Origin of the sequence: Rhizobium ecuadorense (genome assembly GCF_001187535.1) — a bacterium.
GTDB classification, from domain to species: Bacteria; Pseudomonadota; Alphaproteobacteria; order Rhizobiales; family Rhizobiaceae; genus Rhizobium; species Rhizobium ecuadorense.
Genome location: NZ_LFIO01001796.1, coordinates 1 through 55,950 on the forward strand (window position 1 = coordinate 1; position 55,950 = coordinate 55,950).

At 61.9% G+C, this 55,950-nt stretch carries 53 protein-coding genes and 2 pseudogenes; 27 read left to right on the forward strand and 28 right to left on the reverse strand.

All coding sequences use genetic code 11. The features are described from left to right. Nucleotides 1-131 precede the first annotated feature (131 nt). Nucleotides 132-380 carry a hypothetical protein gene (locus tag AF337_RS37245; protein WP_049736282.1) on the reverse strand — a complete coding sequence of 83 codons (249 nt, stop codon included), beginning with the start codon at nt 378-380 and terminating at the stop codon, nt 132-134. A gap of 69 nt (nt 381-449) precedes the next feature. Between AF337_RS37245 and AF337_RS37250 the strand changes: the two genes are divergently transcribed. Then, a complete protein-coding gene (locus tag AF337_RS37250) occupies nt 450-755 on the forward strand; it encodes a MurR/RpiR family transcriptional regulator (protein ID WP_049736068.1) in 306 nt (101 codons plus the stop codon). A gap of 2 nt (nt 756-757) precedes the next feature. Here the strand turns inward: AF337_RS37250 and AF337_RS37255 are convergent, their stop codons facing one another. Continuing rightward, nucleotides 758-1,660 carry a DMT family transporter gene (locus tag AF337_RS37255; RefSeq protein WP_049736069.1) on the reverse strand — a complete coding sequence of 301 codons (903 nt, stop codon included), beginning with the start codon at nt 1,658-1,660 and terminating at the stop codon, nt 758-760. Between the two features lie 167 nt (nt 1,661-1,827). Between AF337_RS37255 and AF337_RS37260 the strand changes: the two genes are divergently transcribed. Further along, complete coding sequence (locus AF337_RS37260) at nt 1,828-2,697, forward strand: helix-turn-helix transcriptional regulator (RefSeq protein WP_049736283.1); 870 nt, start codon at nt 1,828-1,830, stop codon at nt 2,695-2,697. Nucleotides 2,698-2,792: 95 nt separating this feature from the next. On the opposite strand, the gene AF337_RS37265 is transcribed toward AF337_RS37260, so the two are convergent. The 4 genes from AF337_RS37265 to AF337_RS37280 all read right to left on the reverse strand — a co-directional run bounded on the left by AF337_RS37265 (nt 2,793) and on the right by AF337_RS37280 (nt 7,731). Then, a complete protein-coding gene (locus tag AF337_RS37265) occupies nt 2,793-4,055 on the reverse strand; it encodes an MgtC/SapB family protein (RefSeq protein ID WP_049736070.1) in 1,263 nt (420 codons plus the stop codon). Nucleotides 4,056-4,543: 488 nt separating this feature from the next. After that, complete coding sequence (locus tag AF337_RS37270) at nt 4,544-5,368, reverse strand: transglutaminase family protein (RefSeq protein ID WP_049736071.1); 825 nt, start codon at nt 5,366-5,368, stop codon at nt 4,544-4,546. A gap of 12 nt (nt 5,369-5,380) precedes the next feature. After that, nucleotides 5,381-6,322, reverse strand: a complete 942-nt coding sequence (locus AF337_RS37275) for an alpha-E domain-containing protein (RefSeq protein WP_049736072.1) — start codon at nt 6,320-6,322, stop codon at nt 5,381-5,383. Then, a complete protein-coding gene (locus AF337_RS37280) occupies nt 6,322-7,731 on the reverse strand; it encodes a circularly permuted type 2 ATP-grasp protein (RefSeq protein WP_049736073.1) in 1,410 nt (469 codons plus the stop codon). Before AF337_RS37280 ends, AF337_RS37275 begins: the two co-directional genes overlap by 1 nt. Before the next feature lie 558 nt (nt 7,732-8,289). Between AF337_RS37280 and AF337_RS37285 the strand changes: the two genes are divergently transcribed. After that, nucleotides 8,290-9,189, forward strand: a complete 900-nt coding sequence (locus AF337_RS37285) for a DMT family transporter (RefSeq protein ID WP_049736074.1) — start codon at nt 8,290-8,292, stop codon at nt 9,187-9,189. Between the two features lie 74 nt (nt 9,190-9,263). Here AF337_RS37285 and AF337_RS37290 read toward each other — a convergent pair whose 3' ends face one another. The 3 genes from AF337_RS37290 to AF337_RS37300 form a co-directional block, all read right to left on the reverse strand. Beyond that, nucleotides 9,264-10,952 carry a DEAD/DEAH box helicase gene (locus AF337_RS37290; protein ID WP_049736075.1) on the reverse strand — a complete coding sequence of 563 codons (1,689 nt, stop codon included), beginning with the start codon at nt 10,950-10,952 and terminating at the stop codon, nt 9,264-9,266. A gap of 244 nt (nt 10,953-11,196) precedes the next feature. Continuing rightward, nucleotides 11,197-12,312: a DNA alkylation repair protein gene (locus tag AF337_RS37295; protein ID WP_049736076.1), complete on the reverse strand. Its 1,116-nt coding sequence runs from the start codon at nt 12,310-12,312 to the stop codon at nt 11,197-11,199. Nucleotides 12,313-12,385: 73 nt separating this feature from the next. After that, nucleotides 12,386-12,694 (reverse strand): hypothetical protein, encoded by a 309-nt coding sequence (locus AF337_RS37300; protein WP_049736077.1) that lies wholly within the window; start codon nt 12,692-12,694, stop codon nt 12,386-12,388. A gap of 307 nt (nt 12,695-13,001) precedes the next feature. Here AF337_RS37300 and AF337_RS37305 point away from each other — a divergent pair, with 307 nt between their 5' ends. Beyond that, nucleotides 13,002-16,388, forward strand: a complete 3,387-nt coding sequence (locus AF337_RS37305) for a response regulator (protein ID WP_049736078.1) — start codon at nt 13,002-13,004, stop codon at nt 16,386-16,388. 120 nt (nt 16,389-16,508) lie between these two features. On the opposite strand, the gene argS is transcribed toward AF337_RS37305, so the two are convergent. The 3 genes from argS to mnmC2 form a co-directional block, all read right to left on the reverse strand. After that, complete coding sequence (gene argS, locus AF337_RS37310) at nt 16,509-18,212, reverse strand: arginine--tRNA ligase (protein WP_049736079.1); 1,704 nt, start codon at nt 18,210-18,212, stop codon at nt 16,509-16,511. Between the two features lie 225 nt (nt 18,213-18,437). Then, nucleotides 18,438-18,632: a hypothetical protein gene (locus AF337_RS37315; RefSeq protein WP_049736284.1), complete on the reverse strand. Its 195-nt coding sequence runs from the start codon at nt 18,630-18,632 to the stop codon at nt 18,438-18,440. A 71-nt stretch (nt 18,633-18,703) separates the two neighbouring features. Beyond that, nucleotides 18,704-19,432 carry a tRNA (5-methylaminomethyl-2-thiouridine)(34)-methyltransferase MnmC2 gene (gene mnmC2 / locus AF337_RS37320; protein ID WP_049736080.1) on the reverse strand — a complete coding sequence of 243 codons (729 nt, stop codon included), beginning with the start codon at nt 19,430-19,432 and terminating at the stop codon, nt 18,704-18,706. Between mnmC2 and AF337_RS37325 the strand changes: the two genes are divergently transcribed. The 8 genes from AF337_RS37325 (at nt 19,431) to AF337_RS37360 (ending at nt 24,928) form a co-directional block, all read left to right on the forward strand. After that, entirely contained in the window at nt 19,431-20,609 is a 1,179-nt protein-coding gene (locus AF337_RS37325; RefSeq protein WP_049736081.1) for an NAD(P)/FAD-dependent oxidoreductase, read from the forward strand. The genes mnmC2 and AF337_RS37325 overlap by 2 nt on opposite strands. Before the next feature lie 114 nt (nt 20,610-20,723). Beyond that, nucleotides 20,724-21,431 (forward strand): DUF1045 domain-containing protein, encoded by a 708-nt coding sequence (locus AF337_RS37330; protein ID WP_049736082.1) that lies wholly within the window; start codon nt 20,724-20,726, stop codon nt 21,429-21,431. 113 nt (nt 21,432-21,544) lie between these two features. Further along, nucleotides 21,545-22,468, forward strand: coding sequence for an allantoinase PuuE (gene puuE, locus AF337_RS37335; protein ID WP_049736083.1), 924 nt, complete (start codon nt 21,545-21,547; stop codon nt 22,466-22,468). Continuing rightward, on the forward strand, nt 22,468-22,968 hold the full coding sequence (uraD, locus tag AF337_RS37340) for a 2-oxo-4-hydroxy-4-carboxy-5-ureidoimidazoline decarboxylase (RefSeq protein ID WP_049736084.1): 501 nt from the start codon (nt 22,468-22,470) through the stop codon (nt 22,966-22,968). The genes puuE and uraD overlap by 1 nt, the downstream gene beginning before the upstream one ends. Continuing rightward, a complete protein-coding gene (locus AF337_RS37345; RefSeq protein ID WP_049736085.1) occupies nt 22,965-23,327 on the forward strand; it encodes a HepT-like ribonuclease domain-containing protein in 363 nt (120 codons plus the stop codon). Before uraD ends, AF337_RS37345 begins: the two co-directional genes overlap by 4 nt. A 4-nt stretch (nt 23,328-23,331) precedes the next feature. Further along, on the forward strand, nt 23,332-23,832 hold the full coding sequence (locus tag AF337_RS37350; RefSeq protein WP_049736086.1) for an ureidoglycolate lyase: 501 nt from the start codon (nt 23,332-23,334) through the stop codon (nt 23,830-23,832). Continuing rightward, entirely contained in the window at nt 23,829-24,185 is a 357-nt protein-coding gene (gene uraH, locus AF337_RS37355) for a hydroxyisourate hydrolase (protein WP_049736087.1), read from the forward strand. Before AF337_RS37350 ends, uraH begins: the two co-directional genes overlap by 4 nt. A gap of 2 nt (nt 24,186-24,187) precedes the next feature. Continuing rightward, complete coding sequence (locus AF337_RS37360; RefSeq protein WP_049736088.1) at nt 24,188-24,928, forward strand: metallophosphoesterase family protein; 741 nt, start codon at nt 24,188-24,190, stop codon at nt 24,926-24,928. 22 nt (nt 24,929-24,950) lie between these two features. Here AF337_RS37360 and AF337_RS37365 read toward each other — a convergent pair whose 3' ends face one another. From AF337_RS37365 to AF337_RS37380, 4 genes are all read right to left on the reverse strand, one after another. Further along, a complete protein-coding gene (locus AF337_RS37365; protein WP_049736089.1) occupies nt 24,951-26,714 on the reverse strand; it encodes a flotillin family protein in 1,764 nt (587 codons plus the stop codon). Then, nucleotides 26,711-27,358, reverse strand: coding sequence for an OB-fold-containig protein (locus AF337_RS37370; RefSeq protein WP_049736090.1), 648 nt, complete (start codon nt 27,356-27,358; stop codon nt 26,711-26,713). The genes AF337_RS37365 and AF337_RS37370 overlap by 4 nt, the downstream gene beginning before the upstream one ends. 5 nt (nt 27,359-27,363) lie before the next feature. Next, nucleotides 27,364-28,503 carry a PspA/IM30 family protein gene (locus AF337_RS37375; RefSeq protein WP_152971357.1) on the reverse strand — a complete coding sequence of 380 codons (1,140 nt, stop codon included), beginning with the start codon at nt 28,501-28,503 and terminating at the stop codon, nt 27,364-27,366. Nucleotides 28,504-28,653: 150 nt separating this feature from the next. After that, a complete protein-coding gene (locus AF337_RS37380; RefSeq protein ID WP_049736092.1) occupies nt 28,654-29,265 on the reverse strand; it encodes a CDP-alcohol phosphatidyltransferase family protein in 612 nt (203 codons plus the stop codon). Between the two features lie 202 nt (nt 29,266-29,467). On the opposite strand from AF337_RS37380, the gene AF337_RS37385 reads away from it, so the two are divergent. From AF337_RS37385 to AF337_RS37395, 3 genes are read left to right on the forward strand one after another with little or no spacing between them, the layout of a single operon-like run. Then, nucleotides 29,468-31,252 carry a bifunctional alpha/beta hydrolase/class I SAM-dependent methyltransferase gene (locus tag AF337_RS37385; RefSeq protein WP_049736093.1) on the forward strand — a complete coding sequence of 595 codons (1,785 nt, stop codon included), beginning with the start codon at nt 29,468-29,470 and terminating at the stop codon, nt 31,250-31,252. Between the two features lie 10 nt (nt 31,253-31,262). Then, nucleotides 31,263-32,591, forward strand: a complete 1,329-nt coding sequence (locus AF337_RS37390) for a phosphatase PAP2/dual specificity phosphatase family protein (protein ID WP_049736094.1) — start codon at nt 31,263-31,265, stop codon at nt 32,589-32,591. Continuing rightward, a complete protein-coding gene (locus AF337_RS37395) occupies nt 32,588-33,028 on the forward strand; it encodes a hypothetical protein (protein WP_049736095.1) in 441 nt (146 codons plus the stop codon). Before AF337_RS37390 ends, AF337_RS37395 begins: the two co-directional genes overlap by 4 nt. Nucleotides 33,029-33,097: 69 nt before the next feature. On the opposite strand, the gene AF337_RS37400 is transcribed toward AF337_RS37395, so the two are convergent. From AF337_RS37400 to puuD, 3 genes are all read right to left on the reverse strand, one after another. Then, entirely contained in the window at nt 33,098-34,240 is a 1,143-nt protein-coding gene (locus AF337_RS37400) for an alpha-hydroxy acid oxidase (RefSeq protein ID WP_049736096.1), read from the reverse strand. 115 nt (nt 34,241-34,355) lie between these two features. Beyond that, the gene (gene guaD / locus AF337_RS37405) at nt 34,356-35,666 is read right to left on the reverse strand and encodes a guanine deaminase (RefSeq protein ID WP_049736097.1); all 1,311 of its coding nucleotides are present in this window, start codon (nt 35,664-35,666) and stop codon (nt 34,356-34,358) included. Beyond that, nucleotides 35,663-36,901, reverse strand: coding sequence for a urate hydroxylase PuuD (gene puuD / locus AF337_RS37410; RefSeq protein ID WP_049736098.1), 1,239 nt, complete (start codon nt 36,899-36,901; stop codon nt 35,663-35,665). The genes guaD and puuD overlap by 4 nt, the downstream gene beginning before the upstream one ends. Before the next feature lie 115 nt (nt 36,902-37,016). Between puuD and AF337_RS37415 the strand changes: the two genes are divergently transcribed. Together AF337_RS37415 and AF337_RS37420 are read left to right on the forward strand one after the other, a co-directional pair. Then, nucleotides 37,017-37,703: a Type 1 glutamine amidotransferase-like domain-containing protein gene (locus tag AF337_RS37415; protein WP_049736099.1), complete on the forward strand. Its 687-nt coding sequence runs from the start codon at nt 37,017-37,019 to the stop codon at nt 37,701-37,703. Nucleotides 37,704-37,866: 163 nt separating this feature from the next. Next, a complete protein-coding gene (locus AF337_RS37420) occupies nt 37,867-38,199 on the forward strand; it encodes a hypothetical protein (RefSeq protein WP_003565666.1) in 333 nt (110 codons plus the stop codon). A gap of 24 nt (nt 38,200-38,223) precedes the next feature. On the opposite strand, the gene AF337_RS37425 is transcribed toward AF337_RS37420, so the two are convergent. Continuing rightward, a complete protein-coding gene (locus AF337_RS37425; protein WP_049736100.1) occupies nt 38,224-39,120 on the reverse strand; it encodes a LysR substrate-binding domain-containing protein in 897 nt (298 codons plus the stop codon). A gap of 101 nt (nt 39,121-39,221) precedes the next feature. On the opposite strand from AF337_RS37425, the gene AF337_RS37430 reads away from it, so the two are divergent. Beyond that, entirely contained in the window at nt 39,222-39,425 is a 204-nt protein-coding gene (locus AF337_RS37430) for a hypothetical protein (protein ID WP_049736101.1), read from the forward strand. Here the strand turns inward: AF337_RS37430 and xdhC are convergent. The 6 genes and pseudogenes from xdhC to AF337_RS37465 form a co-directional block, all read right to left on the reverse strand. Continuing rightward, nucleotides 39,401-40,216: a xanthine dehydrogenase accessory protein XdhC gene (gene xdhC / locus AF337_RS37435; protein WP_049736102.1), complete on the reverse strand. Its 816-nt coding sequence runs from the start codon at nt 40,214-40,216 to the stop codon at nt 39,401-39,403. The two genes, AF337_RS37430 and xdhC, sit on opposite strands and share 25 nt — an antisense overlap. 250 nt (nt 40,217-40,466) lie before the next feature. Then, nucleotides 40,467-40,887: pseudogene (locus AF337_RS37445) on the reverse strand (endonuclease domain-containing protein); the annotation flags it as partial. Nucleotides 40,888-40,911: 24 nt separating this feature from the next. Further along, a complete protein-coding gene (xdhB, locus tag AF337_RS37450) occupies nt 40,912-43,251 on the reverse strand; it encodes a xanthine dehydrogenase molybdopterin binding subunit (protein WP_049736104.1) in 2,340 nt (779 codons plus the stop codon). Nucleotides 43,252-43,287: 36 nt separating this feature from the next. Continuing rightward, nucleotides 43,288-43,389 (reverse strand): annotated as a pseudogene (locus AF337_RS46625) (endonuclease domain-containing protein); the annotation flags it as partial. A 43-nt stretch (nt 43,390-43,432) separates the two neighbouring features. Next, the gene (gene xdhA / locus AF337_RS37460; protein ID WP_049736106.1) at nt 43,433-44,899 is read right to left on the reverse strand and encodes a xanthine dehydrogenase small subunit; all 1,467 of its coding nucleotides are present in this window, start codon (nt 44,897-44,899) and stop codon (nt 43,433-43,435) included. A gap of 28 nt (nt 44,900-44,927) precedes the next feature. Beyond that, nucleotides 44,928-45,704, reverse strand: a complete 777-nt coding sequence (locus tag AF337_RS37465; RefSeq protein WP_049736107.1) for a 3-hydroxybutyrate dehydrogenase — start codon at nt 45,702-45,704, stop codon at nt 44,928-44,930. 256 nt (nt 45,705-45,960) lie between these two features. Between AF337_RS37465 and glpK the strand changes: the two genes are divergently transcribed. Then, nucleotides 45,961-47,454 (forward strand): glycerol kinase GlpK, encoded by a 1,494-nt coding sequence (gene glpK, locus AF337_RS37470; protein ID WP_049736108.1) that lies wholly within the window; start codon nt 45,961-45,963, stop codon nt 47,452-47,454. Nucleotides 47,455-47,490: 36 nt separating this feature from the next. On the opposite strand, the gene AF337_RS43925 is transcribed toward glpK, so the two are convergent. Both AF337_RS43925 and AF337_RS37480 read right to left on the reverse strand, forming a co-directional pair. Further along, entirely contained in the window at nt 47,491-47,637 is a 147-nt protein-coding gene (locus AF337_RS43925; protein ID WP_167347835.1) for a type II toxin-antitoxin system RelE/ParE family toxin, read from the reverse strand. 137 nt (nt 47,638-47,774) lie between these two features. Next, the gene (locus tag AF337_RS37480; RefSeq protein WP_184344613.1) at nt 47,775-48,035 is read right to left on the reverse strand and encodes a type II toxin-antitoxin system ParD family antitoxin; all 261 of its coding nucleotides are present in this window, start codon (nt 48,033-48,035) and stop codon (nt 47,775-47,777) included. A 190-nt stretch (nt 48,036-48,225) separates the two neighbouring features. Here AF337_RS37480 and AF337_RS37485 point away from each other — a divergent pair, with 190 nt between their 5' ends. From AF337_RS37485 to sbmA, 8 genes are all read left to right on the forward strand, one after another. Next, the gene (locus AF337_RS37485) at nt 48,226-48,600 is read left to right on the forward strand and encodes a YciI family protein (RefSeq protein WP_049736110.1); all 375 of its coding nucleotides are present in this window, start codon (nt 48,226-48,228) and stop codon (nt 48,598-48,600) included. Further along, nucleotides 48,597-49,856, forward strand: a complete 1,260-nt coding sequence (locus AF337_RS37490) for an RNA polymerase sigma factor (protein ID WP_049736111.1) — start codon at nt 48,597-48,599, stop codon at nt 49,854-49,856. Before AF337_RS37485 ends, AF337_RS37490 begins: the two co-directional genes overlap by 4 nt. Before the next feature lie 94 nt (nt 49,857-49,950). Next, complete coding sequence (locus AF337_RS37495) at nt 49,951-50,418, forward strand: SRPBCC family protein (RefSeq protein WP_049736112.1); 468 nt, start codon at nt 49,951-49,953, stop codon at nt 50,416-50,418. Nucleotides 50,419-50,597: 179 nt separating this feature from the next. Continuing rightward, nucleotides 50,598-50,888: a GIY-YIG nuclease family protein gene (locus AF337_RS37500; protein WP_049736285.1), complete on the forward strand. Its 291-nt coding sequence runs from the start codon at nt 50,598-50,600 to the stop codon at nt 50,886-50,888. Nucleotides 50,889-51,211: 323 nt separating this feature from the next. Then, on the forward strand, nt 51,212-52,273 hold the full coding sequence (locus tag AF337_RS37505) for an LLM class flavin-dependent oxidoreductase (protein ID WP_049736286.1): 1,062 nt from the start codon (nt 51,212-51,214) through the stop codon (nt 52,271-52,273). A gap of 43 nt (nt 52,274-52,316) precedes the next feature. Then, a complete protein-coding gene (gene map, locus AF337_RS37510; RefSeq protein WP_049736113.1) occupies nt 52,317-53,075 on the forward strand; it encodes a type I methionyl aminopeptidase in 759 nt (252 codons plus the stop codon). A gap of 274 nt (nt 53,076-53,349) precedes the next feature. Continuing rightward, complete coding sequence (locus tag AF337_RS37515) at nt 53,350-54,534, forward strand: YbfB/YjiJ family MFS transporter (RefSeq protein ID WP_049736114.1); 1,185 nt, start codon at nt 53,350-53,352, stop codon at nt 54,532-54,534. A 125-nt stretch (nt 54,535-54,659) separates the two neighbouring features. Continuing rightward, on the forward strand, nt 54,660-55,925 hold the full coding sequence (gene sbmA / locus AF337_RS37520) for a peptide antibiotic transporter SbmA (protein WP_049736115.1): 1,266 nt from the start codon (nt 54,660-54,662) through the stop codon (nt 55,923-55,925). The last annotated feature ends 25 nt before the right edge of the window (nt 55,926-55,950 follow it).

Genomic DNA, 55,950 nt, shown 5'->3' on the forward strand with positions numbered 1-55,950 from the left:
CGCCAACTACTTCAGGGCTGCCGGATATGACCCGGATTGAACAGGATCTGCTCTAGCAGTCGAGCATAAACCAAAGGCAAACACGTATGGTTGTGTTCTAATTAAATCGCTGAAATCCCTGCGCGACATGCTTAAAGGCGTGCCAGCCTCGCTCGGCGGTAGGCATCGGGAATGGACAGGGCCCAGATGAAAAGTCCGCCGGCGTGCCGGCCAATGAAGGATTGATCTGATGTCGTCGTCATGAAGGTGAGGATGGAAAAGAGCATGACAAAGAGGACGAAGGTCAGCCCGCGGCGCGGCTCTCCTATCGCCACGTGACCCGCGCCTGGCAACACGATGGCCGGTGCGAGAACAAGATATGGATTGGGCCCTTTTTCCATCGCACAGTCCTTAAATAGCATCGACGGCTGCGCGTTGCGCAGCGTTGGCGGCAAGCGAACGGAGTTCCAATGCCATATCCAGCGTTCAACGAGATCCGCGCCACGGGCGCCATCGCGGTGTTGATTACCGATATCAGTGCGGCCGAAAGCGCAAAGGCTGCCGACCACGTCATTCGATGCCGCTGCCATTCGCTGGCGGCATTCAACTCCTTCACCGCGGCTGCGACGATGATCGACTATATCTCCTGGACCGTCGCGGCGCGGCTGGGCGAGCTCAGCGTCGAGCGCTTCCGCATGATCGACCGGATGGTCGAACTGATCGACGATGTCGCCACGCCCAATCCACCCGCGGCGGATCAGAGGAATTCGCCCTGACATCAGAGGCGAAAGCGCCTGACAAAAACGGCCAGCCGAGGCACCGGTGAAAAAACCAGCACGTTTCCAACCAGAACGGCGCAGAGCCCGAGAGCCGCCAATGGGCCGAGCTGATAATTTTCGAAAAACATCGAAATCGTCAGGGCAACGATCGGAAAGAGCACAGTCATGTAAGCGGCTTTGGCTGCTCCCAGCCGGTTAACGACGGTGAGATAGGTGGTAAACCCGATCACGGAGCCGAAAGTCGCGAGATAAAGGAGAGAGCCGACATAAGACGCTGAAGGATCGAAGGTAAATTCGACGCCCCGAATGGCGGCGAATGCCGAGACGATGCCCGCGCCATAGAGCATTCCGTATGCGTTTACCGAAACCACCGACAGTCCGTGCTTCCTGTTGCGCACGGACACAAGGTTGCCGACCGAAAAGAACCATGTCCCGAGAAGGGCAAGCGTCACACCGATCGCCACGTTGTTGTCGAACGCGGCGGCGGTGGCCTCATTCCAAAAAAGGCAGCCAATGCCGGCAACACCGAAGGCGGCGCCGACGAGAATGCGCGCCGACGGCCTCTGGCCAAATGCGACCATGCCATTGGCAAGATTGAAGATTGTCGCCGCTGAGAAGATTACCGAAACAATGCCGCTCGGCACCAGGGTTTCGGCGATATAGAAGCACAGAAAATTACAGGAAAACAGACAGATCGACTGCAGGAACACGTAGGGGTGATGACGCAAGGGAATGGGCTGAAGCCTCTTCGTAACCGTCAGGCCGACAAATAGCATCACGCCGGCGAGGGCGAAGCGGTAGGCGATCGACGCTTCAATCGGAACGACGCCAAGCTGGTTCTTGATGGCGATCCAGGTGGTGCCCCAGATCAGGACGGTTAAAGCATAGCAGAGGCCGGTCATGGTCTTTCACTCCGTCAACGACGATGGGAGGATGGATACCGAGCCGAACAGCCACGTCTATGTCGCAGACTGTAGAGGCATTGTATATTCTTGGGTTTTTTACCTTTGGTCCTATTGATCAGCTGCGCCGTCCCCTTCAAACTCGTGAGACGAGGCCCCGATGGATCATGGAACAGCAACACCGTCTGACAGTTAAAGAAGCGCTCTCAAGATCCGGCGCATGCCTTCAGCGCTCCGGCTCGGTTGACCGGGGACTGTCGCTTGCGGAGTGGACCAACAGCGCAGGACAAGCGTTCTATGAGCGCCCCGATCATCACACGCTGAGCATCTATCTCGACGGCGGCGAAAGGGTCATCCGTGAGGACAAGCGGCTAGCGGGCGGAGCACCAGGCAAGCTTTGCCTATTGCCGGCCGAACACAAAAGCCAATGGCATATCGGCGGGCCGTTGAGGATGTTTCATCTTTACGTTGATCCCGAGCTCCTCGCTTATGAAGCGCTGACATCGTTTGACATCGACCCCAGACATATCGATCTGATGGATCTGACGTTTTGCGATGACCCGGCGATGGCGATGATTGTCCGGGGAGGGGTTTTGCCTCTGAACTGGCAAGAAAAGAGCGACCGTATCGCCCTTGATGCGGTTTGTAAGCTCCTCATTCATCGGATCCTGAAATCGCACAATCGGCAGGCGCGGCAAGAGGCGGTGCGCGGCGGGCTTTCACCCTCCGTGCGTCGCCGTACTGCTGATTACATCGACGCCAACCTCGACCAGGCGCTGACGCTTGATCGGCTGGCGCGGGAAGCCGGTCTGAGCACCTTCCATTTTGCCAAGATGTTTCGCGTCAGCTTCGGAATGCCTCCACATCGCTACGTGGCGGTGCGACGCATCGAGCAGGCAACGAGGCTCCTTCGCGACCGCGAAAACGGCCTTGCAGCCGTTGCCTCCGCCTGCGGCTTCGGTTCACAAAGCCATTTTTCCAAAGCTTTTAAAGCTGCTACCGGTGTGCCGCCAGGGGAGTGGCGAAGCCTGCAGTGAAAGCCGCCGGCCACAGCGCTATCGGATTAGCCTGCGCGATCGGCGCTGTCGTTCCGACGTGCGGAACTGGAGCCTCTGCCGACAGCGCAGACCGTTCACATCAGAAACAAGCCGGCCGCGCCCGCAAGTGTCGCTATGCCGGTGGTGATCGCCAGTCGAACCGCATAACCGATGCTTCCCGCCGTTGCCGCAAGACCGGTTTTCGCCAGAAGATTGGCGAAGGCGGCAACCGCTATCGCATGCGCGGCCGCGTCCGCAGGCACGGTCTGCGACGACAGCTTGGCGATGGAGAGGGTTATCGCATCGAGATCGCCGAGCCCCGTGATGAAAGCGACCGCGACGAGCGACTGGTCTCCAAAGACTGCCAAAGTTGCCCGCGCCACGATGGTCACGACGGCAAGCAGAAGCGCAAAGCGGATGACGACCATCACTTCCAGCGGATTTCTCGGTGAAAAATCGGAACCGCCATCGGAGCGCCGCGACAATCCGGCGAGGCCGCCGCCCAAGGCAAGGATCGCGGCAGCCGGGCCGAGCGATGCCGCAAGCTCCTTGAGTATATCAGGCGCGATGACGCCGCAGATCAAAAGCACCCGGCTGAGGGATACGGCTCCCGCCAGCATCGCTCCGGCCGAAAGCAGCGGCGAGAGGGCGGGCGTCTGCGTCGACTGGCGGGCGAAGGAAAGCGTCAGCGCCGTCGACGAGACGATACCGCCGCAGGCCCCGGTCAGCAATATTCCGGCCTTGGCGTCGCTGAGCCTGATCATGACGTAACCGGCGAATGAAACTGCACCGATCAGGATTGTCATCATCCAAAGCTCGAAAGGGTTGATCGTCTGCCAGGGATCGACCGCCTCGTCGGGAAGAATCGGAAGAATGACGACCGTCATCGTCAGCAGGATCAGCGCGGCCCGTAATTCGAGCCAGGTCAGTTTCCGGAGAAATCCATGCAGCGGCTCCCGCGCCGCCAGAAGCGCGGTGATCGCGACGGCACTCGCCGCAGTCGCCGTCATATCCGCAACGACAGCGGCGAAGCCGAGCGCAAAGACCGTTATCGCGGCGATGGTGCCGGTCGCGCTGTAATCTTTCTCCCGTGCTGCCTGCATGCCGCTGAAGACGAGCACCGTGATACAGAAGAACACGAAGATGGCCGTCGGCAGGATCGGTCCGGTGACCGGCTGCAGAAAACCGCAAAAGCCGCCGAGGAAGCTCGACAGGCCATAGGTGCGGATGCCCGCCACTCTCTTGCCCGGCGCAGCCTGGCGTTCGCGCCATCCGCGCTCGATCCCAACGAGGATGCCGATCGCGAGCGCCAGGCTGAGACGTTGGAATGCGTCCGTCATCACCAATGAAGTCATCATCCGAAGATCCAGACATTGTCAGCCAGCCCGCCTTCGCGGGAACTTCTGCCAATATGCCACGACGACGGTGTATTCCGCTCTGCTTGTTTCTGAAATCCAACCATGGCCATGCGGCCCGATCATTGCGACGGATCAAAGTTGGCTGCGTCCTCTCGATGCGAGCCGGGATGCTTCTCGTTGAGCCATGCCAACGCGCGATACAGGACAGGTGTTAGCGGGGCGGATATCGGGCCTCGATGGGCTGTCCGAATTCCGCATCGTCTGGCGGCGTGACGTGCTGGTGAAACGGCGCGGCCGAGACCAATCCATCTGCAGGAGATCGCCGGCGCGCGATGGACAGGCCCAGCCATGGCGCTTCGAGGGGGAAAGGCCGCATATCGCCATCAGCTGAGCACAGAGATATCAGCCCTGGAAGACCGTCGAAATCCGGTGCGCGCATACAAGGGAGCTCAGATTTGGATCTCGCTCTTCCGAGCGGCTGATGCCGCTTAGCTCTGGCTCTGGCTTTGCATCTGGCCGCCATCCTCGACCTTCACGGTCACCGACAGCGTTTCTCCCGGCGTGCCGATGCGCATGCCCGAGATCGGCGCGGCGTCGCGGTAGCAGAGGCCGGAGGCGACGCGGACATAACGCGTATCCGGGCAGATCTCGTTGGCGGGATCGAAACCGACCCAGCCGAGGCCGGGAATATGGGCTTCGGCCCAGGCATGGGTCGCCGCCTGCTCGACCTTTTCCGCCATCATCAGATAGCCCGAGACATAACGCGCCGGCACCTGCAGGGCGCGGGCGGCGGCAATGAAGATGTGGGCATGGTCCTGGCAGACGCCGCTCTTCTTTTCCAGCGCCTGTTCGGCCGTCGTCGCGGTGTTGCTGGTGCCGGGTTTATAATCGACCGTCTGGTGGATTGCTTCCATCAGCGCATGCATGCGGGCAAGGTCGTTATCGCCGGCGACCCCCTTGATCAGTTCCTTGACCAGCTTGCCGCCCTTGGTCAGCGGCGTTTCGCGCAGGAAGAGCCAAAGCGGGCAGAAGCCGGTATGCGGGCCGGTGACGCCGTTATTATCCGCCGTCTCGACCTCGCCTTCGGCCAGGATGCGCGTCAGGTGCTGCGCGCCTTCCAGCGAGACCAGGTTGACGTGATTGCCGTACTGGTCGTCATATTCCACCTCGGGTGTGGCGCCCTCGACATTCAGCGACCAGCCGAGCACCTTCTGGGCGGCTGATGTCGGCGGCGTCAGCCTGAGCCGCTGCAGCGAGAACTGCGCCGGCTCGTCGTAGCGGTATTCGGTGAGGTGGCTGATCTTCAGTCTCATGTTCTGATCCGCTTATACGTAGAACCGGTAGCCGTCGGAAATTTCCGCGCCGAGCTGGTTGTTGCGCGCGACGAAATCCTCCAGGAATTCGTGCAGGCCCTGATCCATGACGTCGCGGATCGCCCGCGTCTGCAGGGTTGTGCGGATCGCATCGGCGGTATCGTGGGCAGGCAGTCGCGCCTCGTAATCCTGGGCGAGGTAGCCGAGATTGCTGACAATCTTCTCGTAGCAATAGGCCAGCGAACGCGGCATCTGGACATTCAGCGTCAGGAAGTCGGCAATGTTCATTGCCCGGTATTCGCCGTCATAGGCCCAGCTGTAGGCGCGGTGCGCCGAGACCGAGCGCAGGATCGATTCCCACTGGACATTGTCGAGCGAGGAGCCGACCGCCGAGACCGAGGGCAGCAGCACGTAATATTTCACATCGAGGATGCGGCTGGTATTGTCGGCCCGCTCGATGAAGGTGCCGATGCGGGCAAAATTATAGAGCTCGTTGCGCAGCGTCGAGCCGTGGAAGGCGCCGCGGATGAGACCGGCGCGGCGCTTGATGACGTCGATCACCTCAGGCATCTCGGCCGCCTTGACGCGCTTTTCAAGCAGCGCCTTCAGCTCGATCCAGCATTCGTTGGTTGCTTCCCAGGTTTCCCGCGTCAGCGCGGTGCGCACCATGCGGGCGTTGTTGCGGCCGGACTCGATGCAGGACATGACACTCGACGGATTGGCCCGATCGCGCAGGAGATAGTCGATCGCATCGGCATTGGTCAGCTTCGCGTGACCTTCGTCATAGGCCTCACGCACGCCGGCACTTTGCAGCACCCCATCCCAGTTGTCGTCGCCGGCGCTGCTGCGGGTCAGCGACATGCGCAGCCCCGCATCGACCAGGCGGGCGATATTTTCGGCGCGCTCGATGTAACGGAACATCCAGTAAAGGCCGTTTGCAGTTCTTCCGAGCATCAGTCCTCCAATACCCAGGTGTCTTTGGTGCCGCCGCCCTGGCTGGAATTGACCACCAGCGAGCCCTGTTTCAAGGCCACGCGGGTGAGCCCGCCCGGAATGATCTGAACCTTGTCGGACACGAGCACATAGGGGCGCAGGTCGACATGGCGCGGCGCAATGCCCTTGTTGACGAGGATCGGCACGGTGGAGAGCGACAGCGTCGGCTGGGCGATATAATTGTTCGGCTTGGCCTTCAGCTTCTCGGCGAAATCGGCACGCTCTTTCTTCGAGGCCGTCGGTCCCACAAGCATGCCGTAGCCGCCGGAACCGTGCACTTCCTTGACAACCAGCTCTTCCAGGTGCTCCAGCACGTATTTCAGGCTTGATGCCTCCGAACAGCGCCAGGTCGGCACGTTTTCGAGCAGCGCCTTGCTGCCGGTGTAGAATTCGACGATCTCCGGCATGTAGGAATAGATCGCCTTGTCGTCGCAGATGCCGGTGCCGGGCGCGTTGGCGATGGTGATGTTGCCGGAACGGTAGACATCCATGATGCCGGGAATGCCGAGCGCCGAATCGGCCCGGAAGGTCAGCGGATCGAGGAAATCGTCGTCGACGCGGCGGTAGAGCACGTCGATCGCCTCGTAACCGCGGGTCGTCCGCATCTTCACCTTGCCGTCGATGACGCGCAGATCCGAGCCCTCGACCAGTTCAACACCCATCATGTCGGCGAGGAAGGAATGCTCATAATAGGCCGAATTGTAGATGCCGGGAGTGAGCACCGCGACGCGCGGCTTGCCGGTGCAGCCGGGAGGGGCGAGCGAAGCAAGACTCTGACGCAGCAGGTACGGATAGTCCTCGACGCGCTGCACCTTGTTCTCATGGAAGAGTTCCGGGAACATTTGCATCATGGTTTCCCGGTTTTCCAGCATGTAGCTGACGCCGGAAGGCGTGCGGGCATTATCTTCCAGCACGTAGAACTGGTCCTCGCCGGTGCGCACGATGTCGGTGCCGACGATATGGGTGTAGACGCCACCGGGCGGGCGGAAGCCGATCATCTCGGACAGAAAGGCGACATTGTTTTCGATCAGTTCGCGCGGAACGCGGCCGGCGCGGATGATCTCCTGCTTGTGGTAGATATCGTCCAGGAAGGCGTTGAGCGCGATCACCCGCTGCTCGATGCCCTGGGCAAGCTTTCGCCATTCACGGGCGGAGATGATGCGCGGAATGATGTCGAAGGGGATGAGCTTTTCGGAACTATCGGCATGGCCGTAGACCGCGAAGGTGATGCCGGTCTTCCGGAAGATATTTTCCGCATCGCGGGACTTGGCAATCAGATGCGACCGGTCTTGGCTGTTGTACCACTCAAAATATTTTTCATAAGGCGGGCGAGGACTTTCGTCCCCGGTAATCATTTCATCAAATGCCAAAGGTGCGGCTCCCCTTTTTTGTTCATTTGAATACAACGCAAATTGCAATGCAAGAACCATGCGCAGTTCGAGGAAAAGATTTTGCGTTGCGTGAAACAGCGGGAATTGGGGGATGGAAGCGAGGTGGCGGGTGGTTGTGCGCCAGGGACTGCGTAAAAAATGAGCAGATGATGACTTTTCGCTCGACCGATATGTGGAGCACAGCCTTCCCACTTGTTCCCTCATTTCTGTGCTCGTCACAGGAATCCAGCCGACGCGCGTCGGCGCAGCCAATGACTTCTACGGTGAAGTGAGTCTCCTGCGCCCAAGGACTTGGGCGCGCTGGATCCCTATGACGAGCACAGGGATGAGGGTGGGCGGGGATGCGTCGGCGATCCTTCTTGGCCATGGCATGGCGTCGAGCTGTCGATAGGCTCGTCCACCAAAAGTATCATCTTCAGCATGTCCGTCAGACCCAACCATCAGCGAAATTTCAAATAATCATCAACGCTTCGCCTTTGACTGTGACCGCCCGGTGCAGCTATCAGCACGGCGAACCCTTTTCTGCCGAGCTGCCTCATGTCCCTCGACCGCTTTGCCCCTGCCGTTTTCGTCCTGCTCTGGTCCACGGGCTGGGTGGTGGCGAAGTATGCGGCGCTGCATTCCGAGCCTTTCACCTTTCTTTCGATACGTTATGCGCTATCGGCCCTGGCATTCCTGGGCTTTTGCCTGGTGACCGGGGCGCAATGGCCGAAAAGCCGGGCGACGGCGCTGCGTGCGGTCTATTCCGGTTTCTTCCTGCATGGTTTCTATCTCGCCGGCCTCTGGTGGGCGATCGCCAATGGCGTGCCGGCCGGCATATCGGGCATTATCGCGGCGCTGCAGCCGCTGTTGACGGCGATGGCGGCTCCCTTTCTCGTCGGCGAGCGGTTGCAGCCGACCCAGAAGCTCGGTCTTGGCTTCGGCTTCATCGGCATTGCCATCGCCATTTCGCCGAAACTCCTCGATCCGGCGGCATCAGATCTCACCCATGCCGCGCTGCCGCTGGCGATCAACCTCATCGCCATGGGGTCCGTCACCTACGGCACGCTCTATCAGAAGAAACACCTGCAATCCGGTGACCTCAGGTCCATCGCGACGCTGCAATATGTCGGGGCGCTGCTTCTCACCCTGCCGCTTTCGCTGATCTTCGAGCATCAGCATTTCGATGGCACAACGCAGGCCTTTGCGGCGCTCGTCTGGTCGGTCTTCGGACTGTCCATGGGCGGCGTTGGACTGCTGCTTTATCTGATTCGCCGCGGTCAGGTCTCCCGCGCGGCCTCGCTGATCTATCTGATGCCGCCGGCCGTCGCTTTCGAAGCCTTCATCGCTTTCGGGGAACCGCTGACCGTGCCGTTGATCCTGGGCACAGCGATCGTGGTCGTCGGTGTCTATCTGACGAACCGCAAGGTCGTTCAGCAGGTACAGGCCAGAGCGTAGGCCGACGGCTGCCACATGCTTCAATGAAAAAAGGCCGGTTCGACCCGGCCTTTTTCCTTTGGTTCAATCAACGCTCAGGCGCGTTCGCGGCGCTGGCCGCCGCCATTGCGGGAGCCGGAGCCGCCGCGGCGGTTGCCGCCATTGCCCTCGCGGCGGGGTTCACCGCCCTGGGCCTGCTGCGGACCGCGGTCTTCGCCGTGCTTGCGGGCCGGGCGGCCGTGGGCGTGACGGCCGTTGCCGCGGTGATGACCGCTCGGCTCGCCATTGGCATGATGGCCATTGGGGCCGCCATGGGCAGGACGCTGCGGCTTTGCCGAGGGGCGGAAGTCGGAGGTCGAGACCAGATCGTTGTCGGGGCCGAGATTGGGGGTGGCTTCACCGCGGCGCTGGCCGCGGAAATCCTCGTTGCGGCTTGTGCGCTCGGGACGCGGACGGCGCTCCTGGCGGCTGCCGCGGTGCTCCGAGCGGTTCTGATCGCCACGGCCTTCGCCGCGACCCTGAGCTTCGCGACCCTGGCCGCCACCGCGGTTGCGGTTGTTGCCATTGCCGTTGCCGCGGCGGGGGCCGCTGCTGCTGATATTGGCCGGCGCTTCGCCGCTTGCGACTGCGATGTCGATACCCATCAGGCGCTCGATGTCACGCAGCAGCTTGGCTTCGTCGGGGGCGCAGAAGGCGATCGCGATGCCGTCGCGGCCGGCGCGCGCCGTGCGGCCGATGCGATGGACATAGGCGTCGGGCACTTCAGGCAGGTCGTAGTTGTAGACGTGGCTGACGGCCGGAATGTCGATGCCGCGGGCGGCAACGTCGGTGGCGATCAGGGTCTTGATGCTGCCGTCGCGGAAGGCCTTCAACGCCCGCTCGCGCTGGCCCTGGCTCTTGTTGCCGTGGATCGAGGCGACGGAATAGCCGATATTGTCGAGATGCTTCATCAGCTTCTCCGCACCGTGCTTGGTGCGCAGGAAGACGATGGCGCGGCCATCGGGGTTTTCGGTCAGCGACTTGCGCAGCAGTTCCGTCTTGTCGTTCTTGCCGGCGACGAAATGGACATACTGCTCGACCTTGTCGGCAGCCTTGCCTGGCGGCGTGACTTCGACCTTGACGGGATCGACGAGGTATTCGCCAGCGAGATCGGCAATCATCTTCGGCATGGTAGCCGAAAACAGCATGGTCTGGCGCTTCTTCGGCACCAGCTTGGCGATCTTGCGCAGATCGTGCACGAAGCCGAGATCGAGCATCTGGTCGGCCTCATCGAGCACGAGATAGCGCACGGTGGTCAGGGTGATGGCGCGGCGATTGACGAGGTCGAGCAGGCGGCCGGGGGTCGCGACCAGGACATCGGTGCCCTTTTCGAGCTGCAACTGCTGCTTGTTGATCGAGACGCCGCCGACGACGACGTTGACGCGCAGATGCGACTTGCGGATGAACTTCTTCAGGTTGTCGGCGATCTGGTTCACCAGTTCGCGGGTCGGCGCCAGGATCAGCGTCCGCGTCGTGCGGTTGTCGGGGCGGCGCTCGTCGGCGAGCAGCTTTTCAATGAGCGGCAGGCCGAAGGCGGCGGTCTTGCCGGTGCCGGTCTGGGCGAGGCCGATCAGGTCGCGGCCTTCGAGGAGGAGAGGGATGGCCTGTTCCTGGATCGGCGTCGGCGTTTCGATGCCGAGCTGGAACAAGGTGGCGACGATCGGCTTGGAGACACCAAGCGATTCAAAATTAGTCAAGGCAAAACCTTTCGGGGCGCCACAACGACTATCGCCGGAACGCACCATGCGATCCGGTTTCATTCTGGCGTCAAGAACCCCGCGTGAAGTGGGAACTTGTGAGTTGGAAAAAGCTTTCCAGCGCTTCTGGCCGCTGATGGGAGCGCGGCCTCTATCGAAATGCGCTTTTGTCCCTTCTTCCTGCGTCCGTATTTTCTAGCAGGGGCACGCTCACGCGGCGGCCGGAAGGGTGAAAGCTGGGCTGCATGTGGCCCAGTTCGCTGACAAAGTCAAGTGCAGTGCACAAAAAGCCTCAACCAGGGTCAGGCGACGGCATGACGAGAAGGAAGCTTTCCGATGCGATTTCCGCACCGTTGATGAGGATGGCGATGCGGTGTTCGCCGGGGTAGTAACGCCGGGTGGTGATCGGCCGCATGGCGTGGCGGCGTTCGATCGCCTGGCTTTGCCCGGGCGCAAGAGTAATCGTCTTAAGCTTGAAGACCTTGGGCGAGAGCGAGCCGTCGCTTTTCATGTGGTGGATGGCGTAGTCGATCATCAGCGATTGCGGGCTTTCGCCGGCATTGGTGACGTGGATCTCGAAATTCAGCCCTTCGCCGAATTTCACCTCCGCATTCCGGAGCCGCAGTTCGCATGCAAGCGACGCGGCCGCGCCAAAACCGAAATTGGCGAGCGCCTGCGCGTGGCCGTTCTTCAGAAGCGTGCGCGAGGCATGTTTCAGCAGCCGGCGGCGTTCTTCAGAAGCCGCCTCGATATGGCCGGCGATGAAGGCTGCGACCAGATCCGGATGATCCTTGGCGATGTCGTTCAGGCTGTTGGCGACGGAGCGGCGGACATAATCCTCCGGATCATCGATCAGTGCGGTCAGGATCGGCAGGATCGGCGCCGGGTCTTTCACAAGTTGCGGCAAGCGCATGGCCCAGGGCAGGCGCGGCCGCGTTCCCTCGCTCGCCAGCCGGCGCACATGCCGGTCGGGATCACTGAGCCAGCCGGAGATAATGGCAAGCGCCCGCTGCTGCTCGCGGTGAATGAAGGGACGGATGCCGTATTCGGCGGTGAAATGCGGCGTCAGCGCCTTCAGCAGATCGAGGCCGAGGTCGAAATGGTCGGGACCGCGGGCGGCGATGAACTGGTTGACCGGCAGCAGCATCCAGCCGGTCAGCCCCGGTCTGCCTGATGCAGGCAGGCTTGCCGTCAGGATGGCGGCGGCTTGCGGGAAATCTTCGGGAAGCGTGGCAAACAGCGCGTCGCGGATCAGGGCCGAGCGTTCCATCAGCTCCAGCGCGTCAAGACTGCGCGTTGCCAACGCCATGAAACGATCCCTGTCGAAGGCGGGCGCATGGGCGGCGATGCGATCGGCCATGTCGGCGACCAGCGCCTGATGCAATAGGTTTTTGAGCGGTTCCGGCATGCTGATCCTCCCTCAGTGGGAGGATTGGACCGGCGCCGCCGGGAGGTCAAGCGGCGCCGGATCGCGCTTTCAACTATTCGGGGCAGACTTTGACGCGGTAGGGGTTGCCCCAATCGTCGTGCCGCCATTCGAGGTGGCAGTAGGATGGCCGGTAATAGGTCCGGTAGACCGGATAGGGGCGATAATAGGGGTAGGCAGGGTAGGCGGGATAGGCCGGGCGGGCGGCCTCGGACAGCAGGGCGCCGCCGACGACGCCGGCGGCGAGGCCGCCCCAGAAGGCATCGCGTGGACGGGCATCGGCGGTGGTGGCGGTGGCGAGCGAGGCGCCGGCAAGGGTCAGCGCAATCAGGCCCGTCGCCATGGTCTTATGAAGAACGGACATGCTATTTTCCTTGATCTAGACTGGCTTCCATAAAGCCGTGTTCAGGCTCGGCCCGGATCGCGGCGGCGCGATGGCCGTGCAAGCCTCTGCAGCATTAAATTTTCGTCATGATTTCAATGGATCGCGGCGTGGGGCGGCGGCGGTCTGTCCTTGTCGTACAAGCCGGGCCGCCAATGTGAGGCAGGTTCAGTTGGTGGGCCGGCTTGTAAAAATCCCCCGCTGAAATTTATGGTTAAAACCTTGTTAAAAGCCTTGGCGTTATAGTCTTTGTAGTTGATATTTCATTCATTGCGGGAGCGACAATTTCTTGAAATCAGCCGGGGACATACTGGAATTGGCTTGCCGCCGGATCGCCGATCTGGACACCCCGGCCTATGTCAAGAACAGCGAACTGCGCTACGTCGCCGTCAACGAAGCCTATGCCGATTTCCTCGGCCACGAGATTTCCGATTTCATCGGCCGGCGCAGCCGCGAACTCTTCGACCGTCCCGAGGAAGAGGAGCGCGAAGACAAGGAGCGCCGGGCGCTGGTGTTCGGCACCGAGGAAAACGCCATCTGCTTCGATGCCGCGGGCCTCGGCCATGAGCGCATCCAGATCGAGAGTTTTTCGCCGTCGCCGGAGCGGGCCTATGTGCTCGGCATCTTCGAAGTGCGTGATCGCCGCGCCGTTGGCAGGGAGACCGGCGGCAGCCCTCGGACTGTAAACGATTCCGATCTCGCCCAGGTGCGCGAGGCGCTGGAAAAACTCGACCAGCCGATCGGCATCTTTGCAGAGGACGGTCGCCCGCTGGTCGTCAACGCCGCCTACCGCACCGGCGCAAAGCCGGATGCTCGCAGCGATAGGCGCTGGCACGAGAGCGTCAACGAAGGCGATCTGTTGCGCACCATCATGGAGGACCTGCCGGTCGCGGTTTTCGTGCGCGACGACAAACACCGCCTCGTCTATGCCAATCAATATTACGAGACCTTCGGGGGCTACGACCGCTCTCAGGTGCTGGGGATGACCGAGCACGAAATGTTCGGGCCGGAGGAGGGAGAGGCGATCTACCAGGAAAACCGCCTGGCGCTGGAAGACGGCCTGTCGAAGGAAATCGAAAGCCAGATGCCGGGCAAGGATGGCCGCATTCATCCGCTCATCTCGCGGGTCAACCGCGTCGTGACGCCGGATGGGCGCACCTATGTCGTCGGCTCCTTTTCCGATATCGCGCCGCTCAAGGAGCGGGAGAAGGCACTGATCGAGGCGAAGAAGCAGGAAGAAGCGCTGCATCGGGATATCGAGAGCATCCTGCGCTCGCTGCCCATCGGCGTGCTGATCCTCGATAACGACCACCGGATTCTCTCCGTCAACGACGAATTCTACAGCATCTGGGAGCTGCCGCTCGACGACCGCTTCGATGGCCGCCCCTTCATCGACGTCATTCGCCGCAATGACGAGCTCGGCCGCTACGACGGCACGCAGACGCCGGAAGAGATCTACGCCTTCCGCAAGCACCTGTTCGAGACCGATGAGCCGGAGCCGATCGAGCTCGGCTGGGCGGGCGGCAAATCCGTCATCTTCGACAGCCGCCGCATCTCCAACGACCGCATTCTGCTGACCTATGCCGACATCTCGGCGGTGCGCGAGCGGGAAAAGGAAATTCATGAGACCCGCGCCGCGCTGGAGCGGGTCGGCGAAATGATGCGCGATGCGACGCATGCGATGTCGCAGGGGCTTGCCATCGTCCAGGACGGCATCATCAAGATGTCCAACGAGGCGATGGCCGATATTCTGCAGATTCCGGCTTCCTACATCGAGGCCGGGCAGGGTTGGCTCGGCATGTTCGAATTCTGCGCGGCGCGCGGCGATTTCCACGATGCGGCGGACGAAATCCTGCAGGAATGGCGCGCCAATATCGCCGCCAGGCAGCCGATTTCCACCGTCTTCCATGTCGGCGGCGAGCGCTGGGTAAACATGGATGCGACCATCAGCGAGGGACAGCATTGGGTGGCGCTCTTCACCGATGTCACCGAGCTGAAGAGCCGTGAAGAGGAACTGCGCCAGCTCCTATCGCGCGCCGAAGCCGCCGACCGCGCCAAATCCGAATTCCTCGCCAATATGAGCCACGAGATCCGCACGCCGATGAACGGTGTGCTCGGGATGGCGGAGTTGCTTGCCAAGACCAATCTCGACACGCGCCAGAAGACCTTCGTCGACATCATCGTCAAATCCGGCAATGCACTGCTGACGATCATCAACGACATCCTCGACTTCTCGAAGATCGATGCCGGGCAGATGAAACTGCGCAGAGCCGCCTTCGACATCACCGAAGCGGTGGAGGATGTGGCCACACTCCTCTCCTCGCATGCCGCCGAGAAGAACATCGAGCTGCTGGTGCGGGCCGCTCCGGATCTGCCGGCCGCCGTGATCGGCGATGCCGGCCGTTTCCGCCAGATCGTCACCAATCTCGTCGGCAATGCCGTCAAGTTCACCGAGCGCGGCCATGTCTTCGTCGATGTCGGTTTCCAGGCGGCGGCCGGCGGCGAGATCATGGCGAGCATCCGCATCGAGGATACCGGAATCGGCATTCCGGCCGAAAAGCTCGCATCGGTCTTCGACAAGTTCTCGCAGGTCGACGCTTCCTCGACCCGGCGGCATGAGGGAACCGGTCTCGGGCTTGCGATCACCGCCGGCCTCGTCGATCTCTTCGGCGGCTATCTCAATGTCGAGAGCCAATGGGGCAGGGGCTCGGTCTTCACCGTCAACCTGCCGTTTGCGGTGGCGGCCGCCCGCCTGGAGCCGAAGCCGCTGCCGATCAACGTGCAGGGCGCCCGCATCCTCGTCGTCGACGACAATGAGGTGAACCGGCGCATCCTCACCGAGCAGCTGCAGCTCTGGGGCTTCGACGGCGTCGCTGCCGAGGGCGGCGGCACCGGGCTTGCGATCCTGGAGGCGGCGGCCGATCTCGGCGTCAGCGTCGATGCCGTCATACTCGACTATCACATGCCCGACATGAACGGTGCCGATGTCGCCCGCCGGCTGCGCGCCGATCGCCGCTTCGCCGAATTGCCGATCATCTTCCTGACGTCGATGGATATTTCGGGCACGGAAAAGGAATTCGCGGCGCTGAACGGCCACGCGCATCTGATGAAGCCGGCGCGCGCCAATGTGCTGCGCAACACGGTCGTCGAAGTGGTGCGCGCCAGCCGCGTCAAGCAGGCTTCGGAGGCCGAGATCGCCCGGTTGCAGGCTGCAGCGGCCGCGCCCGTTCCGGCGCCTGCGCCTGCGCCTGTGCCGCAGCAGCGGGCGGCCGAATTCGTCGATGTGCTCGTCGCCGAGGACAACGAGGTCAACCAGATCGTCTTCACGCAGATCCTGCAGGGAACCGGCCTTTCCTTCCTCGTCGTCGACAATGGCGAGGAGGCGGTCGCCGCCTGGGAGCGGCATACGCCGCGCATCATCATGATGGACGTGTCGATGCCGGTCATGAACGGCCATCAGGCGACCCAGACGATCCGCGAACGGGAAAAGGGGCGGGGCCACCGCGTGCCAATCATCGGCGTCACGGCCCACGCACTCGAAAGCGACCGCGAACTCTGCCTCGACGCCGGCATGGACGACTACATGTCGAAGCCGATCAGCCCGGAATTGCTGGAAGAGAAGATCCGGCAATGGCTCGGCAAGGACGAGGAGCAGCCGGGGCGTAGCAGCTACTGATCTTTGCGCAATTGGAAGCTGCCACCGGCTTTGGGATCCGATTTCTCGTGGATGTAAACCATTCGACCGCTGCTTCGGATGCCTCCACCTGATAAGAAACATCGGTGCAAAAGCAAAGGGTCACATTCTTCGCACTGTTTCCATTCCGAGAAGCTCAAGACACTTCCCGATCACTTGCGCTACCAGCTTGCAGGTCGCGAGACGTCCGGGTGGATCTTCTCCATTCAGCACTGCGCAGTCCGCGTAGAAGCGATTGAAGGTGTCCGCCACTTGATATGCCCGTTCAGCGATCTCGAACGGTTCAAGCTGCCGGGCGGCTTCGGACAGCGAATGCGGATACCAGAGGCATTCGACCAGCACCGCCCGTTCTGACGGATGGCTGACAGAGACCGTGACGCCCGGAACGATGCCTGCCGAGGCTGCCTTGTCAAGGATCGAACAGATTCTCGCGTAGGCGTACTGCAGATACGGTCCCGTCCGTCCCTCGAAAGAGGTCATCTTGTCGATATCGAAGACGTATCCGGTCTTCCTCGGGGTGGAGAGGTCGGCGAACTTCAGTGCGCCGAGGCCAACCGCAGTCGCCGAATCCTTGTCCTTCACTTTCTCGGCGGCCTTGGCAAGCGCCAGCTCGATCATGTCGCTGAGCGACGCCGTGGAGCCGTCCCGGGTCTTAAACGGCTTTCCATTCCATCCCCGGACGGTGCCGAAAGTTGCATGCCGCAGCTCAACACCGTGGGCATATCCTGCCGAGCGCGCAGCCGAGAAAACGCTCCCGATGTGGAGCGCTTGGCGGTCGTCGGTGCAGTAGATGATCCGTTGCGCACCGATGTCCCGCACCCGCCGCCGCAGCGTCGCCAGATCCGTGGTGCTGTATAGCGCGGCACCATCGCTCTTCCGCAGTAAAAGCGGCGGGACGTTGTCAGGTAGTCCCTCGCCGGAGACGTCGATGACCAGCGCTCCGTCGCTCTCCAGGGCGAGCCCGCGTGACACGAGGTCGTCGAGCATAGGGGCGACCTCGGAGTGGGCGTCGCTTTCGCCGAAAAATAAGTCGAAATGCGCCCCCAGCTGTCCGGCGGTGGCTGACACCGCCTCGAGGGAGATCTCCCGCATCCGCTTCCATGCGGCCGTGAGGATGGGGTGGCCGTCCTGGAGCAGGTTCGTAAGTGACCGGGCAACCGCAAGCGCGGTATCGTCCTCGCTCGCCGCATTGCCAGACTTGTAGAGTATCCCGAGCTCCTCGACGGACATTTCGTCGAAAGAGAAGTCTTTGATGAAAGACATGGGATCTCCGTGCCGCCAGCCGGAGGCGATAGCAGCGCCGTGCAAGAGCTTGCCCATCTGCAGACCCCAGTCGCCGAGGTGAATGTCCGAGATCACGTCGTGTCCGATCTCGGCCAAGATGCGCCGGAGACTCTCACCGATGACGAATGACCGGAGGTGGCCGACGTGCAGGGCTTTCGCGACGTTGGGGCCGCCGAAGTCGATGACGGTGCGGACGGGGGACTCTTTCCCGACGCTTAGCGTGGGATCTCCCAGCATAGCTGTCGCCTCTGCGGCAATGGTCTCGTTCGACAACCGGAAATTCAGGAAGCCAGGACCTGCGACGGACACGTCTTCGAAGACGTCATGGTGCGCCGCTGTGGCGACGGAGGCGGCCAACTCGCGCGCGTTCTTCCCGGCTGCCCTGGCGAGCGGCATCATATCGTTGCACTGGAGGTCACCGAATTCCGGCTTCGTTGACCGGACGACGGAAGGAGCGGCTTCAAGGCCGTTCAGCTTATATGCGGATGCGAGCGCGGCGAGCGCTGCCGATTTCACGGACATGGATCATTCCCTTTGACTGCATGACTAAAGGTTCGCGGAAGCTTGAGAGCTTCAGCGTCGTCGGACAGTCTTTGGAACGATATTCTCCATGTCGGTATGTCGGGCCTTTTGAGTTCCACCCGTCGATAGACGGTCCCGACGCCGAATGCAATCTTCGCGATAAGATTAGTTATAGGCGGAAACCAGCAATGCTACCTAGTTGCGGGTCTTTGTGGGACAGGACGATCACGAACGGTCGTCGTATCTGGCCGTCAGGCGCGCTGGGACATCGCCGATAGGCTTGATGCGGCCCGCTTCCGCGTCGGCGATCCCCTGGCCGATTGCCAGATCGAGTGTCATCAGTCGTTTTTCCTGTTCCGATTTCACACGTTCGTCCATGTGGTTTTGGAGTTGCGGGCCAGAGTTCGCGTCGTTTGCCATATCCATTCCTTTTCGGAGATCATCGGCAAAGCGGTAACTGTTGGCAATATTGGCGATCGAATCCGGAATGCTTATTTGCCGGGCGCCTTGATGCCGCAGAGCATTTCGCGTTTGCCGGCGAAGCCCTGGCGGCGTTCGACGGCAAAACCTGCGGCGATGAGGTTGCGGCGGACGAAGCCGGCCGCGGCATAGGTGGCGAAGGTGCCGCCGGGCGTGGTCTTTTCGTGGACGCGCCGCATCAGTTCCTCCGACCACATGTCGCCGTTGCGCGACGGGGCGAAGCCATCGAGATACCAGGCGTCGAAGCCGGGCTTTGCGGCTGCGACGCCGTCGAGCGCTGCGCCGCAGACGACGCTGAGCCTCGTCTGGTCGTCGAGGTCGAGCGAGACGGTACCATCAGGCGTTTGCGGCCAGGCCGCCGTCAGCGCCTCGCGTTCGGCATCGATCTCCGGCCAATGCGAGAGCGCCCGGCCGATCTCCTCGCCGCGCATCGGGTGGAGTTCGAAGGAGATGAAATGTAACTGTTGGCCGCGCTTGCGGTGAAGCTTCCACTGCCGCCAGGTCTCGGCGAAGTTCAGGCCGGTGCCGAAGCCGAGCTCGCCGATCAAAAATTCCTGCCGCCCGTCCCAGCGCTCCGGCAGGCCGTTGCCGGCGAGGAAGACATGGCCGCATTCCAGCCGTCCGTCGGTCTGGCAATAAAAATGATCGCCAAAGGCGGTGGAATAAGGCATATCGCCGTCGCGCCATTCGAGCGGCTGCGGCGCGCCCGCGCCAATCTGATCGGGGTTCACGTCTGTCATGGAAAAAGCCGATAATCCTCGGCCGGTCTCAGGTCAATCATCCTGCGAATTGCTGGTCGTCGGCGGCGGCATCATGGGTCTCTGGGCGGCCGTCCATGCCGAGCGCCGCGGCATCGCCACCCTGATCGCCGATGCCGGCAGATTGGGCGGAGGGGCAAGCGGCGGCCTGCTTGGCGCGCTGATGCCGCATATGCCGGATCGCTGGTCGGAGAAGAAGCAGTTTCAATTCGATGCGCTGGTCTCGCTCGAAGACGAGATCGCCACGCTCGAAGCGGCGACCGGGCTTTCGGCCGGATATCGCCGTTCGGGACGGTTGATCCCGCTGCCGAAGCCGCATCTCGAAAAAATCGCGCGCCGACATTGCGAGGATGCCGAGCGGCATTGGCAGGCCGGCGCGCGCCGTTTCCACTGGCATGTGCTCGACAATCCGCCGGTCGGCGGCTGGATCGAGGCCTCGGCCGGCGAGAGCGGCTTCGTGCACGACACGCTCGCCGCCCGCGTGGCGCCCCGTTCGCTGATCGCGGCCCTCGTCGCTTTGCTGCGGCGGTCAAAACATGTGCGCATCTCCGAGCATGCAACGGTTGCCGGCCTTGATCCGGATCGCGGCGTGGCCGAGATAGGCGGCGAAAGCATCGCTTTCCGTCACTGCATCCTGGCCGCCGGCCATCAATCCTTTCCGTTGCTGCAGGGCCTGACGCCGGGGTTGAAACAGCTGCTTGGCCAGCCGGTCAAGGGACAGGCGGCGCTGTTGAAAGCCGATATCGACCCGGTGCTGCCGACGATCTTTCTCGACGGGCTCTATGTCGTGGCGCATGAGGGCGGCCATGCGGCGATCGGCAGCACCAGCGAGAACCGTTTCGACGATCCGACCTCGACGGATACCCAACTCGACGCGCTGATTGCCGGGGCGCGGGAGATCGTGCCGACGCTCCGCGATGCCGTCGTCGTCGAACGTTGGGCCGGGCTTCGCCCGAAGGCGATCGACCGTGATCCGATGATCGGCCGCCATCCCGATCACCCGCGCCTGATCGCGCTGACCGGCGGATTCAAGGTCAGCTTCGGCCTGGCCCACCGGCTGGCGGAAGCGGCAATCTGTATCGCAGGCGATACAGATTGCGGATTTTTGCTGCCGGAAAGCTTCGCAATTTCAAGCCATATCGCAGCGGCTTCACGTTAAACGTGAATTCGCCGCCGCCTCGTTTCGTTATTCTGTCATGCAAATCACCTATCTGCTTGCGCATCGACGGCGCCTGAGATCACCGGCGCTCCTTTTCCTGATGGAGGAAATCGCATGCGCTATGCCATTTGCTTCACGCCCCCGGCAAGCGACCCGCTATCGCTCATGGCCGCCCATTGGCTTGGCCGCAACGTGTTCTCAGGCGATATGCTGGAGCCTCCGGCCGTGCGCGGCCTCGGCATTCACGAGATCGCCTTCCATACGGCCGTGCCGCGGCGCTACGGTTTTCACGGCGTCTTGAAGGCGCCGTTCCACTTGTGTCCGGACCTGTCCGAAGCGCAACTCCTGCGCGATCTCATGCGTTTTTCCGGGACTGTCCTTCCTTTCCAGATTCCGCGTTTCGAAGTCGCCAGGCTCGGCAATTTCTACAGCCTGCTGCCGAGCGCTCCCTGCGAGCAGATCCAGTATCTCGCTTCGGCGATCGTACAGGAATTCGACCGTTTCCGCGCGCCGCTCAGCGAGGCCGATATCGAACGCAGCGATCCGGACGGGCTGTCGGCGGCGCAGTTCTCAAATCTGCATCGCTGGGGCAATCCTTACGTGATGGAGGAGTTCCGCTTCCATATGCCGGTGACGGGTCCGGTCAACGCGATCGACATGCCGCGCATCGAGCCGGCGCTGCGGACGGTTTTCGAGGCTGTGCTGAGTGAACCGGTTGTGGTTTCGAACGTGGCGCTGATGATCGAGGAGGGTACCGGCGGGCCTTTCCGGGTTCATTCGCTGCATCCGATGGGCAAGGTCAGCGCCCGCAAGATCGCCTGACAGGCGATGAGCTAAATACTTGTGCAGAAAGGACAAAATTCCGCTGCGCAGTTTCCGTCTCGACATTCCGGCTGCGGATGCTACCGTTCTCCGTCTTTTCAGAAGGTGATTTGATGGTATCCGAGACTTATCCGCGCAATCTCGTCGGCTACGGGCGTCAGACGCCCGATCCGAAATGGCCTGAAGAGGCACGCGTCGCCGTGCAGTTCGTTATCAATTACGAGGAGGGCGGGGAAAGCTCGATCCTCGATGGCGATCCGGCGTCAGAAAATCTGCTGTCGGAGATCGTGGGCGCGGCCGCCTGGCCGGGGCAGCGCAATCTCAACATGGAATCGATCTACGAATATGGTTCGCGCGCCGGTTTCTGGCGGCTCTGGCGGATGTTCACCGATCTCAAGGTGCAGGCGACCGTCTACGGCGTGACGCTGGCGATGGCGCGCAACCCGGAAGCCGTCGCGGCGATGAAGGAGGCCGGCTGGGAAATCGCCAGCCACGGTTACCGCTGGCTGGAATATAAGGATTTTCCGGAAGATCTGGAGCGCAAGCATATTCTCGAAGCCGTGCGCCTGCACACCGAACTCACCGGCGAGCGGCCCTATGGCATGTACCAGGGCAAGCCCTCAGACAATACGCTGCGGCTGGTGCAGGAGGAGGGCGGCTTCCTCTATTCCTCCGATTCCTATGCCGACGACCTGCCCTTCTGGGTCAAGGGCGTCGACGGGAAACCCTTCCTGATCATTCCCTATACGCTCGAAACCAACGATATGCGTTTTGCGACCCCGCAGGGTTTCAACACCGGCGACCAGTTTTTCACCTATCTCAAGGATGCCTTCGATACGCTCTATGAGGAAGGCAAGGCGGGCAGCCCGAAGATGATGTCGGTCGGCCTGCATTGCCGTCTCGTCGGGCGCCCGGGTCGGGCGGCGGCGCTGAAGCGCTTCATCGAATATGTGCTGAAGCACGACAAGGTCTGGATTCCGCGCCGCATCGAGATTGCCGAGCACTGGCACAAGCACCATCAGCCGGACGCGATCTGATGCTGTCGCGCGAGGATTTCGTTTCCCGCTTTGGCGGCGTCTTCGAACATTCGCCTTTCATCGCCGAGCGCGCCTATGACGCCGGCAGCGTGACCGAGCCGCTGACGGCATCAGGGGTGCATGCGGCGCTTGCCGCGGTCTTCCGCGCGGCAAGCCCGGAGGAACGTCTCGGCGTGCTCCGCGCCCACCCCGACCTTGCCGGGCGCCTTGCCGTATCGGGCGAACTTACCGAAGACAGCCGCAAGGAGCAGTCCGGCGCCGGTCTCGACCGCCTGAGCCCCGCCGAGCACGCCCGCTTCACTGAACTCAATTCGGCCTATGTCGAAAAATATGGCTTTCCCTTCATCATCGCCGTCAAAGGACTCGGCAAGGAGGATATCCTGGAAGCTTTCGAAACACGGATCGGCAACAGGCGGGACGAAGAGTTTTCGACCGCGACGGCGCAGGTCGAAAAGATCGCGCTGTTGCGTTTGACCTCGATGCTGCCGGAGGCTGAATGAAGGAGAGACGCGCCATCGACTATCTCAACGACATGCAAAAGGCGGCATCCCAAGCGCTGTCCTTCATCGGCGGAATGGATGAGGCGGCTTTCGCCGAGGACCAGCTGACCTTCAAGGCCGTTGCCTTCTGCCACTTCACCATCGGTGCTGCGGCATCCCGTCTGCTGGTGAGCCATCCGGAATTTGCCACCGAGCATCCCGGCCTGCCGTGGACGAAGATCTGCGGCACGGGAAATCGCATTCTCGACGACGTCTTCGATCTCGATCCCTCAGAAATCTGGGAGGCGACCTATCGGACGCTGCCGGAGCTGCTTCGCGAGATCGATGCCGTCCGATACTGGCATGCCCAAGGCGAATGAAGCAATGTCTCAGTTTCTCGACATTCGTCCACTCACCGGCGCCGCCTTCGCTCCCTTCGGTGAGGTGATCGAAACCGATCCGGCCTCGATGCGGCTGATCAATGGCGGCACGACGGAGCGGTTTCATGCGCTGGCCGCGGCGGAGGCGGCGGGCGAGGGCGCCCGCGTGATCATCAGTCTGTTTCGCGGCCAGCCGCGCAGTTTCCCCTATGACATCGACATGATGGAGCGTCATCCTTTCGGCAGCCAGAGTTTTTCGCCGGTTTCCGGCCGTCCTTTTCTGGTCGTCGTCGCCGAGGACGCGAGCGGATGTCCGGGCAGGCCGCAGGTGTTTTTGGCACGCGGGGATCAGGGCGTGAATTACCGCCGCAATGTCTGGCATCATCCGCTGATGGCGCTTGGCCAGGTCTCCGATTTCCTGGTCGTCGACCGCGACGGGCCAGGCAACAATCTGGAGGAATTCTTCTTCGAAACCCCCTTTATCATTAGAGAGCCAGCCCTATGACCGGACTGACCACGCATGTTCTCGATACCGCCTTGGGCAAACCGGCCGAGCGGCTCAGGATCGATCTCTTCCAGCTCGACGGCGAGATCCGCAGGCATTTGAAGACGGTCGAGACCAATGCCGACGGCCGGGTCGATGGCGGCCCGATTCTATCAGGCGAAAATTTCCGGGCCGGCACCTATGAACTGGTCTTCCACGCCGGTGATTATCTGAGAGCCAGCGGCACGCCGCTGCCGCATCCTGCCTTCCTCGATCTCGTGCCGATCCGCTTCGGCATCGCCGATGTCACGGCGCATTATCATGTGCCGCTGCTGATCTCGCCCTACGGTTATTCCACCTATCGAGGAAGTTAGGAATGCGTTTTGCTGCGATCGCCGACATCCACGGCAACCATCTGGCGCTTGAAGCCGTGCTTGCGGATATTCGCGCTGAGGGTATCGAGGACATCGTCAATCTCGGCGATTTCTTCAGCGGGCCGCTCGAGGCCGGCCGGACGGCGGAGCTGCTGATGCCGCTCGGCCTGACCTCGGTTTGCGGCAATCATGATCGCTATCTGATCGAGCAGGATCCGGCAGCGATGCATGCCTCGGATGCCTCAGCCTATCGGCAACTGACGCCGGCCCATCTCGACTGGATCCGCAGCCTGCCGTTCGATGCCGTCTATCGCGGCGAGGCCTATCTCTGCCATGCGACCCCGAAGGACGATAATCTCTATTGGCTGGAGTCGGTCTCGCCTGAAGGCTTCGTCTTCCTGAAGCCGATCGAACCGATCGAGGCGCTGGCTGAGGGTATCGACCTGCCGCTGATCCTCTGCGGCCACAGCCATCTTCCCCGCGCCGTCCGCCTCTCCGATGGCCGGCTGATCGTCAATCCCGGCAGCGTCGGCTGCCCCGCCTATGACGATGTGCTGCCTTATTACCACAAAGTCGAAGCCGGCCACCCGCTGGCGAGCTACGCCATTCTGGAAAAGACGGCGGCCGGATGGATATGGCAGTTCCGAACCGTCGCCTACGACCATATGGCGATGTCGGCACTGGCCACCGAAAGAGGCCGGGCCGACTGGGCGAGCGCGCTGGCGGCGGGTTGGGTGAGATAGCCCAGACCCGCCAGCCCTTCGATCAATCCTTCGTCGGCGCCGAAGGGGCGATCGGTTTCGCCGGGGCTGCGGCCGGTGCCGGCCCTGCCGGAGGTGCTGCGGGTATTGCCGGCTTCACCGGAGCCGCAACCTGCTTTGCGGGTTTTGCGCCATCGAGATTTCCAAGGAGGGACGAGATGGCGTTGTCGCCTTCGAAGCCGGCCTCTTTCAGCAATTTGTCGAGGATCGGCTTGTTGGCCTGATAGGAGAGGAGCTGGCCGGCCAAGCCTTCGCCGAGACCGATGCCGCTGTCGCCGTTCGCGCCGTTTCCGCGGCCGAGCATGCCGCCGGTGTCGAAAATCCGGATATCAGAGATCTTTTCGATCGGCTTGACCGCCTCGGCAAGCGCCTCGGGAATGATCCGGATACGTTCGCGGGTGATCTCGAACTCGATGATGGCAGAGCTCAGTTTGTTACGCGCGTCGTTGAGCAAGGCTTCGCTCTCGGCCGCGGCCTTGCCGGTTTCGAGAATACCCTTGGCCTTGATGATCGCCGCATCCGCTTCGGCGGTCGCCAGCGTCTTGATGGCTTCGGCCTGATCGATCGCCGCCTGTTTTTCGGCCTCGGCGCCGACGGTGACGGCGGTCGCTTCGGTTTCGGCTTTCTTGCGGGCGTCGATCACGGCGATCTGCTTTTCGCGCTCGGCAATCTCGATTGCCTTGGCCGTGCCGACCTTTTCCTCTGCCGCGATCGCGAGCGCCCGGGCGGTTTCGGCGGTGGCCTTCGCCTCGGATTCCTCGCGGCTCTTGTTGGCGACGGCGATCGCGCTTTCCTGGGCGACGATCTGAAGATCGCGCTTGGCTTCTGTTTCGCGTTGCTGGACAGCGCGGGCCGCGTCGATGTTGGCGCTTTCGCGGGCCTGCTTGGCGGATGCCTCGCGTTCGGCGATCGCCTGTTCGGAGGCGATGCGGGCTTCCTCCTCGGCGCGTTTTGCCGCCTGCTCCTGCTGGGCGGTTTCGGCGCGCGTCGCCGCGGATTTGTTGGCGATATCGCGTTCCTGGCTGAGTTCGGCTTCGCGCTTGGTCCGCTCGATGGTCAGCGACTGCTGGCGGGCCTCGAGATCCTTCTGGGCGATGGCGACTTCGGTGTCGCGAACGATCTCGTTTCGCTCCTTCTTGCGACCCTCGGTGATGCGGGTCAATGCCGCAAGACCTTGCGCATCGAAGAAGTTGTTGGCGTTGAAGTGCTTGATATCGGTCTGATCGAGGCGTGTCAGCGACACGGATTCGAGCTCGAGGCCGTTCGATTGGAGATCGGCGCCGACGGCTTCCTGCACGGCCTTGACGAAGTCCATGCGCTGTTCCTGCAGCGCGTCGAGATTCATCGTCGCGGCCACCGAGCGAAGGCCGTCGACGAATTTTGCTTCGATCAGGATACGAAGCGCCTCGGCATCGTTGGTGCGGTTGCCGAGTGTCTGGGCGGCAAGCGCAATCGAGGAGGCATCGGGTTTGACGCGGACGTAGAACTCGGCGCCGATATCGACGCGCATGCGGTCCTTGGTGATCAGCGCGTCGCCTTCGCCGCGGCGGACTTCCAGTCGCAGCGTCTTCAGGTTCACCCTGGCGGTGGAATGGAAGATCGGCAAGACGACCGAACCGCCGTCGAGCACGACTTTCTGGCCGCCGAGGCCGGTGCGCACATAGGCTTCGTCACGGCTGGAGCGTGTGTACAGGGAGGCGAGGACAAAACCGATACCGAAGATCAGAACGATTGCAATGCCGGCCGGTAGAAGAATGTCATACATCATGACTGCTCCGTGAAAGATTGATTGTCCGATCCGGTGGGGTCCACCAGGGCGGGAATGGCGATAAATACATCTGCGTTGCGATCGACGAGGAGAACCTGCGTGCCGATCCCAAGCGGCGGCTGATCCTTGGCGGCTCTGGCTCTCAGCACATGCCAGTTTCCATGCTGGTCCTTGACGCGGACGCGTCCCGGCAGTCCCTGATCGAGCGGGCCGATGGACACTTCGGCAGTCCGGCCGACAAAGGTGTCGAGATCGACCGCATAGGTCTCGTCGTGCGGCACGATCCGCGCCACGGTTCTGCTCGATGCCCTGACCATGGGGAAGGTGATCAACAGGGCGGGAATGACGGCGATGACGGAGGGCAGCGGCGCCCAGAAGGTGTTGGCGACAGCCTGGATGGCAAAGCCCGCGATGGCGAAGAAGCCGAGCATCAGCATCAGCAGAATGAGCAGGGGCACGCCGCCGAGATTGAGCCAGGAGAGGTAGCCCGCAATGCCGTCATGGCCATGGAAATCCGGTTTTCCGAGAAGCTCCGTTATCGAAAAACCCATGACGGTTGCGAGCATCTCGATCGCCGTCAGGCCCGCAAGCACGGCGGCGGCGATGGCAAAGGGGGCGCATTCGGGGGCGAAGAAAAGTGCCATCGGCGTTACCGGTTATCCGTCTTGAAACGTGCGAGGCGTGCCTCGATCGCCCGTTCGCGGTGCAACCGGTCGAGTTCGTCCAACTCGGAACTATTGATATGCTCGGCTGACGGAACGCCGGTCAGCCGCGAGACCGCTGCGGCCGCCCGCGCAGCACCTGCGCCGGGCGAGGGCTGGCCATGGCCGGTTGCGGCCTGTTCGGGATGCTGGGCGATGCTGCGCTTGAAATCGGCAAGACGCGCATCCGCCTCGCGGCGCGTGGCGAGCACGGCCTGCAGCGCTTTCTGGCCTTCATCAACCTGTTCCCTGGCATCGGCCAACGCCTTGTCAAGCGCTGCGATTTGGGATTCGAGGTCGATCTGGCGGGCAACGCCGGCCTTTGCCAGGTCATCCCGCCCGGAGGAAACCGCAAGACGGATCTTTGCGTCGAGCGCGTTCATGTCTTCGACGATTTCGTCCCTGCGGCTCTGGATGCGGAATTCCTCGGCGCGCGCCTTGCCGAGATTGGTGCGGGCATCGTCCGCCGCCGCATCGATTTCGCGGATCGCCTGTTCGATGACGGCGATCTTGTTGACGCCTTCCGCCTTGTCGATCGCCGCATTGGCGATGCCGGCGATCAGGCGGCCCATGCGTGAGAGAATGCCTTCGTTCGTCATGTTTTCCTCCATCCGAGCGGAATTCGGCGTGACGCCGATGTGAATCTCGTAGCGGTCGGCGCCTGCGACGAGATAGGCCGGAAAAATACTCTCCCATCCCTTGGAATAACCCGCGACATCGAAGGGCACGGCAACGCGGCCGTGTACCGTGGCGATGGTCAGGTCCGAGGGGCCCTTGATGGCGAAGAGCTTGTCGTCGAGCGGCAGAAGCGGCGGATCGGCAGTGGCGCCGCGATTGGCGGCAAAATCGCGAAGGCCGAGTGTTACCAGCCTTGCCGGCAGACCCGTCTGCTCGCGGACGGTTTCATAGGCAATGTCATGCAGCACGACGAGGTTGGCGCCCGCTCCATCAGGGACGAGATCGGTGAGGATTTCGATCATCCTGGTATAGGCGGCAATGGTGTCATCCAGCGCCTGCCGGGCACTGGCATCCGGCGCCAGCGTGTAACGCAGCAATGATGGATGCGATGTTCTGCCTGGGTTTGCCATGGAATAAAACATAAAGCACCGCTTTTGTGCTTTCAAGGGGTCGCGCTAAAAATACAACCTAAGCTTAATGTGCCGTTAGGAGCAAAGAGGGCAGCGTCGGTTGTGGATCACATTGCCGATGGAAGAACGGCGGCAGGCCAGATCCGTTTCCTATCGGGCCGTCGTCTGCGCCTCGCGAATCCCGGCCCTGATCCGGTTAATGATGGTCCATATCAGAAGGAGCGCCACCACCGCCCAAAGCCACGACGTCCATGCTGCAAACGTACCACCAACCGCGACAAAGATGCCGAGCGCGCCAAAAAGCACCGCGCGGTCGCTCTTGCCCATCGGCCCGTCGTAACGCCGGCTTGCCCCGACCGTTTGACCCAGAACGCCGGTAAACTCCGTCAATGCCGAGAGGAATATGACTGATATCGCCGGCATCAAGCCGTTCGGATCGATGAGCGCAAACGGTAAATACAGGGCGGCATCCGACACGACATCGCCGATCTCGTTCAGATAGGCGCCTAAAATGCTTTTCTGCCCATGCTCGCGCGCGAGCATGCCATCGATGGCATTGAGGCCCATGCGCAGCAGAAACCATACAGGCACCAGCAGGAACCAATGCGGAAGCGGGGCGAGGCTCAGGAAAAGGCCAAGTGCAACCGAGGCGACGGCGGCAACTGACGTCACCTGATTGGCGGTGACGCCTCGTGCCGCAAGCGAGCGCACCAGAGGGCGAAGAATATTCTGAAACCGGGACTTCAATTGATAAACAGACATGCGACCTCAGTGGAATTTTACGGCATTTGAACAGTCTATCCCGGCTCGGGCAGTGCGGATTGTCGTAGCTGTGGGAAAGCCCGCACTTCATATCGGCTCACCCAAAGGACTTATCATTTGCAGCTAGACTTTTGCAATGAAAGCAACTCACTGTTGCCGCCAATGGATGCAACCTATCCACCGATCAGAATTGGAGATGACTGTGCTGCAGACTGCCGATAGCGAGCAACCGTCCTCGACGACCAGACCCATGCATGAATCCGAATTTGTCTCGCATGATGGCACGCGGCTCTTTTATCGGATGTGGCCTGCGACCGGCGCTGCACCGAAGGGCGCAATCATTCTTCTCCATCGCGGCCACGAGCATAGCGGCCGCGTCGCCCATCTCGCTACCGAGCTCGGCCTCGATGATTTTGCCTTCTACGCCTGGGACGCACGCGGCCACGGGCGTTCGCCTGGAGAGCGCGGCTATTCGCCATCCTTTGCGGCCTCGGCGCATGATCTCGATTGCTTTGTCCGCCATGTCAGCGAGACAAGCGGTATTCCAGTCGAAGACATCGCCGTCATTGCGCAGAGCGTCGGCGCGGTTCTCGCCACCACCTGGGTGCACGACTATGCGCCGCCGATCCGTGCGCTCGTGCTTGCCTCGCCGGCCTTCAGCGTCAAGCTCTACGTGCCTTTTGCCAGGGAAGGCATTGCGCTCTGGGAAAAGCTCAAGGGGACATTCTTCGTCAATTCCTATGTCAAGGCGAGGTTTCTGACGCATGATCCCGAGCGCATCGCCTCCTTTGAGGCCGACCCATTGATCACCCGGCCGATCGCCTCCAACATTCTGTTGCAGCTTTATGAAGCGGCCGCCCGCGTCGTCGGCGACGCCCGCGCCATCACCGTGCCGACCCAATTGCTGATCTCCGGCAGCGACTGGGTGGTGCGGCACGCGCCGCAGCATCGGTTTTACGAAAATCTCGGCAGTCGCATCAAGGAACGGCATGTGCTTGCCGGCTTCTACCATGACACACTCGGTGAGAAGGACCGCGCGATTGCGCTCGCCGAGGTCCGCCGTTTCATCGATGCGCATTTCACCGAGCCCCGGGCGCCTGCCGATCTTCGCACTGCCCATGTCCAGGGTTATACCAAGGACGAGGCCGACCGGCTCGCGAGCCCTCTGGACGCCATGTCCCCGCGCGGCATCTATTGGGCGCTCAGCCGTCTCAACATCAGGCTCGGCGCGCTGGTGTCGGAAGGCATAAAGACGGGAGTCAAGACCGGTTTCGATTCCGGCTCGACGCTCGATTACGTCTACGAGAACAAGCCGCGCGGGCTCGGTCCCGGCGGCCGGTTGATCGACAAGGTGTTCCTCGAGGCGATCGGCTGGCGCGGCATCAGGCAGCGCAAGCTGCATTTGCAGGAGCTGATCGACCGCGCGCTGCAGCGCCTGAAAGCAGCCGACCGCAGCACCCATATGCTCGACATAGCGGCCGGGCACGGCCGTTATGTCCTTGATGCGATCGAGGCGGCTGCCGTGCGTCCCGATAGTGCGCGCTTGCAGGATTATTCCCCGATCAACGTCGACGCCGGCCGTGCCAGCATTGCCGCGCGCAGACTGGGTGATTTCGTCAATTTCCGCCAGCAGGATGCCTTTGACGGTGAGGGGCTGGCAGCCATCACGCCGGCTCCGGATCTGGCGATCGTCTCCGGCCTTTACGAGCTGTTTTCCGACAATGCGATGATCGCCGCTTCACTCGATGGGATCGCCCGCGCGATGCAGCCCGGTGGTCTGCTCGTCTACACCAACCAGCCATGGCATCCGCAATTGGAGATGATCGCCCGTGCGCTCACCTCCCACCGTGGTGGTCAGGCGTGGGTGATGCGGCGGCGCACGCAACAGGAAATGGACCAGTTGGTGGCCGCAGCCGGTTTCCGCAAGATCGAACAGCGCATCGACCAGTGGGGTATTTTCACCGTCTCGCTGGCGGAGAGAGTTTGAGGGCAAAGCCTTGGGGCAGGTACGTTCTACTCTTTCCCAGACAGCGCCGGTCCTGAAGCGGGCGGCGCTCTGGCTCGCCTTCCTGGCGCCGTTCTTCTATCTGAGCTATGGCAGCGCCAATTGGCTGGCATCGCAACGCGCCCATGTGCCGAACGTCGCCTTCGCATGGGAAAGCGCTATTCCGTTCTTCGCATGGACGATCATTCCCTATTGGTCGATCAATCTGTTCTACGGGCTCTGCCTGTTCATCAACGCGACGCCGCGCGATGTCGATAGGCTGGCGAGACGCTATCTGACGATCCAGTTAATAGCGGTCGCCTGCTTTATCGCGTTTCCGCTCGAAGCGACCTTCGTGCGGCCGGCAACGAGCGGCCTGCCCGGTTTCATGTTCGCCATGCTCGGCGGCTTCGATAAACCGTTCAACCAGGCGCCGTCGCTGCATATCGCGCTGCTGGTGGTAATCTGGGACCATCTGCGCGGCCGGCTGCCGCGCAGAGCGCGGCTGCTCTGGCACGCCTGGTGCTTCCTGATCGGTGCCTCCGTGCTGACCACGTGGCAGCATCACGTCATCGACATACCGACCGGCATGCTGCTCGGCCTGTTCTCTGCCTGGCTTTTTCCGCGCGATGCCGGTTCGCCTCTCGCGAAGTTTGCGATGATCGGCGATCCAAAGTCGCGCCGGCTCGGCATCTATTATCTGTGCGGGGCCGTAGCATTTCTCGGCCTTGCAGTGCTCTGCACTCCTCTATCGGCGGCAGCGCTCCTGTTGCTCTGGCCGGCTGTTGCGCTGGCGATTATCGCGCTCGGATATTTCGGCGCCGGTCCGCAGATCTTCCAGAAACGCGTCGATGGCCGGGTCACGCTCGCCAGCCGCTGGCTGCTGGCACCCTACCGGCTCGGCGCCCACATCAACATTCGGCTCTGGACCCGGAGAATGCCGGCATCGGTGGCGATTGCCGACGGCGTCCATCTCGGCCGTTTTCCACATCGCCATGAAGCCGACCGTTTTGCCACGGTGATCGACATGACCGGCGAACTTCCGCGCCCGAGCGGGGCGCACGCACGCTGGTGCAGCTTTCCGACCCTTGACCTTATAGCCCTTGACGAGATCCAGACGCTTGCCGCGGCTGATGTCATCGAGGCTGCGCGCCAGCAGGGGCCGGTTCTCGTCTGCTGTGCGTTGGGCTTCCAGCGCAGCGCCTGGGTCATCGCGCATTGGCTGCTCATCAGCCGGCGTTGCGAAGATCCAGTCGAAGCCGTGCGGTTGATCGAACGGGCGGGGCGGCGTGTTCATCTGCCCGCGGAAAGCATCCATGCCGTGACGGAGGGCCTGCAATGACGCAGTGGAATAGCACGGCCTCGGCAGCGGCACGAAATCTCGGCGGCAACTCGATCTGCTGCGGGCTGACGGCGTTGTTGCCACTGATCACCGGCCCGATCACCGCGGGATATCGCGGCTTCGCCCCATTGCTCGGCTGGCTCTTGATGGTCGTTTTCTGTCTGATCGTCCTTGCGCTGGCGGTCCATCTCCTCTTCGATGCGCTGCTGTTTCGCCTCGCGTCGAGCCACGAGACGGAGGCCGCCGGTCTTGCCGCCGTAGACGACCTGCTGTCTCGAATGCAGCTTCGTAAGCCTGATGGGACACCGCGTGGCCTCGATATGCGGATTGCCGGATCGCGCCGCATCGTCTGGCGGCAGCGTTTGGCGCTCGCCGCCTGTCTCGTGATTTTTGCGATCCTTCTGTTCACTGCGGGCGACGGCCAGCCGCTGTGCTGATACGCATGCGGCTGCGTATATCACCGGTCCTGCCGACGCCATTGGGCGTCCAGCCCTTGCCGATTTCTCTCAGCCGCGCCCTGATATGATCGATGCGTTCACGTCGTTGATGTCGCGCTTGCCGCAAAGCGCCATGGTGATGTCCATCTCCTTGCGAATGATGGAGAGCGCGAGCGACACACCTTCCTTGCCCATGGCGCCGAGGCCATAGAGGAAGGGGCGGCCGATATAAGTGCCCTTGGCGCCGAGCGCCACGGCCTTCAGCACATCCTGGCCGGAGCGAATGCCGCCGTCGAGATGGACTTCGATGCGGTCGCCGACAGCCTCGACGATCGCGGGCAGCATGCTGATCGAGGAGGGGGCACCGTCCAGCTGGCGACCGCCGTGATTGGAGACGACGATCGCATCGGCGCCGGTATCGGCCGCTGCCCTCGCATCCTCCGGATCGAGGATGCCCTTGATGATCAGCGGTCCGCCCCATTGTTCCTTAATCCAGGCGACATCGGCCCAGGAGAGCCGGGGGTCGAACTGCGCGTGCGTCCATGCGGCGAGCGAGGTGATGCTGGAGACATTTTTCGCATGACCGATGATGTTGCCGAAGGTGCGGCGCTTGGTCTGCAGCATATCCAGGCACCAGAAGGGCCGGGTCGCCATCTGCCAGAGATGTTTCGGGGTGAATTTAGGTGGCGCAGACAGGCCGTTGCGCAGGTCCTTGTGGCGCTGGCCGAGGATCTGCAGGTCTGATGTCAGCACCAATGCCGAGCATTTGGCGGCCTTGGCGCGGTTGATCAGGCCGAGCACGAAATCCTTGTCCCGCATCACATAGAGCTGGAACCAGAAGGGCCGCGTCGTCACCGAAGCGACATCCTCGATCGAGCAGATGCTCATGGTCGACAGCGTGAAGGGAACGCCGAATTCTTCCGCCGCGCGCGCCGCCAGCATCTCGCCATCGGCGTGCTGCATGCCGGTGAGCCCGGTCGGCGCCAAGGCCACCGGCATCGATACTTTCTGGCCGATCATCGTCGTTTCCAACGTGCGGTCGGTCATGTCGACCATCACCCGCTGGCGCAGCTTGATCTGGCTGAAATCGCTCTCGTTCGCCTGATATGTCGATTCCGTCCAGGCGCCCGAATCCGCATAATCGAAAAACATCTTCGGCACACGGCGCTGTGCGAGCTTTTTCAGATCGGCGATGGTGAGCGGCGTGGTCATGAATTGAACCTTCACATCTGAATGCGGCTGTCGGTGGTAACGTGGTTTCGCAGCAGTATTATGGGAAATGGGCGCGTGAGGCAGCTTCGCACGGCCGATTGGGGCAATGGGCGTGTCAGCGAAGCGCCGCCTTCAGGGCAACACCCGCCACATAGGTCTCGATGACCGCCCTGTCGTCGCCCATCGTCTGCAGCAGGAAGAGTTCTTCGGGTAGCGTCTTCACCGCTTCCATCTTCAGCGCCATGGCCGGGGTCGCCGCCGCGTCGAGGACGACGAGATCGGCTTCGGTGCCGGGGTCCAGCGTGCCGATCCGGTCGGCGAGCGACAGCGCCTCGGCATTGCCACGCGTCATCAGGTAATAACTTTCCAGCGGGTTCAGCCGTTCTCCGAGCAATTGCTGGATCTTGTAGGCTTCGTCCATCGTCTTCAGCATCGAATAGCTGGAACCGCCGCCGATATCTGTGGCGACGCCGATGCGGACCGGCTTTTCGCGTCGCGCCAGCGCCTTCAGCGGGAACAGGCCGGAGCCGAGGAAGAGGTTCGAGGTCGGGCAGTGGACGGCGACCGAGCCCGTCTCGCTCATCACATCAGCTTCGCGCTCGGACAGGTGGATGGCGTGGCCGAACAGGCTTTTCGGCCCGAGCAGGCCGTAACGGGCGTAGATGTCGGTATAGTCGATCGCGTCGGGATAGAGCTCGCAGGTGAATCTGATCTCGTCGTGGTTTTCCGAAAGATGCGTCTGGATGTGCAGATCGGGAAATTCGCGGGCAAGCGCTGCTGTCGCTTCCATCTGCGCCGGCGTCGAGGTGATCGCAAAGCGCGGGGTGATGGCGACGTGGTTGCGGCCCTTGCCGTGCCAGTCCGCTATTACCTGGCGGGTCTCGTCATAGCCCATCTCGGGCGTGTCGAGCAGGCCCTGCGGGGCGTTGCGGTCCATCATCACCTTGCCGCCGACCATGCGCATGTTGCGCTTCATCGCCTCGGCGAAGAAGGCATCTGCCGAGGTCTTGTGCACGGAACAATAGGCGACCGCCGTCGTGGTGCCGTGGCGGATCAGCTCGTCGTAGAAATGCGTGGCGATCCTTTCAGCATGAGCGCTTTCGACGAAACGGCATTCCTCGGGAAAGGTATAGGTGTTCAGCCATTCGAGCAGGTTGGCGGCATAGGAGGCGATCACCTGCATCTGCGGAAAATGCAGATGCATGTCGATGAAGCCGGGTAGGATCAGATGCGGGCGGTGGTCGATTTCGACCACATCTGCAGCTGCTTTTGCCTTGATGTCGGCATAGGGGCCGACGGCCGCGATCCGCCCGTCTTCGATCAGCAGGCCACCATCTTCCTCGTAGAGATAGCTCTGGCTGTCGGCCAGACTCAGCGGCGCCCGATGAAAGGACAGCAGGCGGCCGCGCAGGAGTGTCGTCGTCATTGTTTTTTGCCTTCGACTGCACTTTCGAACCAGGCGACGAGCAGCTTGCGTTCGTCCGGCGTAATATCGGTGATGTTGCCGGGCGGCATGGCATGGCTGCGGCCCGCCTGTATATAGATTTCGCGGGCATGGGCGGCAATTTCCGCGTCGTTTTCGAGCATGACCTCCTTCGGCGGCCGCACGATGCCCTCATAAACGGGCTCGGCGGCGTGGCACATGGAACAGCGCGTCGCGACCAGTTGCTTGACGGCGGGGAAATGCGGATCGCCGGCAAATTGCTGGAAAGCGGGCGCCACCGCCGCCGCATCCGTTTCACCGGTCAGCAGTTTCGGCACTGTGGAAAGCCACATGATCAGGATGAAAAGGACGAGGGTGACGATCCAGGTCCAGGTCGGCCGGCCCTTCCTGGCATGTGTGGTGTTGAACCAGTGGCGGATGGTGACGCCCATCAGGAAGACCAAAGCGGCGATCACCCAGTTGAACTGTGTTCCGAAGGAGAGCGGATAGTGGTTCGACAGCATGAAAAAGATGACGGGCAGCGTCAGGTAGTTGTTGTGCAGCGAACGCTGTTTGGCGATCTGCCCGTATTTCGGATCGGGAACCCGTCCGGCGATGAGATCGGCGACGACGATCTTCTGGTTCGGGATGATGATCATGAAGACGTTGGCCGACATGATCGTCGCGGTGAAGGCGCCGAGATGCAGGAAGGCGGCGCGGCCGCTGAAAAGCTGCGTGTAACCCCAGGCCATGAAGACCAGCACGACGTAAAGGACCGCCATCAGGCCCCAGGTATTTTTGCCGAGCGGGGATTTGCAGAGCAGGTCGTAGATGATCCAGCCGCCAGCGAGTGATGCTAGCGAGATCAGGATCGCCACCGGCTTCGAAATATCGAGCACGTGGCGATCGATGAGGAACAGGTCAGCGCCGCCGTAATAGACGATGCACAGCATCAGGAAGCCGGAAATCCAGGTGAAATAACTCTCATATTTGAACCAGGTCAGGTGCTCCGGCATTTGCGCGGGCGCCACCAGATATTTCTGGATATGATAGAAACCGCCGCCATGGACCTGCCATTCCTCGCCATAGGCGCCGGGCGGCAGATGCGGGCGTTTCACCAGTCCGAGATCGAGCGCGATGAAATAGAAGGACGATCCGATCCAGGCGATCGCGGTGACGACATGGAACCAGCGCGCCGCGAAAGCGAGCCATTCCCATGCTATGGCATATTCATACATCGAGTTCCCCTATCTTCCTCCGACTCGTGACATTGCGGAAATTTTGGCGGGGAGGGAAGAGGAGATTGAAAGATGGCGTCCGCATAGCGGCCGTTGCGTCAAAAGGAGCAATGGAATGATCACCGCGCTCTACAGCGATCAGCTCATCGCCGAAAATGCGCCGATGGACCGGCGGCTTGCGGCGCTCATTCTTTCGCGCGGGAGCAGTATCGGCTATATCGCCTCCGCCCCGGAGCCCCAGCGGGAGTTTTTCAACGAGAAACGACAGTATTATCTCAGATACGGGCTTTCCCTCGATCTCTTCGTCGATCTCGATGCGCTTTCCAGCGACGAGGAGATCGGCCGGCTGTTTGCCTGTAACGCCATCCATCTCACAGGCGGCCACACCGGCGACTTTCTGAGGCGGCTGCGCCAAAGCGGCATGCTGGAGAGGCTGCGCGCATGGGCGCTTGACGACGGCATTCTCGTCGGAACCAGCGCCGGAGCAATTTTGATGACGCGGAGGATCGCCGTTGACGCCCTCTTTTCCGGCGGTTCGCCGGATGCGGTGCGGGATGGCGCGGCGCTCGATTTGGTGCCTTTTGAATTCTTCCCACACCTGAACGACGATCCCGGTTATCTCCCCGCGCTGCTGCGCTACAGCGAGACGACGGCAACGCCCATTCTCGCGTGCCGGGACGGCGAAGGTATCATCCTCGGCGATGGACTTGTCGAGATGTTTGGCGCCCCGTTGATGATTTCCGGCGGTTTTGCCGAAGCCGCCGAGCGCGGCCGCATCGCAGATCTGCTGTCTCGTGCCTAAAAGCTGCCGAGATGACTGTGCATTATCTCTGACTTATACATGATGTGCTAATTCGGCACGCCTTGAACTATGGTGAGTGGATTACAGTTACTTTGCAGGCCGCCGGCATAAAATAAGAACCATTAGATCATCGGCGGCGCATTCATCGACGGAGAAGATGCCCATGCGCAGCATTCTGACGTGTGTGATGATTGCGTACGCGTCGCTGGCGACGGCTCACGACGCACCCTCGGGGTGGAGTTATGATCCATATTGTTGCAACGGCGACAGTCACAATGGCGACTGCCAGATGATCCCTTCGAAAAGCGTGGCGGTGACGCCGGGCGGATATCGTGTGACGCTCTTGCCGGGCGACCATCGGCTGGTCACGCATGCGCATGTCTTCCTGCTGCCAATGACGAAGGCGATGCAATCCGGCGACAATGACTATCATCTCTGTCTGTTCCCGAACGAGGATACGCCGCGCTGTTTCTATGCGCCGGAGATGGGATACTGAGGCTACCCACCCGCATCAGGTGCTTCAGTTTTCGGCCGTCTTCATCTCTTCGAGGATCCAGTTGCGGAAAGCCTTGATCTTCGGCACGTTGCGGCGGTTTTCGGGATAGGCGAGCCAGTAAGCCTTGCCATCGCTGCGGGTCAGTTCGAAGGGCTGGTACAGCCGGCCTAGCGCGATCTCGGCCGCATAGAAGGCCGGGTTGAGGATGGCGACGCCATGTCCTGACATCGCCGCATCGGCTTCCACCGCCTGGGAGCCGAGCTGATTGCGCGGGCGGCGATCGAGATCCGTGTCGGTGACGCCGGCCGCCTCGAACCATTGTTTCCACCAGATATCGCCGGCGTCGAAGAGATCGAACTTCAGGAGATCACGCGGCTCCCTGATGCCGCCGGCCGATTCCGCCAGCTTCGGGCTCAGCATCGGCGTGAACTCCAGCCCCATCAATCGGTGCAGGGTCAGCCCCGGCCAATTGCCGTCACCCCAGCGGATGCCGACATCAATCTGCTCGCGGGAGAAGTCGATAATGTCGGAGGTCGCCTGAAAGCGCACCGCGATCGCCGGATGCTTCAAATGGAAAGAGCCGAGGCGCGGCGCCAGCCATTTCGAGGCGAATGTATGGGTCGAGCTGATGGCGAGCGTGCCTTCGACACTGTCGCGCGCCGTCGCCATTGCATCGTGCAGCATGGCAAAGGCTTCGGTCACCTTCGGCGCCAGCCGCTCGCCGGTCTCCGTCAGCGCGATCTGCCGGGGACGGCGCAGGAAGAGCGGCTCGCCGACATTCTCCTCCAGCAGCTTGATCTGGTAGCTGACGGCCGTCTGCGTCATGCCGAGTTCGTCGCCCGCCTTGGTGAAACTGCCGAGCCGGGCAGCGGTTTCGAAGACGCGCAGCGCATTCAGCGGGAATTGCTTCGACAGTTTCATGGATAAGTTCTCTTGATGCAGGCAGACGGTCGTTCGATTGGAATTGCAGCATTTTCGGCGGCAAACTGCAACTCATACCATCAATCTGACGAGGTGATGTCATGGATTGCTCCACGATCGAAGAGAACCGGCCGCCGCAAAACATCGGCGTTTTCCGACGTCTTGTCGGCAGGCTGGCGGGCAGCGCCAACCGTTTCTGCCGTCTGACCCGGCTCGATCTTTCCGCTACACCGGACCGCGTCAAGCGCGACCTGGGTTTCCTCGACGGGCGCGAGCCCTTTTACGAGGACGAGCGCATGCGGTAGGCGCCAAGAGCCGTCAAAATCTCGGCGGCGGTCATGGCGGCGATCACTTCGGGTCGTTTGTCCCTGACCGCGGCGCCGCCGATCGGCAGCGTTAGCCGCTCGATCCATGCGCGCTCCCCGCCGCCTTCGCGAGAAAGCCAGCTTGCCAAGGTGGCGCGCTTGGTCGCCGAGCCGATCATGCCGGTATAGGCAAGGTCGCTCCTATCAAGCGCTTCGCGGGCGATGAGAAAGTCCAGCGCGTGGTCATGCGTCAGGATGACGACCGCGCCGCCGGCGGGAATATCCTTCACCAGCGCTTCTGGCATCGGCACGAGCCGGGTTTTCGTTTCTGCCGGCAGGTTGGCGAGCTCATCCTGCCGTGTTTCGACGATTGTGACCGACAGCGGCAATGGCGCCAGAGCCGCGGCCAGTGCCCGGCCGACATGGCCGGCACCGAAGAGATAGACTTCCGGCAGACGCTCGATCTCGCCGGCAAGTTTTGCCTCCAACTCATCTTTCAACGGCTGCGTCAGACGGCGAAACCGCAACTGCGTGCGCCCGCCGCAGCACTGGCCGATCTCCGGGCCGAGCGGGATGTCCATGGCGGCGGTTCCGCCGGTTCCAGCCAGCATCTCCCGGGCATTCGCGATTGCCATGAACTCGAACTGCCCGCCGCCGATTGTGCCCCACAGTGCGGTCGACGAGACGAGCATGAAGGTCCCGGCCTCACGCGGGGTGGAGCCTTGCGTGCCGGTGATGTCGACGAGGATGCTGTTGGGATGGGCGGCGAGGAAAGTCGGGAGGTCGGTCATGGGAGTTGGACCTCGCGGTCGTTGGAGTATGCCGCTAAGACCCCCTCATCCGACCCTTCGGGCCACCTTCTCCCCGCTGGGGAGAAGAGGGAGAATGCGGCGCTCTCGTTGATCCCGTCAGCGTTTTTACATGTGGTTCCCGCAGGTTCAGCGATTTGTTTGAACGATGCCCGAACGTCTCGCTTCCTCTTCTCCCCAGCGGGGAGAAGGTGGCCCGAAGGGTCGGATGAGGGGGCTTGGTTCAAGCGCATTACGTTCTCAAATTCTCCGTACGAGCGATCGCAGGATAGAAGCGAAGGATATCATCGCGCTGGAATATTCGCCTTTCAAGTGCGGCAAGGATCGTCTCAAGGACTGCTCTTCGCTCTTGGGTTATTTCATGATTCCAAAATCGGAGGATTGAATAATCCAGCCCGGTTTAGCAACAAGGTCCGAGCCATGTCAGACATATTGTCGGCGTGATGAAATCCATCGATCTCGACAACCAACCGTTCTTCCCGGCATATAAAATCGACGATATAGACCCCGAGGGGAACCTGTCGTGCAAATTTGTATCCGTTCAACTGCCGATTTCGCAGATCACTCCAAAGTCGATATTCTTCCTCGGTTTCGGTTTGTCGCAGTTTGCGGGCCTGTGTGGTCTTGCCGGGCCGTCTCTTTCTAATGTCTTCGAGATCAGACATCCGAGGGATCGCCTACACCCGCTTCATCCGCTCCACCGCCATCAGCACCCGCTCCGGCGTTGCAGGAGCATCGAGCCTTGGGCAGACCTTGTAGTCCGCCACGCTGGCGACTGCCATCGACAGCGCTTCCAGCACCGAGATCGCCAGCATGAAGGGTGGTTCGCCGACGGCCTTGGAGCGGCCGATGGTGGCCTCCGCGTTCTCCGACCATTCGGCAAGGCGGACGTTGAAGATCTTCGGGCGGTCGGAGGCGAGCGGGATCTTGTAGGTCGAGGGCGCATGGGTGCGCAGGCGTCCCTTGTCGTCCCACCAGAGTTCTTCCGTCGTCAGCCATCCCATGCCCTGCACGAAAGCGCCTTCGACCTGACCGAGGTCGATCGCCGGGTTCAGCGAGCGGCCGACATCGTGCAGGATGTCGGTGCGATCGATCAGATATTCGCCGGTCAGTGTGTCGATCGAAACCTCGGTGCAGGCGGCGCCATAGGCGAAATAATAGAAGGGCGTGCCGCGGCCGGCCTTGCGGTCCCAGTGGATCTTCGGCGTCTTGTAGAAGCCGGCGGCGGAAAGCTGGACGCGGGCGAAATAGGCCTGCTTGACGAAATCGGGGAAGGGGATCTCGCTTTCGCCGACGCGCACGCGGTTGGGCAGGAAGACGACGTCGGGCGGCGCCACATCCCATTTCTCGGCGGCAAAGGCCACGAGACGTTCCTTGATCTGGCGGGCGGCATCGAAGGCCGCCATACCGTTCAGGTCCGAGCCGGAGGAGGCGGCGGTGGCCGAGGTGTTCGGGACCTTGGCCGTGGTCGTCGCGGTGATCTTCACCCTAGAGATATCGACCTGGAAGCTGTCGGCCAGCACCTGCGCGACCTTGGTATAGAGGCCCTGGCCCATTTCGGTGCCGCCATGGTTCAGATGGATCGAGCCGTCCTGATAGATATGGACGAGGGCGCCGGCCTGGTTGAAGGCGGTCATGGTGAAGGAAATGCCGAATTTCACCGGCGTCAGGGCGATGCCCTTCTTGATATAGCGGCTGTCGCGGTTGAAGCCGATGATGGCGTTGCGCCGCGCCCGGTAGTCTGACGTATCCTCCAGCTCGTCGACGACGCGGGCGATGATATTGTCCTCGACCTCCTGATGATAGGGCGTCAGCGTCCGCCCGGAGCCCGGCTGGCCGTAGAAATTCAGCTTGCGAATGTCGAGCGGATCCTTGCCGAGGGCGTAAGCGATTTCTTCGATGAGACGCTCGGCGGCGAGCATGCCCTGCGGCCCGCCGAAGCCGCGGAAGGCGGTGTTGGAGACAGTGTGGGTTTTCAGCGGTTTCGACTGGAGATGCACATGGGGATAGAAATAGCTGGAATCGGCATGGAAGAGGGCGCGGTCGGTCACCGGTCCCGACAGATCCGACGAGAAGCCGCAGCGCGCCGCGTAAGTGGCGTCGACCGCGTGGATGCGGCCTTCGGCATCGAAGCCCACCTCGTAATCGACAAGGAAATCATGGCGCTTGCCGGTGGCGCTCATGTCCTCGTCACGGTCGGGGCGGAACTTGACGGCGCGGCCGAGTTTCTTGGCGGCGATCGCCGCAAGGGCTGCGAACTGGTTGCCCTGCGTTTCCTTGCCGCCGAAGCCGCCGCCCATGCGGCGCACGTTGACGGTCACGGCGTTCGACGGGATATCGAGCACATGGCCGACAATGTGCTGGATCTCGCTCGGATGCTGCGTCGAGGACCAGACGGTGACCTCGTCGTCCTCACCGGGAATCGCCACGGCGATATGGCCTTCGAGGTAGAAATGCTCCTGTCCGCCGATGCGCATCTGCCCCTTCAGCCGCATTGGAGCATTCGGCATTTCCGTTTCCGGCTCGCCGCGTTGGAGGGTCATCGGGGTGATCACCAGCGGGCCGCCATTGGCAAGCGCGCCGTCGATATCGTGCCAGTGCGCGAGGTCGCGATAGTCGATCTTTGCCAGCCGGGCGGCGCGCCGCGCCGCGTCGCGCGTTTCGGCGATGACAGCAAAGATCGGCTGGCCGTGGAACTGAACCAAAGTTTCAGCGAGCAGCGGCTCGTCATGGCTGCCGTTGGAGCTGGTGTCGTTGACGCCGGGCACGTCCTTGCCGGTGAAGACCCAGACGACGCCGGGATAGGCGGCGACCTCGGAAAGATCGATGCTGATGATTTCGGCATGGGCGCGGTCGGAGAGGCCGAGCGCGCCGTGCAGCAGGCCGGCGGGTTCGGGAATATCGTCGATATAATCGGCGCTTCCGGTGACGTGTTTATGCGCTGAATCATGACGCAGCGAACCATACATGGGGCCCGAGATGACGACTTTGGGATTTTCGAAGGTGGACTTGTCCATTAGATGAGCCCTTCGAAAGGAAATGTTGTGACAGGTAGCCCCCTCATCCGCCCTTCGGGCACCTTCTCCCCGAGGGGAGAAGGGGTAAACGAGACGGCGCGGTACTCCCTTCTCCCCAGCGGGGAGAAGGTGCCGGCAGGCGAATGAGGGGGGCGGCTGGCGCCAACGGTTGACTTCTCCATCACGCCACCTCCTCGAACCGCTTCAGCTCCGCCGGCGCGCCCACCGTTTCCAGATAAAACCGCGTCAGCAGGTTCTTCGCCGTCAGCTGGCGGTATTCCGCCGTGGCGCGCCAGTCGGTCAGTGGCTGGTAGTCGGCATCGAAGGCGGGGCGGGCGGCGTCGATCGTCGCTTCCGTCCATGGTTTGCCAATCAGCGCGGCTTCGACAGTCGGAGCGTGCTTCGGCGTTGCCGCCATGCCGCCGAAGGCGATGCGGATGTCGGTGACCATCTCGGCTTCGTCGAGCGTCAGCAGGAAGGCACCGAGCACGGCGGTGATGTCTTCGTCGCGGCGCTTGGTGATCTTGTAGGCGGCAAAACGGCTGGTTGTCTTGGGATAGGGCACGAAGACGCTCTCGATGAACTCGCCGGGCTTCCGATCCTGCCTGCCGTAAGCGATGAAGAAATCCTGGAGCGGCATTCGGCGCTGGCCTTCGAGGGAGCGCAGCGTCAGCGTCGCGCCGAGCGCGATCAGCGGTGGCGGGCTGTCGCCGATCGGCGAGCCGTTGGCGATGTTGCCGCCGATCGTGCCCATGTTGCGCACCTGCTCGCCGCCGATGCGGTCGATCAGCCGCCCGAGCGCCGGGATCTTTTTCGAGATCGCCGCGAAGGCGCCGGTATAGCTGACGCCAGCGCCGATGGTGACGCCGTCCTCGCTTTCGGTGACCGATTGCAATTCGCTCAAGTGATTGATGAAGACGACAGGGCTTAGCCGCTTCATCTGCTTCGTTACCCAGAGACCGACATCGGTGGAGCCGGCGACGACGGTCGCGTCGGGCTCCTGCGAGAGGACTTCCGCCAGCGCTTGCGGCGAAGCCGGAATGATCAGCCGGTCTTCGTCCTTGGCAATCCTGATCGTGCTGCTTGTCTGCATGGCCCACAGCCGCGCGACGATTTCCGAGCGTGTCCGCTCCAGCGGGTCGAAGAGCGCGCTCGGCCGCGTCAGGCTCACCTGCTCGGCGGCCTTGACGATCGGCTCGTAGCCGGTGCAGCGACAGAGATTGCCCTGCAAGGCTTTTTCGATCTGCTGGCGGCTCGGCTTCTCGGTCGTCAACCAGAGGCCGTAGAGCGACATGACGAAGCCCGGCGTGCAGAAGCCGCATTGCGAGCCATGACAATCGACCAGCGCCTGCTGCACCGGATGCAGCGCGCCGTCCCGGCCGGCGAGATGCTCGACCGTCACCACATGGGTGGCGTGCAGCGAGCCCAAGAAACGGATGCAGGCATTGACGGATTCATAGGCGAGCTTGCCATCGGCGAGCCGGCCGACGAGCACGGTGCAGGCGCCGCAATCGCCTTCCGCGCATCCTTCCTTGGTGCCTGTCAGGCGTCGCTTCAGCCGCAGGAAATCGAGAAGCGTTTCGGTCGGCCCGACATCGGCGAGCGCGATGTCCTCGCCATTCAGGATGAAGCGGATGCTGTCGTTCATGATATTCCCGGTTGTTTTTTCCAAATGGTTAAGCCGCCGTCCAGCCACCGTCAATCGAGATATGCGTTCCGGTCACCTGCCGGGCGGCGTCGCTGGCAAGGTAAAGCGACAGCGCACCGATTTCTTCGGCCTTGACGAATTCACGGGTCGGCTGCGCCTTGAGGATGACCTCGCTCTTCACCTGTTCCTCGGTCATGCCGCGGGCCCTGGCGGTATCGGGTATCTGCTTCTCGACGAGCGGCGTCAGCACGTAGCCGGGGCAGATGGCGTTCACCGTCACGCCGAATTCGGCAAGCTCCAGGGCGGCTGCCTTCGTGAGGCCTAATATACCATGTTTTGCGGCAACATAGGCGGATTTGAAGGGGGAGGCGACGAGCCCGTGCGCCGAGGCGATGTTGATGATGCGGCCATGCTTCTTCGCCTTCATCAGCGGGATGGCGGCGCGCATGGTGTGAAAGGAGCTCGACAGATTGATGGCGATGATCTGATCCCATTTCTCGATCGGGAAATCCTCGATCTTCTCGACATGCTGGATGCCGGCATTGTTGACCAGGACATCGACGGTGCCGAAGGTCTTTGCCGCCGTTTCGATCAGGTCGGCGATCTCCGCGGGCTTGGTCATATCGGCCGGATGATAGAGCGCCCGTGCCTTGGATACTGATTCAAGCCGTTCGACGATCGCCTTGATTTCATCGGCATTTCCGAAACCGTTGATGACGACGTTGTCGCCGGTTTCGGCAAAGGCGGTGGCGATCGCAAGACCGATACCGCTGGTGGAACCGGTGACGACGACTGATCTGCTCATATTTCTCTCCTGACAGGCCGATGCTGCGTTGCAACGTTAGTGGCGAGGTTATGCCCAAAGCCGGCAGGCTGGCAATTCCGCTTTATTCGCTTTTCTCACCCGCATCCGTGTCCTATTGATTTGTCACGATAATCGACATGCCGAGCATTTCCGTTTTTCTTCGAATCACGGAAATGTTCTATCTCTTTTTCCACGCAATTCCGGACGCAAAACCGCTTCGCACTTTTGCTGGAATTGCTTTAGAGGAGGGAATTGCATGAGTGGATATGTTCTGGCGATCGATCAGGGAACGACATCGACGCGGGCGATCGTCTTCGACGGCGATATGCATGTCGCCGGCAAGGGCCAGAAGGAGTTCACTCAGATCTATCCGCGATCCGGCTGGGTCGAGCACGATCCCGAGGAAATCTGGGATTCGGTCGTCTCCACCGTCAACATGGCGCTGCGCGATGCCGGGATCGCGGCCAAGGATGTGGCAGCGCTCGGCATTACCAACCAGCGGGAGACGGTGGTCGTCTGGGAGCGCGAGACCGGCCGGCCGATCCAGAATGCCATCGTCTGGCAGGACCGACGCACCGCGAGCTATTGCGACAATCTGAAACGACAGGATCTCGAGCGGCTGTTCACCAAGAAGACGGGTCTCCTCCTCGATCCCTATTTCTCCGGCACGAAGCTCTCCTGGATGCTCGCCAATGTGAAGGGTGCGCGGGCCCGTGCGGCGAGGGGCGATCTTTGCTTCGGCACGATCGACACCTTCCTGATCTGGCGGCTGACAGGGGGCAAGAGTTTTGTCACCGATGCCACCAACGCCTCTCGCACGCTGATGTACAACATCGCCGAAAACGCCTGGGACGAGGATCTGCTCGATATTCTGCGCGTGCCTGCCGCCATGCTGCCGCAGGTTAAGGATTGCGCTGCCGATTTCGGCACGGTCGATCCTGAAATCTTCGGCGCAGCGATCCCGATCCTCGGGGTTGCCGGAGACCAGCAGGCGGCCACCATCGGCCAGGCCTGTTTTCAGCCGGGCATGCTGAAATCGACCTACGGCACCGGCTGTTTCGCGCTGCTCAACACCGGCGCCGATATGGTGCGTTCAAAAAACCGGCTGCTGACCACCATCGCCTATCGCCTGAACGGCGAGACGACCTATGCGCTTGAGGGGTCGATTTTCATCGCCGGTGCGGCAGTACAATGGCTGCGGGACGGGCTCGGGATCATCGGCAGCGCCGCCGAGACCAATGCACTTGCCGAAAAGGCCGATCCGACGCAGGAAGTCTATCTCGTCCCCGCCTTCACCGGGCTTGGCGCACCGCATTGGGACGCCAAGGCGCGCGGCGCGATCTTCGGGCTGACGCGCAACAGCGGCCCGGCGGAACTTTCCAGGGCAGCCCTTGAAGCGGTCTGCTACCAGACCCGCGACCTGCTCGACGCCATGCAGAAGGACTGGAAAAACGGCGGCGACGACACGGTGCTGCGCGTCGATGGCGGCATGGTCGCTTCCGACTGGACGATGCAGCGGCTCGCCGACCTGCTCGACGCCCCGGTCGACCGCCCGGTGATCCTGGAGACGACGGCGTTGGGGGCTGCCTGGCTCGCCGGCAGCCGGGCGGGGGTCTGGCCGGACAGGGAGGGTTTCTCGGCAACGTGGAAACGAGACCGGCGCTTCGAGCCCGATATGGACGAGAAGGTGCGGGCGGCCAAGCTCAAGGGCTGGAAGAGCGCGGTCCGGCGGACGCTGAGCGAGGGGTGAGGGGATGATGTCTCGCTAAAACTCGACCGCGTTGGTTCAGCTCAGCCAGTTCTCGACATCACGAGGTCCATAGACCACGGCGACGATAAAGATGCCGTAAGGCATCGGTTCGTAGATAACGACGTAGCGGCCTTCAATCAGAATCCGCGCTGTCGGGCTGAGCGCGGGGCGTGGAGAGCCCATATGAGGATGCTCGGCAAGCAAGTTCCGCCTTTTCCAGAATCCGCGTGAGAAGGGCGTCGGCGGCCGGTTCATTGTCCGGCGCGATGGAGCGCCAGATGTCGCGCAAATCTTCTTAGGCACGGGGACTGAGAAGGTATTTAGCCACGCGAACGGGCTTCCGCCTTCAACTCCGCCAAAAGGGTTTTTGCATCGATTTCACGGCCTGTGCCGCTCGCCATCCCTTCGTCATAGGCCTTCTTGAGGCGGCCGATTTCCATCAGCCGGACTTCCTCCCGCTGCTCCCACAGGCGCAGCGCGTCGCGGACGACTTCGCTGTTGGAGGCATAGGCGCCGGATTCCACGGCATCGTGCAGGCGCGCGATTTGCTGCGGGGAAAGAGATATGGTCAGGGTTCTCATCGCTGGAGTTTTCATGGCCCAATTGTAGTGCGACTAACAAGAACTAACAATCTTTATTAATGTCATTGTATCTTGTTGCCTTTCGGCTGGCCGGTCAGCCAGGCCCCGATGCGGCAGCTCACCAACAATTTTTAATGCGGCCTGTCGGCTAAGCGGTTACTCCTTCGTCATTCGGAAAGAGGAGTGAGTGATGCTTTATGCAATCCTTTGTTACGCCCATGAAGAAACCGTCTTCGCCTGGACCAAGGAGGAGGAGGCTGCCGTCATGGAGAAGCTCTACGCCGTGCAGGCGCCGCTTGCCGCATCCGGTAAGCTCGGCCCCGTTGGCCGGCTGATGCCGACGACGGCTGCGACCACCGTGCGTAAGGGCAAGGACGAGCCTTTGGTCATCGACGGGCCTTTTGCGGAAACGAAAGAGGCGCTTCTCGGCTTCTACGTGGTCGACTTCGAAACGCTCGACGAGGCGGTCGCCTTCTCGAAACAGCTTTCCTCAGTCAATCCAGGTTCCACCTCTTACGAAATTCGGCCGTTCTACGTCTTCAGGCCGGGAGATGCTTCATCATGACCGATATTGCCTGGATCGACCTCGCACTTGCCTCGGCCCGCCCGAAGGCGCTCGGTGCGCTGCTGCGCTATTTCCGCAATCTCGATACCGCGGAAGAGGCGTTTCAGGAGGCATGCCTGAGGGCGATCCGCACATGGCCGGAGAAGGGGCCGCCGCGCGATCCGACCGCCTGGCTGATCTTCGTCGGGCGAAACAGCGGCATCGATGCGGTGCGCAAGCGGTCAAAGCTGCAGGCCCTGCCGGATGAGGACCTCATCTCCGATACCGAGGATGCCGAAAGCGATATTGCCGAGCGGCTTGACGATTCCCACTATCGCGACGATATCCTGCGGCTTCTCTTCATCTGCTGCCACCCGGACCTGCCGGCGACCCAGCAGATCGCGCTGGCGCTGCGTATCGTTTCCGGCCTTTCGGTGACGCAGATCGCCCGCGCCTTCCTGGTGTCGGAAAGCGCCATGGAGCAGCGTATCACCCGCGCCAAGGCGCGCGTCGCCAAGGCCGGCGTGCCGTTCGAAACGCCGAGCCCTGAGGAAAGGGCCGAGCGTCTTACGATCGTCAGCACGATGATCTATCTCGTCTTCAACGAAGGCTACAGCCAGGCCGACCCGAAGCATGAGGCGGCCGCCTTCAGCGACGAGGCGATCCGGCTGGCACGGCTGATCCTGCACCTCTTTCCGTCCGAACCGGAGCTGATGGGGCTGCTTGCACTGATGCTTCTGCAGATATCGCGCCGGCCGGCGCGCTTCAGCGCCGAAGACGAGATCGTGCTGCTGGAAGATCAGGACCGCTCGCTCTGGAACCAGCCCTTCATCAACGAGGCCCTGGCGCTGCTCGACAAGGCGCTGCGCCATCGTCGGCCCGGCCCCTATCAGCTTCAGGCGGCGATCGCCGCCATCCATTCCCGCGCAAAACGCGCCGAAGACACCGACTGGGTCGAAATCGATCTGCTTTACCGCGCGCTGGAGCGTGTGCAGCCGTCCCCTGTCGTAACGCTTAACCGCGCGGTCGTGGTTTCCAAGCTGCATGGGCCGCAGGAGGCGCTCGATCTGATCGACCCGCTCGGCGAGAAGCTCGGCGGCTATTTCTACTATCACGGCCTGCGGGGCGGGCTGCTGAAGCAGCTTGGCTTGACCTGCCAGGCGCGCGAAGCCTTTGACCGCGCCATTGCGCTTGCCCATTCGGCAGCGGAGGCAGCCCACATCCGCAGGCAGATCGACAAGATGCAGGAAGATGCGGCGCAGCCGATCGCCAAATAGTCAAGAAAAAGTCGGCACGCTGTCGGACCGGCAAACTTCGACACGTCCTTGCAACAACCTGGAAGCAGGTTTCATTCAACTGGAGAGATGCCGAATGACCGCCAGCACGCAACATGAACTCGTCCTCGTTCGCGAATTCGACGCGCCGCGCGAGACGATCTACAAGGCATGGACCGATCCCGATCTCATGAAACAGTGGTTCGTGCCGCGCCCCTGGGGTATTGCGGAAGCGACGCTTGACGTCCGCCCCGGCGGTTCCAGCGTCATCGTCATGCAGGATCCCGAGGGCAACCAGTACCCGAACCGCGGCGTCTATCTCGAGATCGTCGAGAACGAGAAGATCGTCTTCACCGATGCCTATACCAGCGCCTGGGTGCCTGCCGAAAAACCCTTCTTCACCGGCGTCATCCTGCTCGAAGATCTCGGCAATGGCCGCACGAAATATACCGCCAAGGCGCTGCACTGGCGCGCCGAGGACAAGGAAGCGCACGAGAAGATGGGCTTCCACGAGGGGTGGGGCAAGGCGGCGGACCAACTGGCGGAGCTGCTGGCGACGATGTGAACGGCGAGTGAGGCGGCGCGGTGGAGGTCGCGCCGTCCTCATGCTTCAAGTGCGGCCTGAGGCCGCTTGGAAGATGAATCCGCCGATGCCTGAAAGTCGTTGAATTCAGATTCGAATTGGTGGTCGGGCGGGCCGGTGTCGCTGTCGACGCGGGATCGATCCTGTGTCAATCTGAGGGCATGAAGGGATACGTCTACATCCTTGCGTCCGCACGCAACGGCACGCTCTATACCGGCGTGACGCGTGATCTGGCCGGGCGGTCATACGAGCACCAGAATGAACTGACGCCGGGCTTTACGTCGAAATATGGCGTCAAGACGTTGGTGTGGTTTGAGGAGCATGATTTGCTGACGGCAGCGATCACGCGAGAGAAGACAATCAAGAAGTGGCCGCGGCAGTGGAAGCTCAATTTGATCGAGCGAGAGAATCCTGAGTGGGAGGATATTTCGTTTCATCTGCTGGGTCTGTGAAGATTCTCTCGTCGCGCGGACGCGCGACTGCTGGATTCCTGTGACAAGCACAGGAATGAGGGAGGTCCTGGATTCGGCAGCGCTCAAAAGCGATCGTATTCGCGCTGGAGGATATGGAGTGCAGGTTGATCACCTCGCTCCCTCATTCCTGTGCTCGTCACAGGAATCCAGCAGCGCCGTGTCTACGGCGCAAAGACTCTTTGCCGTGCTGTCAGAAGCCTCGCCGCACTATCGAAATTCTCGAACATTCCGTTCCAGAGTTTGTATTTGTGTTCCCTGCCGCCGGTCCTTATCTCCAGGTTGAACTCAACGGGATGCGGATCATGGAGCTTGGCCTTTACACCTTTGCAGATATCAATCCCAATCCCTCCCGCAGCAAGGGGGCGGAAGGGGCCGAACGGCTGAAGCATCTGATCGAGGAGATCGAGCTGGCCGATCAGGTGGGCCTCGATGTCTTCGGGCTCGGCGAACATCATCGGCCGGATTATGCCGCATCGGCGCCTGCCGTGGCGCTGGCGGCGGCCGCGGTCAAGACGAGGAATATCCGACTGACCAGCGCCGTCACCGTGCTTTCTTCCGATGATCCGGTGCGTGTCTTCCAGCAGTTTTCAACGCTCGACCTGATTTCGAACGGCCGGGCCGAGATCATGGCGGGGCGCGGCTCCTTTATCGAGTCCTTCCCGCTGTTCGGCTACAATCTCGAGGATTACGACCAGCTTTTCGAAGAGAAGCTCGATCTGCTGCTAGCTTTGCGCAATAGCGAGACGGTCGACTGGGAGGGCGAACTGCGCGCGCCGATCCGTGGGCGCGGCGTCTATCCCAGGCCGCTGCAGGATCAGCTGCCGTTGTGGGTTGCCGTTGGCGGCACGCCGCAATCGGTGGCGCGCGCCGGTGCGCTCGGCCTGCCGGTGGCGCTGGCGATCATCGGTGGCGAGCCGCGCCGGTTCGCGCCGCTCTTCGATCTCTACCGGGAGGCAGCACGCCGGGCAGGGCAGGACCAGGCGAAGCTGAAGACCAGCATCAACGTCCACGGCTTCATCGCCGATACGACCGCGGCCGCCGCCGAGCAGTTTTATGGGCCGCAGGCCGAAGTGATGAACCGCATCGGCCGCGAGCGTGGCTGGGGGCCGACGAGCCGGGCGCAGTTCGACATGTCGCGTGGACCGAACGGGGCGCTTTTCGTCGGCGATCCCGAACTGGTGGCAGAAAAGATCATCGCCCATCACGCGCTTTTCCGGAACGACCGCTTCCTGCTGCAGATGGCGATCGGCCTGATGCCGCATGCCGAGATCATGCGCGGCATCGAGCTCTACGGGACGAAAGTCGCGCCGATCGTCAGAAAGGCATTGACTGAAACGGGCGGAGGGGCGAAAGCCACCGCTTAACCAAGGCGGCCGTGGCCGCCCTGCGCAGGGCCGGAACAGACGAATGGTTATCGCAAACGACGACGAACTGGCGAAACTCAAGGAGATCGGCCGGATCTGCGCCAACGCTATCCAGGTGATGGCGGCGGCGATGGAGCCCGGCATGACGACGCTGGAGCTCGACGGCATCGGCCGTAAGGTGCTCGAGGCGGCGGGCGCGCGCTCGGCGCCGGAGTTCTGCTACCAGTTTCCGGGTGCGACTTGCATCAGCGTCAACGAGGAAATCGCCCACGGTATTCCAGGGCCGCGGGTCATCCGCGCCGGCGATCTGATCAATATCGACGTCTCGGCCGAGAAGGACGGGTTCTTCGCCGATACCGGCGCTTCCTTCGCGATGCCGCCGGTCAAGCCGAAGATCGAGAGGCTTTGCCGCGACGGCAAGCGGGCGCTCTGGGTCGGGCTCAATCAGGTGAAATCCGGCGAGCCGCTTGCCAGGATCGGCACCGCCGTCGGCGCCTTCGCGCAGAAGAATCGCTATACACTGGTCGCCAATCTGGCGAGCCACGGCGTCGGCCGCTCGCTGCACGAGGAGCCGGCCGAGCTCTCGACCTGGCCGGACCCTTCGGAAAAACGCGTCATGACGGATGGCCTCGTCTTCACCGTCGAGCCCTTCCTGTCGCTCGGCGCGACCTGGGCCGAGGGCGGCGACGATGCATGGACGCTTTATGCCGATCCGAAGGCGCCGACCGTGCAATATGAGCACACGGTGGTTGCGACGCGCAACGGGCCGGTGATCCTGACATTGCCGGATGGCCGGGCGTAGGGGCGGCTTTCCTCCGTGCGGCATTCTCCAAGACCCCTCATGCTGAGGTGCGCAGCCCGCAGGGCGGAGCCTCGAAGGATCATCCGCGACCTCGCTTCTTGCCATCATCCGGCATCAGTGCACCGGCCTCGTCCTTCGAGGCCCCTTCGGGGTGCCTCAGAATGAGGCTATCTTGAAGGCTGCCCCCATCCTTCTGCGCCCACTTTCGCAGAATTGATCGATCGATCAGAAATACTCGTTTGCGGTGCAGCGACTGTGGCGCGATAAGCGCTGCATGCTTTCCCGCCCGCCGCAATCTCCGCCGAACCTCGTTTCCACAGCCGCTGCCGGCGCCGTCGCCATGGCGGCGGCCATGGGCTTCGGGCGTTTCTCCTATACGCCGATCCTGCCCGGCATGATGAGCGGTGTGCCGCTTTCGGCGGCGGATGCAGGTTTTATCGCCTCGGCGAATTTCGTCGGTTATCTCGTCGGTGCAGTGCTTGCGGCCTATGGCTGGGCGGCGGGGCGGGAGCGGCTGGTGGCGCTCTCGGCACTGCTGGCGACCGCGATCCTGCTCGCCGCGATGGCCGCCACCGATTCCGTCGCGGTCTTTGCCGTCATCCGGTTCCTTGCCGGCCTCGCCAGCGCCTTCGCGATGGTCTTCACCTCGTCGATCGTGCTCAGCCACGGGGCTGCCGCCGGCAACGACCATGTGCAGGCGGCGCATTTCGGCGGGCCGGGGGCGGGTATCGCGCTGTCCTCGGTCATGGTGTTTCTCATCGGGCTCGGTTTTCACGACGGGCCGGACGGCTGGCGGGCCGACTGGATCGGCGGAGCGCTTTATTGCGCGGCAAGCCTTGTCATCGTCTTCCTGCTCTTGCCGTCAGCCCCGGCGCAATCGGCGCGCGCGGGCAAGGAGCCGGCCCTCCTCTGGAGCCGGCCGATGGTGCTGATCACACTGTCCTACGGCCTGTTCGGCTTCGGCTACGTCATCACCGCGACCTTCCTCGTCACCATAGCGCGTCTTTCTGCAACAGGCCCGCTGGTCGAATTCCTTTGCTGGTTCATTGCCGGGCTGACGGCGGCGGTGGCGCTGTTTGCCTGGAAGCCGCTGGTTAGGCCGCTCGGGCTCGGCGGCGTCTATGTCGCCGCACTTCTGGTCGAAGCCGCCGGCGTGCTCGCGACCGTGATGCTGCCGCACTCTGCCGCACCGCTGATCGGTGGGGCGTTGTTCGGGGCGACGTTCCTGGCGATCACGGCTTACGGGCTGCAGATCGGCCGTAAACTTTCGCCTGACAGCCCGCGGCGGATCCTGGCGATGATGACGGCCGCCTTCGGCCTCGGCCAGATCGTCGGGCCTGTCGTTGCCGGCTGGATTGCGGAGCGCAGCGGCAATTTCACCGCCCCAACGGTGATCGCAGCCGTCGCCCTTGTTGCCTGCGCCGCGCTGGTGATGCCGGTGGTCAAGAAAATCGCCTAAGCGGTTACATCTGCGTAACAATCGGCTGAACCCATTGCTGCTTCCTTCGAACTGCCTTAGTTTCCGGCACAATCAGTGTTCCACGACACTCCCGAGACTCACAGTTCAGGAAAGCAAAGCCCCCCGTGTTTCATTCCTTCTTTCCCCAGCCGAAGGCGTTCTTTACTTCGCTCGTCGTTTGGACCCTGATCTCCATTGCCGGCTGGTACCTTTTCGCCGCCGGTCTGGGCGCATCGCTCGGTTATGCACCGGTTGCCGAGGAACAGCAGCCGATTGATCTCTCATTCTTCCTGCTGCCGGAAAATATCTGGTTTTACAGCTATTTCTTTCTTTCGGCGCTGATCTTCTGCGGCGCATGGCATCTGATAGCGCGGAACCATCCCTGGAAGCTGTGGTCGATCTGGGGTTCGGCGCTGATCATCTTCGTCACCTATTTCGGCGTCCAGATCACCGTCGTGATCAATAACTGGCGCCGGCCCTTCGGCGACCTTCTAGTGGATGCGATGGCGAAGAAGCCGGGCATTACGGTCGACAATTTTTACAGCTTGATGTGGATCTTCTGCCAGATCGCGTTTCTCAGCATGTTCGTGTCGATCATGACCGACTTCTTCACCAGCCACTACATCTTCCGTTGGCGAACGGCGATGAATAATTTTTATATGTCGAAGTGGGAAAAGCTGCGCCACATCGAAGGCGCGTCGCAGCGCGTTCAGGAAGATACGATGCGCTTTTCGAGCACGCTCGAAAGCCTTGGCATTAGCCTTATCAATTCGGTGATGACGCTCGTCGTGTTCCTTCCGATCCTCCTGGCGCTATCGCATTATGTGACCGAGCTACCGTTCATTGGTCCGGTCGCGAATTCGCTCTTCTGGCTGGCGCTGTTCTGGTCGGCATTCGGCACGCTGCTTCTTGCGGTGGCCGGTATCAAGCTGCCGGGGCTGAACTTCCGCAATCAGCGCGTCGAAGCGGCCTATCGTAAGGAGCTCGTTTATGGTGAGGATCATGCGGATAGAGCCCAGCCGCTGACGGTCGGGGAGCTCTTCGGCAATGTCCGCCGGAACTACTACCGCATGTATTTCCACTATATGTATTTCAACGTGGCTCGCTATTTCTATATCCAGGCTGACGCCCTTTTCGTGGTTTTCATGCTGGTGCCGACCATCGTGGCGGGTGCCATCACCTACGGTATCTTTCAGCAGATATCGACCGCCTTCGGACAGGTCAGCAACTCGTTCCAGTATCTCGTCAACTCCTGGACGACGATCATCGAACTGCTCTCGATCCACAAACGCCTGAAGGCCTTCGAGGCGGCGATCGATGATGCGCCGCTGCCGGATATCGACCAACGTTATCTGGAGCGTGAAGCGGGTGTCGTGCACGCTGATGGTTGATTAAGGCTTGATCGGGTGAGCGGGG

Excerpts from the sequence above, each read along its gene's own strand:
- AF337_RS37380 (WP_049736092.1), bottom strand. The coding sequence starts at position 29,265 with ATGTCTGTTTATCAATTGAAGTCCCGGTTTCAGAATATTCTTCGCCCT.
- AF337_RS37365 (WP_049736089.1), bottom strand. The coding sequence starts at position 26,714 with ATGATGTATGACATTCTTCTACCGGCCGGCATTGCAATCGTTCTGATC.
- AF337_RS37295 (WP_049736076.1), bottom strand. The coding sequence starts at position 12,312 with ATGCCGGAACCGCTCAAAAACCTATTGCATCAGGCGCTGGTCGCCGAC.
- AF337_RS37500 (WP_049736285.1), top strand. The coding sequence starts at position 50,598 with ATGAAGGGATACGTCTACATCCTTGCGTCCGCACGCAACGGCACGCTC.
- uraH (WP_049736087.1), top strand. The coding sequence starts at position 23,829 with ATGACCGGACTGACCACGCATGTTCTCGATACCGCCTTGGGCAAACCG.
- AF337_RS37260 (WP_049736283.1), top strand. The coding sequence starts at position 1,828 with ATGGAACAGCAACACCGTCTGACAGTTAAAGAAGCGCTCTCAAGATCC.
- AF337_RS37420 (WP_003565666.1), top strand. The coding sequence starts at position 37,867 with ATGCGCAGCATTCTGACGTGTGTGATGATTGCGTACGCGTCGCTGGCG.
- argS (WP_049736079.1), bottom strand. The coding sequence starts at position 18,212 with ATGTCCGTGAAATCGGCAGCGCTCGCCGCGCTCGCATCCGCATATAAG.
- glpK (WP_049736108.1), top strand. The coding sequence starts at position 45,961 with ATGAGTGGATATGTTCTGGCGATCGATCAGGGAACGACATCGACGCGG.
- AF337_RS37480 (WP_184344613.1), bottom strand. The coding sequence starts at position 48,035 with ATGAGAACCCTGACCATATCTCTTTCCCCGCAGCAAATCGCGCGCCTG.
- AF337_RS37425 (WP_049736100.1), bottom strand. The coding sequence starts at position 39,120 with ATGAAACTGTCGAAGCAATTCCCGCTGAATGCGCTGCGCGTCTTCGAA.
- AF337_RS37400 (WP_049736096.1), bottom strand. The coding sequence starts at position 34,240 with ATGACCACGCCGCTCACCATCGCCGATCTGAAAAAGCTCGCACAGCGC.
- guaD (WP_049736097.1), bottom strand. The coding sequence starts at position 35,666 with ATGACGACGACACTCCTGCGCGGCCGCCTGCTGTCCTTTCATCGGGCG.
- xdhA (WP_049736106.1), bottom strand. The coding sequence starts at position 44,899 with ATGAACGACAGCATCCGCTTCATCCTGAATGGCGAGGACATCGCGCTC.
- AF337_RS37485 (WP_049736110.1), top strand. The coding sequence starts at position 48,226 with ATGCTTTATGCAATCCTTTGTTACGCCCATGAAGAAACCGTCTTCGCC.
- AF337_RS37325 (WP_049736081.1), top strand. The coding sequence starts at position 19,431 with ATGGAAAAAGCCGATAATCCTCGGCCGGTCTCAGGTCAATCATCCTGC.
- AF337_RS37315 (WP_049736284.1), bottom strand. The coding sequence starts at position 18,632 with ATGGCAAACGACGCGAACTCTGGCCCGCAACTCCAAAACCACATGGAC.
- map (WP_049736113.1), top strand. The coding sequence starts at position 52,317 with ATGGTTATCGCAAACGACGACGAACTGGCGAAACTCAAGGAGATCGGC.
- AF337_RS37515 (WP_049736114.1), top strand. The coding sequence starts at position 53,350 with ATGCTTTCCCGCCCGCCGCAATCTCCGCCGAACCTCGTTTCCACAGCC.
- mnmC2 (WP_049736080.1), bottom strand. The coding sequence starts at position 19,432 with ATGACAGACGTGAACCCCGATCAGATTGGCGCGGGCGCGCCGCAGCCG.
- AF337_RS43925 (WP_167347835.1), bottom strand. The coding sequence starts at position 47,637 with ATGGGCTCTCCACGCCCCGCGCTCAGCCCGACAGCGCGGATTCTGATT.
- uraD (WP_049736084.1), top strand. The coding sequence starts at position 22,468 with ATGCTGTCGCGCGAGGATTTCGTTTCCCGCTTTGGCGGCGTCTTCGAA.
- AF337_RS37265 (WP_049736070.1), bottom strand. The coding sequence starts at position 4,055 with ATGATGACTTCATTGGTGATGACGGACGCATTCCAACGTCTCAGCCTG.
- AF337_RS37250 (WP_049736068.1), top strand. The coding sequence starts at position 450 with ATGCCATATCCAGCGTTCAACGAGATCCGCGCCACGGGCGCCATCGCG.
- xdhC (WP_049736102.1), bottom strand. The coding sequence starts at position 40,216 with ATGACCGACCTCCCGACTTTCCTCGCCGCCCATCCCAACAGCATCCTC.
- AF337_RS37330 (WP_049736082.1), top strand. The coding sequence starts at position 20,724 with ATGCGCTATGCCATTTGCTTCACGCCCCCGGCAAGCGACCCGCTATCG.
- AF337_RS37370 (WP_049736090.1), bottom strand. The coding sequence starts at position 27,358 with ATGGCACTTTTCTTCGCCCCCGAATGCGCCCCCTTTGCCATCGCCGCC.
- AF337_RS37270 (WP_049736071.1), bottom strand. The coding sequence starts at position 5,368 with ATGAGACTGAAGATCAGCCACCTCACCGAATACCGCTACGACGAGCCG.
- AF337_RS37375 (WP_152971357.1), bottom strand. The coding sequence starts at position 28,503 with ATGGCAAACCCAGGCAGAACATCGCATCCATCATTGCTGCGTTACACG.
- AF337_RS37395 (WP_049736095.1), top strand. The coding sequence starts at position 32,588 with ATGACGCAGTGGAATAGCACGGCCTCGGCAGCGGCACGAAATCTCGGC.
- puuE (WP_049736083.1), top strand. The coding sequence starts at position 21,545 with ATGGTATCCGAGACTTATCCGCGCAATCTCGTCGGCTACGGGCGTCAG.
- puuD (WP_049736098.1), bottom strand. The coding sequence starts at position 36,901 with ATGTATGAATATGCCATAGCATGGGAATGGCTCGCTTTCGCGGCGCGC.
- xdhB (WP_049736104.1), bottom strand. The coding sequence starts at position 43,251 with ATGGACAAGTCCACCTTCGAAAATCCCAAAGTCGTCATCTCGGGCCCC.
- AF337_RS37350 (WP_049736086.1), top strand. The coding sequence starts at position 23,332 with ATGTCTCAGTTTCTCGACATTCGTCCACTCACCGGCGCCGCCTTCGCT.
- AF337_RS37505 (WP_049736286.1), top strand. The coding sequence starts at position 51,212 with ATGGAGCTTGGCCTTTACACCTTTGCAGATATCAATCCCAATCCCTCC.
- AF337_RS37290 (WP_049736075.1), bottom strand. The coding sequence starts at position 10,952 with ATGGTGCGTTCCGGCGATAGTCGTTGTGGCGCCCCGAAAGGTTTTGCC.
- AF337_RS37275 (WP_049736072.1), bottom strand. The coding sequence starts at position 6,322 with ATGCTCGGAAGAACTGCAAACGGCCTTTACTGGATGTTCCGTTACATC.
- AF337_RS37345 (WP_049736085.1), top strand. The coding sequence starts at position 22,965 with ATGAAGGAGAGACGCGCCATCGACTATCTCAACGACATGCAAAAGGCG.
- AF337_RS37245 (WP_049736282.1), bottom strand. The coding sequence starts at position 380 with ATGGAAAAAGGGCCCAATCCATATCTTGTTCTCGCACCGGCCATCGTG.
- AF337_RS37360 (WP_049736088.1), top strand. The coding sequence starts at position 24,188 with ATGCGTTTTGCTGCGATCGCCGACATCCACGGCAACCATCTGGCGCTT.
- AF337_RS37430 (WP_049736101.1), top strand. The coding sequence starts at position 39,222 with ATGGATTGCTCCACGATCGAAGAGAACCGGCCGCCGCAAAACATCGGC.
- AF337_RS37255 (WP_049736069.1), bottom strand. The coding sequence starts at position 1,660 with ATGACCGGCCTCTGCTATGCTTTAACCGTCCTGATCTGGGGCACCACC.
- AF337_RS37490 (WP_049736111.1), top strand. The coding sequence starts at position 48,597 with ATGACCGATATTGCCTGGATCGACCTCGCACTTGCCTCGGCCCGCCCG.
- AF337_RS37285 (WP_049736074.1), top strand. The coding sequence starts at position 8,290 with ATGTCCCTCGACCGCTTTGCCCCTGCCGTTTTCGTCCTGCTCTGGTCC.
- AF337_RS37465 (WP_049736107.1), bottom strand. The coding sequence starts at position 45,704 with ATGAGCAGATCAGTCGTCGTCACCGGTTCCACCAGCGGTATCGGTCTT.
- AF337_RS37415 (WP_049736099.1), top strand. The coding sequence starts at position 37,017 with ATGATCACCGCGCTCTACAGCGATCAGCTCATCGCCGAAAATGCGCCG.
- AF337_RS37300 (WP_049736077.1), bottom strand. The coding sequence starts at position 12,694 with ATGTCCGTTCTTCATAAGACCATGGCGACGGGCCTGATTGCGCTGACC.
- AF337_RS37495 (WP_049736112.1), top strand. The coding sequence starts at position 49,951 with ATGACCGCCAGCACGCAACATGAACTCGTCCTCGTTCGCGAATTCGAC.